Consider the following 53,356-nt stretch of genomic DNA (forward strand, 5'->3'; position numbering starts at 1 on the left):
ATGGATCCGGGCGGGGAGCGAGAGCTCAATGTCTACCACCTGGTGGAGGGCGACTTGATGCTCACCCACTACTGCGGTGCCGGCATCCAGCCCCGGCTCAAGCTCGATCTCGGCCGGGCCGCCCCTGGAGTCCTACCCTTCGTCCTCATCGATGGATCCGGCTTCGATCCGGACGTGGATCGCCACATCCACTCGGCCAGGTTAGTCGTGCGCCATGGGGGTCGCCTGGAAAGCTGGTGGACGGCGGAGAAAGAGGGACAGGTAGTGATGGAGTCCCGCTTCGTCCTCGAGCGGGCGTCGGCAGGTCGCTGATCGTCTACTCCCCACCCAAATGATGGCGTCGCACGCACGGCCTCGTCCCAAGATCCTACCCGCGGCGGCCGAGCACCATCACCGCCGGTGGGTCGAACTCCATCGTCCGCACCTCGATGTCGACGAGCCCGGCTGGGGTGAACTGGTCCTGAAGCAACTGCGCGGCCTGCTCGCCGGTGGTCGTTCCACCTGGCGGGCGCATGTAGACCATCGCGAGGCGCCCACCGGGGGCGAGTCGCTCGTGCAACGCGGCGATCGTGGCGGCCTGATCGCTCCAGAACTGCCAGACGTTGATGCCGTAGACGAGGTCGAATTCAGACAGGTCAGGATCGAGCGCCTGAGCGTCGCCGACCCGCAACTCGACGCGACCCGACCGGATCGCCTCTGCGTTGCGTCGACCGGCCTGAGCGAGCATCACGTCGGAGATGTCGACCCCGATGACGGTTCCCTTGCTCACCCGCCTGCTCATCTCGGCGAGTCCCAAGCCGGGGCCGTATCCGATCTCCAGGACGCGGGCATCGGGCTTCGGGGCCAGCTCGGCGATCGCCCATCGACCCCGCGCAGTGTTGCTCTTCTTCTTGGCCATGATCCAGCCCGCGAGGCGACCCAAGAGCCCGCGTGGGTGGCCGAAGTTCTCGATCAGCTTCTCCTTGATCATGAGACCTCTTTGGCGTCGGCCCGCCGACGACCGCAAAGCAGAGCGGCGATTCCCGACTCTGCGGCGCCGTCGCGCACGCCTCCTTCTTCTTGCCGTTGACACTCTACTGTACCTGACCGCGGCCAGCCCCCTGGCTCGGTCAGGACGGCGACCTTGGACTGGGCCTCGATCTCTCTTGACCTATCGCCTTCGAAGAGAGATCTTGGGGCCATGTTCGAAGAACTCGAAGCGATATACCACCGACCGAGACCGTTCGAGTTCTACACCGCCGACGAGCTGTGGACCGACGAGCACACCTCCGCGCAGATGCTGGCCCACCACCTCAACGAGGAGGTCGACCTTTCCTCCCGTAGCGGGGTGTTCATCGATCGCTCCGTGGAATGGATCGTCTCCAACTTGCGCGTGGGCAAGGGAACGAGGATCGCCGACTTCGGCTGCGGGCCCGGAATGTACACCACCCGCCTGGCCCGCCGGGGGGCGGACGTCACCGGCATCGACTTCTCGAAGCGCTCCATCGACCACGCCTGCAAGACGGCAGCGGCGGAGGGACTGTCCCTTCGCTACATCAACGAGAGCTACCTCGAGTTGGAGCTGGATGATCGCTACGACCTCATCACCATGATCATGTGCGACCTCTGCGCGCTCAGCCCCGAGCAACGGCGCACCATGCTGCGCAAGTTCCACGGGCTGCTCGCGCCGGGGGGCGCGGTGCTGCTCGACGTCTTCTCTCTGGCCGCCTTTGCCGGGCGCAAGGAGCTGGCCACCTGCGAGGTAGATCTCCTGGACGGCTTCTGGTCGCAAAACCGCTATTACGGATTCCTCAACACCTTCACGTACGACGAGGAGAAGGTTGCCCTCGACAAGTACACCATTGTCGAAGAGGCGCGCACCCGCACCATCTACAACTGGCTGCAGTACTTCAGCTTCGAGGCCCTCGAGCGCGAGCTGAACGGCTGCGGCCTCGACGTCGAGAAGCGCTACGCGGATGTAGCCGGTTCGACGTACAATTCCGAGCACACCGAGTTCGCGGTGGTGGCCCGCAAACGGTAGGACAGGGAGTGGAATGATGCCGATCAAACTGATCCAGCAACCCACGGTCGTCGAGGCGGCGGGCAACATCCCCAAGCGGATCGAGGAGTTCATCGGCGTGGTGAACTCGGAGACCACCGCGCTGAGCATCGCCAAGATGACCAGCCCCGCCGGATGGCAGGAGCCCGGACAGACCCCCGAGTTCGACGAGTACACAGTCGTCTTGAAGGGCGTGCTCAAGGTCAAAGCCAAAGATGCAGAGCACGAGGTCTGCGCGGGACAGGCGATCATCGTCCCGGCTAACGAGTGGGTGCAGTACAGCACCCCCGACCAGGGCACCGAGTACATCGCCGTCTGCTTCCCCGCGTTCACACCCGGTACCGTTCATCGGGATTAGAGAAGAGTTCGCTGGCTACTCGGCGGCAAGGAGCCGGAAGATGTGCCAACGGACAAGGAGGCTCGCAGCATGACCGATAGATAAGCGCTACTTGGCAGTCGCCTAGCCCGTCGTCTCTCATCGCGAAAGGCTGGGCGTCTGGTGCTAGGACGGTGGCACACTCATGGCACAGTGGACGCCAACAATAGACCGACCTGGGCAACGCTCCCCAACAACCAGCTCCCGAAGAAACCCTGTTGTCTATTGCTGTCAGCGCTGCTTCTCCCAACTGTTCTGGGGCAACGCCGACTTGGGCTTCGGAACCGGTGCTGGTTACTTCGCGCTGGCGGTGATCGGCGGACCGAGCCTACTTCTGTATGCGGTCTCCCGTGTCTTTCCGAAGAGGCGGCTCGTGATCTGTCAGCGTTGCAGCTGGAATCGATAGTATCCGGGACGATAAGACGCCGAGAGGCTACGTATTGCCGGCTCGCGGCCACTTAGTCACCACGGGTTCTGATATTCGGCGTTTGAGCCACGATCTCGGGCCACCCCTCTGGGTGTGGCGGCTCTCTCGACACGGCTTGTAGCCTGGAAACTGCCTCGACAAAGGCACACCTGGGAAAACCCAGGGCCGCAAAGCCACGGGTCCTCGTCTCTCCGCGATGGCTTTCCCCGTGCGAAGACCCCAAGACCGCCGGGCTGCCGAAGGGCAGGGATGGAAGCGTCGTACACGGAGTAAGAAGGAGGAGCTGTCGGTATGAAACGTCCACTTTCTCTCATCCTCTGCATCGTCCTGTTGGCCTCGGTGATGCTTGCCATGAGCTGCGCGCCCGGCGATCGTATGTACCTCTTCATGAATAAAGTCGTCGAGCACGGGCATGCCCGAATGTCAATCATTGACAGGACTGCCCCAGGTCTGTGGGTGGTATTACAGATCCTCAATCAAGACGGTAAGTCGGCCCTCAGCATCGACGGCGCCCCGCTCCCCGCCGAAGATCTTTCGAGCGCCTCGGTCCAGCCGCGCACTGAGATCCCGTCCGACAACTCCTCTCTCCTGATCGCCTCCAGCGCGAAGAACCCCTTCTTCGATCACGAACTGGATGGCGTCTGGCAAGGTAGGAGCACGATCAACTTCGAAGGCGGCTCGGGCCAACTGCCGTTTCTGATCGTCGCCAACGCGTCCGACGGCTGGTGTTACCTGTCCGTCGTTTTCCAGGACATCAATCGGTGCTTCGACACCGGCAAGGCCGATTGGACGGCCGTCTACACGGACGAGGTCCGAAGCGATCCGGGTTCGTCAGAGTTCCACTTCGAGAAGGTGGCCAGCAGCTTGTTCGCCCCTTTCGTGCCGGATATCGCCAAGCTCGATTTCTCCTACAGCAGCTACGTGGTGAAGGACCGATTCTTCGGCCGTGGTGAAGCGAGACCCGCTAGGCGTAAGAAGACCATCTTCACCACCAGCGACGAGTTCCTGAAGATGAAAAAGACCGGCGGCATCCGCGGTCTTTGGAGCTCTGGGTTCACCGACCGGGTCTACGCCGGGGAGTTCCTCGATCCGCCCGTGTTCCATCCCACCGTCATCAGCCTGATGGAGAGATCGAACGAGCTGGACATGAATCTCTATGTCCTCTTGGGCCACCAGGAGAACATCACCGCCGCCGTCAACGGCAAACGCCTGACGTTTGAGTTCTGGACTCCGAACGGGCTGGTCGACGGCGATTTCAGCCTCGATGGGAAGACCCTTGTCGGTCGCGTTTGGGACCCGCTCACCGTCACGGACAAGGAGCTAACCTTCGCGCCCGCGGGCACCGAGGGCAAGACCCCAAAGCTCAAGCGAGTCAAGCCCAAAACGGTCTCCTTGAGCACGCCCGGACGGAGCGCCAAGCTCACAGTGATCGGCAAAGACTTCGCGCCGGGAGCGATGGTCTTCTTCGACAACCAGGATATCCGGCTAAAGTCGGTCCAGTTCGTCAGCAAGAAGAAGCTCAAGGTGAAGGTTGCGGCGGTCAATAGGATCGCGGCCGGGACGGCGGTCGGTGTGATGGTTCTCAACCCGGACAACCGTTCGGCTAAACGAGCGCGGGCTTTTCGCACCCGGTAGCGTCTGCTCAGCTGACGTCGCGAACAGCCGGGTCTGGGTCGCAGCCACGGTAAATGTCCCAGGCGGCGCCTATACTGGTAGGAATGAACCCGCAACGGTCGCTGAGGGCCACCGACGGCGTCGAGCTGGCCTATTGGCTGTGGCGCCCGGCACCCGGGGACGATCGGCTGCTCGTTCTGCTTCACGGCGCCGCCAGCAATCACACGCGCTGGTCGGAGTTCGTCGAGCACACCCGGCTGACCGAGTCGTGGAGCGTCCTCGCGCCGGACCTGCGCGGCAACGGCGAGTCCATGGTTCGGGGCGGCCAGCGGTGCTCGGTCTGGTCTCGCGATCTGGTCGAGATGCTCGATGCCGAGGGCTTCTCCGCCGCCGTCGTCGTCGGTCACAGTCTGGGAGCCCAGATCGCCATTCACCTGGCCCACCGCTATCCGGAGCGGGTCCGCGGCCTCGTACTGATCGATCCGGTGTTCTCCCGGGGCCTCCAGGGCAAGCAACGGCGCCTCTGGCAGTTTCGCTGGCTGGTCCGGGCAGCCCGGGCTCTGATCCGCGCCCTCAACGCCGTCGGCATTCACCGAGCTGACATCCCGAATCGCGACATTCGCGAGCTCGACGAGGAGACCCGCGAGGCGCTCCGGGGCGCGGAGTCGTTCGAGGAGATCGCGAAGAAGTACACGTCGCTTCGTCCCATCCTGGGCTCGCTGCCCACCGCCAACTACCTGGGCCAGCTGATCGCCACCGTCGAGCCGCTGCCGCCGCTCTCCGAGATCGAGGTCCCGGTCGCGGTGCTCCTTTCGGGTGGCACGACTCTCGCCGACACCGAGGTCAACCGCGAAGAGGTCGCCCGCTTCCCGAAAAGCGAGGTGATCACGCTTCGGGCCAACCACTGGCCGCTGACCGAGGCGCCGGATGAGACCCGGGAAGCGATCGAGGACTGGATCGAACGGACCTATCCCGACCGCTCGTAGTTGGTCTCCATCGACGTCTTTTCCCCCTCCCTTGCGTCGGAGTACATCGCCGAGGTTTGAAGGAAACCGGGTCGCCGACGGTCCAGCCCGGCTCATGCACCCCGTGACCGGAGACGCGGTCGGCCCACCTCTGCGGGTGGCGCTTCTTGTGGCCGGCGGGTATACCTTCGAAAGCCGATAAGCATGTTTTGGCGAAAACTCTCCGTTCTGGTCGGCACACTTGTCCTCCTCGGATCGGCGAGCATCCGGGCCGAGAAGATCGACCTCACACCGCGCGCCTGGCCACGCGGTGAGCTCGCTTACTACACCGAGCTGCAGAACAACAATCGCCGCGAGCACCCTCCGGCCAAAGGCAAGCGAGGTCTCGTGGTGGGAACCACCGGAGCGCTGGCGTTGCGCTCCGGACTGGAGGCTCTCCGGCAAGGCGGAACCGCGGCCGACGCAGCGTTGACGACCGCCCTCGCTCAGATCACCCTCAACGCAGGTGCCACCGTGAGCTTCGCCGGCTTTATGTCACTCGTCTACTACGAAGCCTCGACCGGTGAAGTCCACTACCTGAACGGCTCCTGGGATGTTCCCCGCGGTCAGGTGTCCGGAGAGGACATCCCCCCATGCGAGGTTCCCAGTGGCCGCCAGGTGCTGGTGCCAGGCTTCATGAGCTCGCTCGAGGAGATCCATGACGAGTTCGGCGTTCTGCCCTTCAAGGCCCTGTTCGGCCCCGCGCTCTACTTCGCTCGGGAAGGGTTCGAGATCTTCCCCATGCTCGGCGGCTGGATCAGGGCCAGGGAGGAAACGCTGAGGCGCCTCGAAGGCGGACGCGACATCTTCGTGAGATCGGACGGATCCCTGTACGAAACCGGCGACTGGTTCCGGCAGCCAAAGCTCGCCAGGACGCTGAAGAAAGTGTCTCGCAAGGGCTCGCGTTACATGTACCGCGGACCCTGGGCGAGAAAGCTCGTCCGACTGGTGCAGGCCGAAGGAGGTCGCCTCGAGCTCGCCGACCTCGAGGCCTACCGGCCGCTGTGGATCGAACCCGACTCCGTCGCATTCGAGGATTATGTCGTCCACGCACCCGCCCACCCCGGACTCACGGGCGGCCTCTTGCAGGCGGTGCTAAGGGGTCTTTCGGCCGCTGACCTGAGAGCGGCGGGGCACTACACCGAGTCGGTCGACGCCCTCGCCATGATGTTCGATGCGGTCGAGCGGAGGCACGGACAATCTGGGCAAGGCGGGTCGAGTGGAGGTCACTCGGACGGCGTGCTGGCGATCGACTCGAGCGGCAATGTCGCAGCCCTGCTCCACACGATCAACACGGTGATCTGGGGTGCAACCGGGATCTTCGTGGATGGTGTCTCGGTGGCGGACGCCGGATGTTGGGCCAGCCGTCTGGTGACCACCGCGGGCCCCGGCGGCCGTCTGGAGACCGGGGAAGTCCCTCTGATCGTAACCCGCGACGGTTTGCCGGTCTTCGCGTCGAGCGGCGTGGGCTCCGGCCTCTTCGAAACGACTCTCTTCAGCCTGATCAACCTGATGGCGTACGACATGAGACCGTACAAGGCCGTCACCGCTCCGACCGCTCACTTTTCCTCGCGGTCGGTCACCGGGGTCATTCATCGCGTCTGGGAAGGAGACTTCCCGCAAGACATGCTGACTTCGATGCGTAATCTCGGCTACGTCATCGAGGAACTGCCTCCCGGCGGGCGGGGCAGCGGTTGGTGCGTCGCCGCGATGATCAATCAGAGGGGCAAGCGCATCGGGGCGACATCGCCGGCATGGAACGGCGTTGCCCTCGCCTACTAGCCGGATTCCGCCCGAACTGACGAAGAAGCCGCCATCTCGGAGTCAGCTAAACCGAGTCGGCGCAATGCGAAAGAGCCTGGAGTGACCTAGGCGAACGCGACCTCCCTTGTGTCGCTTGGGGAACGGCACTGGTTCCGGCTGCAGAACTGGCTCTCGTACATCGAAACGTTAGCGAAGAAGTTGCTCGCTCGGCAGCCGCCGCGACAAGCGGCGCCGAACTCGCAAGTTCGACATCGGCCGGACAACAGGTCGACGTCGAACGCCCGGTTGTAGGCGAAACTGGTCTCGTCGTTCCAGATGTCGGAGAGGCTTCGGTCCCGGACGTTGCCTTCGATGAAGAAGTCGTCGTACAGCGCTCCACACCCCTTGATGTTGCCGACCGAGTCGATCGCGACCGAGGTGAGCCCCGCCTGACAGCCTTCCCAGCAGCATATGGGCGCCCTTCTGCCACGAATGTAGGTCTCGTGATCGTCGAAGTAGCCGATACTGTCGGCGGCGATCACGACCATCTCCCGTTCCAGATTCTTCTCTCGGATGAACTCGGTGATCGCCGGGATCTTGTCCGCGCGGATGATCAGATCGTCGCAGCCCAACATGTTGCCCATCGGATTGACCAGTTGGAGCTGCCAGATCGCCACACCGTGCTCCACGAGATATGCGTACATCGGCTCGAGGTCAGCGAAATTGAAGTCCAGCAGGCTGGTCACGACGCCAACGGGAACGGCTTCAGCCCTCAAGAGACCGATGGAGCGGGTCACCTGAGCGAAGCCATCCGGCCGCCGCCGGATCCGGTTGTGGTTCTCCTCCATGCCGTCGATCGAGAGACCGACGTTGGCCAGGTTCGCGTACTTGATCTGCTCCAGATGCTTTGGCTGCAAGTGGTAGCCGTTGGTCATGATGTTGACCAGCACCCCGGCGTCGGTGAGACGGCGAGCGATCTGTTCCCAACCTCTGTAGAGAAACATCTCGCCGCCGATGAGCGTCAGCTCCTCGCAGCCCAGAGCCGCAAGCTCGTCGGCGACGGCCAGGCACTCGTTCAGCGTGAGCTCCTTGTGCCGGGCCGCTCCCGCGCTCGAACCGCAATGCATGCAGTTCATCGTGCAGCGCAGCGTCAGCTCCCAAATACAGGCCCGGAGGTCGTAGTCCGGCTCGGTCACGCTTGGATCGGCCATGCCGCCCAATCGTCTAACTGAACCCGATAGCACCGGCCTCGACGTCTCGAGCAGAGATGTTGATGGCCGTGACCTTCTGCCGCAAGCCAAGCTCGGCTGACACCATCTTTACTTGCTCGTCCGTCAGATAGAGCATCCAGTCGTCCTTGACAACGCCCAGAGCCGGCAGCTTGTACGAGGCGAGGCAGTCTCCCGGCCGCCAGGCGATTTCCACTGCCGCTAGATCGCGCCTGCGTATGTTGCCCAGAGTGGCCTTGGTGGCGAAGTCCGCGACCATTCTCTTCTGCCACGAGGTCAGATAGATCTTCAGCTTCTTCTTTTTTGCGCGTGCCATTCGATTTCTCCTTTTCCTCCCTTTCTTGACCCTTCCTTGTCATCTCCGCGTGCGCTGATGGCGCCGGTCGGCCGCCAGGGCCGCCGTCGCTCTGGCGGGGAACGGATCGTCCCCTTCTTGGCGTCGTTGAGCTCCATGGAACCCACCTTTCTCAACAAAGGTGGCGGCGCCGCGAGTGCGAGTCGCCGCCTGCGTCCGCTTGCTGGCTTTCCCCGGGAGAGGATCTCCTTGGATCGAGGGAAGTCGCTGCTGACGTTCGTAACGTAAGTAGAGAGATATCGCTACACATCGATGGGTAGTTTGGGTCCTCACCTCTCCGGGTGGGTTCGGGGTGACTTGCCCGCATGTGCGCTCAGGCTGATAATGGCCGGGAAGGCTTTCATCCCTCCCCTGACCGGACTGGAGGAGCGCCATGCCAAGTGCTGACATGCCGACCGCAGGCGGTAGCCTGAACACCGCTAGGGTTCCTTTCGCGGAGCCCGTCTCGGAATCCATCGCCGGCAAGAAGGAGCTCGCCGAGAAGCTCCCAAGGGACCTGCGCAAGGTCGAGCGCGGAGTCCGAGACCTCGCGGGAACGCTCCTCGATGCGGTGAGAATCTCGCCGCCGGCGCTGGTGAGCTCGGTGCTGGGTCCACCTTGGACCTGGATCCCGCCCCATGAGCACTACTCCGAGTTCAAGATCCTCGATCTGTGGCGGCTGCGGCGAACGATCCGATTTCTCGTCAACACCAACGTGCCGTCGTTGCCGATGACGCCGCCGTCGTTCGGCCCGCCGCTTCTCGACAACCTGTTCTGGCACCCGACCGTGGTGCTGCAGCGCCCCGACCACAACGGCAGCTACACGAGCTTTCGCGACGAGCACTGGTTCTTCATCAACGGCATCATGACCGACGACAATGTGGCCCAGATCAACGCCGCGTATCTGGCCTACCTCTTCCATCGACCGCTCACCCTGATCCAGAACAGCACCGACGCCATGCTCATCGATTTGCTGCAGTGCGCTCTGGGCAGAAGCTGGCACCATCCCACCGAGCCACTCAAGGTCGCCTTCCCCGCCGTCTACGATGCTCTCGTCGACCCCCACAAGCGGCGGGTCGTGGTCGTTTGCCACTCCCAAGGGACGATCATCATGGCCAATGTGCTGAGGTGGCTCTATCGGTTGGCCGACAGGTACGAGACGCGGCAGCGGCCCCGCCGGGCGGGAGCACCGAGTGCGGCATTCGCGCCACCCGAGCCGGTATTCCCGGACCTGTCAGCTCTGGATCTCGACGAGTTCGAGCCGCTCGACCCCGCCGATCTCGCCAAGCTCGAAGTCTATGCCTTCGCCACCTGTGCCGAGTCCATGCGCTTCTATCGCTCGGCCCGTCGCGGTCGACGTCAATCGCCCTGGATCGAGCACTACGGCAACCAGAACGACATCGTGGCGAGGCTGGGGATGCTCGCGCCGCACCCCGAGCGCCGGAAGATCTCCATCGACGGTCCGCGCTTCGAGCACCGGGGCGCCTGGGGCCATCTGCTCAACGCCCACTACCTGAGCCCGATCCGGAGCTCCCAGAAGCGGGGACGTCAGCGAGGCGGTAACGACACCCCGGACCCCTTCGTCCTGGTCAACCGGGACGACTACCCGGACGCGGTGCCGAGGCTGTTCGACTACATCAATGGCGGTGTGCCCGACTCCTGACGCATGGCGGAGCGAGTGACGATCCGAATCCAACGGTGGTCGCGGCCCGTCCCGGCCGTGGCTCTACTCGTCTGCAGCCTGGCGGGTCCCGTCGCAGGCCAGGAGCCGATCGTCCCGCTACAGTTGAGCTTCTCCGACCCCGGAGCCCGCAGCATGGGCTTCGGTGGCGCCTTCGTCGCCCTCGCCGACGACGCGACCGCCGCGTTCTCCAATCCGGCCGGGTTGGTGCAGCTGGTGGAGCCGGAGTTCTCGATCGAAGCGCGCCGCTGGAGCTACTCGACGCCGTTCACCGAGCGCGGCCGAGTGGAGGGCCTCCCCAGCGGTTTCGGGGCCGACACCACAGCCGGTCTCAGGACGGCGACATCGGAAGACGTCGTCACGGGACTCGCCTTCCTGTCGTTGGCGTACCCGAAGGGGCGGTGGTCGCTTGCCTTCTTCCGGCACCAAATGGCGAGCTTCGAGTTCTCCAGTGAGACCCGGGGACTCTTCGGGGGCGGCACCGACTGCTGCCAAGACCGGTTCTTCGACCAGCGCGTGACGACCGATCTGAACTTCGTAAGCTACGGGCTCTCCGCCGGCTATCGCCTCGGCGAGAACATCGATCTCGGATTCGGGGTGATCTACCATGAAACGTCCCTGAACTCGCTGGCGACCGTCTACCTGCCGGACGAGGACCCCTTCGTGAACCTGCTGGCACCGACCTCCTTCTTGCCGGAGAGGTCGCTCGTCAGCCAGAGCATCTTCGGGGACGACACCGATTGGGGCCTGATCGGGGGCTTTCTTTGGCGGCCGTCGAACGGCTGGACGATCGGGGGTATCTACCGGCAGGGGCCCGAAGCCAGGATCGCGATCGAGAGCAGAGCGGGTGAGGCGCTCGATCTCGGCGTGCCGCCCGGAGCAGTCCTCCGGCGTGTCTCCGGGATCTCGGTCGAGCTTCCGTGGGTGATCGGTCTGGGCTTCGCCTACCGGGCCCCGGACGGCGGACTGACCGTGAGCTTCCAGTGGGATCACATCGAGTACTCGACCATCTTGAAGAGCCTCGAAGCCATAGCGGCGAGCGTGGATGAGCCGAACGAGCAAGCCTTGGACGACGCGGACGAGCTCCATCTGGGCGGCGAGTACGTCTTTCTCCGCTCGACACCGGTCATCGCCGTACGGGTCGGGGCGTGGCTCGACCCCGATCACCAGCTCCGGGACACGAGCGATGATCTCTTCCTGAACGCGCTGCAACCGCGCGGCAAGGACCAGACGCACTTGGCGCTAGGTCTGGGCGTGGCTTTTCAGGGCTTCCAGATCGACATCGGGGTCGACTTCGCCGATGAAGTGGACACCGCCTCGGTGTCCGCCGTCTACAGCTTCTGATCCGCTCGGGTTCACGCGTCCTCGAGCACCCCGCTGTGTCCTACCCCAGCGCGGCGCGCTGGCGCGCCAGCCGCTCGTCACGGTCGCTCGCGAAGCGCCGAATTCCGTCGAGGATCGAGTCGGAGTCGAGCCGTGCCTCGGCGATGACGTCGGGCTCGGTGCCGCCGGTGCGCCAGCGGTCGTCCCAATCGGCATAGAGCGAATACTCCTCGGTGAGCGGTCCCATGTTGGGAAGCGGCGGCATGCGCTTGGTCATGGTGGAGACGAACATCGCGTCGTAGCGGCAGGAGTCCGGCAGGATGCGCTCCCGGTACTGTGCCGGCTGGTCGTTGAAGAGCTCGGTCGAGATCACCGAGGCCACGCGCACGTTGAGACCCTCGGCGTCGAGCGTGTCGAGCTGGGAGACCAGGTTCATGGTCGACGAAGAGCCCTGGACGAACACGGTGCCCTGCTTCGGTTGGTCGGGACGCCAGTCGCGAATCAGATAGATGCCCTTGGCCGCGGCTTTGAGGTCGGTGTCGGCGAAGCGAGTGCGGTCGGCGACCAGGAAGTCGGGCCGCGCTACGTGGACGGCGATGACCCCTGCGAGGCGCTCGCGCGCCGCTTTCGCTACCGCGGCGAAGTAGCCCGCGGCCACATCGTTGTAGTCCCAGAAGTAGAGGTTGATCACCTGCCCGCGGGGCATCAGCCTCCAGGTCTGGGGAGCGAAGATGCCGAAGTGGGTTCTCGCGTCGGCGGCGGTCTCCGGACCCGAGTGGCCGCAAAGAATCGTCACCACGCCGATCTTGAACGGGCTGTCCTGTTTCTGCTGACTGAAGACGCGGGTCGGCGTGTACATCAGCGGGGTAAAGGAGCCGTAGGTGCCGGAGAGTCCCCAGACGCCGGCGAAGGTGTCCGGATCGGCGGAAGCGTTGTTGGCCACGGCACCGCAGACGGTGGCGGCGTTGACAGCTTCCTGGATGCCGGCCTTGAGTCGCGTGCCCGCGGGGTTGTCGGCCGGGTCGTAGTGGCCGAAGTAGTGGCACTTCTCGACGTTGATCGAGCCGGAGAGATCGGCGGCCAGGGTCAGGAAGCGATTGTCGGTGACGTAGTTGAGATAGGCGCCCATCTCACTGATGGCTCGGCGGGCCCCGGCCTTTTCGCCATAGGGCTGGAAGAGCTGGATGGTACGGCTCACCTCTTCGCCGCTCACCGGGTTCTTCATCACGACATCGACGGCATCGGTGGGCAGGTTGGCGGGTAGCAGGCGCTCGTCGAGAAACGGGTCGCTGCCGGTCTCGATGCGCAGTGGCATCTCGCGCTCGAGGGTGCCGGCGATGTCGACGAGGCGCCCGGCGACCCAGCGCCCGAGACCGTTCTTGTCCAGGGCCGAGAGCCAGACGTCTATGTTGGTCTTGAACTGGCGCAGCCGCTCCACCTCGGTGCCGGGGGCGCCGTCGCGGATCGCCTCGAACTCCACCCCGAACCGCTCTTCGAAGCTCGAGGCCAGGGCGATGAAGTAGTCCGAGTTCGTCTTCAGGGCATAGGGGTGGCTGGCGTAGCTTTGGAGCTGTTCGCCATAGCCGGGAAGCTCGCCGTTCTTCGCGGTCGGCCACCAGCCCTTGATCGTCGGACCGACGAGGAGCATCGGACGCCGGTCGTCGGCCGGCCAGTCCTCCATCGTCTTGAGGGCCCCGAAGATGTCGTCGAAGTCGGCGCCGTCGCCGATCGTAAAGACATTCCAGCCGTAGGAGGCCCACTGGTTGGCAATGTCGTAGCCGGTGTACTTGTCCTTGATCACGCCGCCGATGAGCGAGTCGTCGATGCCGGCGTTGTTCATCGACATGAGAATCCTGAGGCGCTTGCCAACCTGCTGCGCAAGCGCGGCGGTCTTGAGCTCTTGCGAGTGGCCGGAGGTGAGCGCGAACTCGCCCTCGAAGGCGATCACCTTGAGCTTCGGATCGGCGCCCAGATAGTTCCAGAACAGGGCTTTGCCGGCGGTGGTGGAGAGACCCACGCCCGACGGGCCGCCGTTGACGTCGTTGGTGACGTCGGTGGACTCGGCGTGCCCCATGAGTGGGCGGATGCCGCGCACCTTCGCCTGCGCGAAAAGCGGGTCGTCGACGAGCCCGTTGTCCGGTAGCAGCCGCTCGACCGCGTCGGGGCCGCGGCGAAAGCCGAGCGCGTCGATGCCGTACATGCCGACTTGCGGATCGCAGCGGAAGCGCTCGTCGCCGGTGGTCTCGTACTGACGCCGCATGGCCTCGTAGAGCACCATCCAAAGCGAGTAGCAGGTCGGAATGCTGTGGCCCCCGGTGAGCATGAAGCGGTCCGCGAACGGATGCTTCGGCTCGCGCAGGTCGTAGCGCATGCCGCCCATCGCCGGCCCACCGAGGTGGACCGCGACGTTGTAGGGCGTGTATGCGAGCGGCCCGCCGAAGTGTCCGGTCTGCGAATAGTTGCCGAGCAGAACCAGCCCCATGGCGGTCATGAACGCGACGTCCTCGAATCGCTCGCGCTCGTAGTCCGGGAGAGCAACCTCGAGCGACGTGCTCCGGCGCTCCGCCTCGACGGTCTGAAGGGTGACGACGTGGGTGTCGGAATCAGGAGTCATCTGGATCGTCCTCGCGAGTAATTCGAAGTACCGGTGGAGTGCCGGTGGGGTGCCGGAGCCTCAGCGTCCCCGGGTAGAGCTCAGTGAAAGCGCAAACTTACCTTCTCGGACCCGTCACAGGCAAAATCGTCGGCGCGCCACCTTCAACGACCACAGCTACCGCGCTATCGGGTCGAGTTTCCACTCCCTGAGTCTCCCAACCGAGGAGAACCTCCCCGGTCTTGATTCACAGTTCCAGAGATGGGTGCTCACGGTGTTGTTACCAAGGCGCCGCGCCCTGCGCTGGTCAGAGCCATAAGTCATATTAGATGGAGCGACATACGCGCGTTCGCAGCTCGCCGTTTGATTAATGCACATATTGGGATGTGGGCACGGCACCAACCTTGCCGCTTGACTTCCCCCGAGCTCCCAGCGAGCCGCTCTTGAGCAGAGGAGAGACCGAATGCGCAAGAAAATCCTTCTAGCCGACGACTCAGCCACCACGTTGATGCTGCAGAAACTACTACTCGGTGGGGGACCGTTTGACGTCGTCACAGCCCGTAACGGCAGCGAAGCCCTCCAGAAAGCTCTTACTGAGCAGCCAGCGATCATCCTGCTGGACATTGAAATGCCAGTGATGGATGGACTCGAGGCCTGTGCTCGCCTGCGAAGGCACGAGGAGACCGCCTGCATCCCAATCATCATGGTCTCGGCCCGAGGCCGAACGCGCGACATCATGCGTGCGTTCCTGGCCGGCTGTGACGACTACGTCACAAAACCGATGGACGGCCTGATGCTCAAGGCGAAGGTCGAGAGCCTTCTGAGCGAGGCCGCCACCGCCTGACTTTCCAAAACCGCTCTGGGCACCTCGAAGTGTCTCGGGTCGGAAGCCCCACGCTCATCAAGAGGGGCGTGCTCTAATGCCGTTCGGGTCCAGATCGGAAAGCTCGCGCAAGGCGGTCGAAAAGGCCGGCTTCGTCGCCCGTCACCGCGTAGTCCGATTCTCTTTCTAGCCGCCCTGGCCGAGTGGCCTAGACCCTGCCCTTGATCTTCTGCTGAATCGAGTCCCCCGGCTCGACGACCAGCCCCTCTGCCTCGCAGTTCCATGACGGCGTATCGGAGGCAAAGGCCACCTTTGTGGCCCTGGTCTTGTTCCGGCAGACCACTCGCGGCTTTCGCGATTTGTCCAGACCACTGACCGACCCTCCGACCGCGGCGGTCCCGTCAGCGATCCCAATCGACCACAGCAGAACACGCTCGGAGGAGCTCGCGGTCACCCCGAGGTCGTCGCACAGCCAGGAGCTCTGCTTGGTTCGCGTCTTCCCTTTCTGGCGGGTCGCGAGGTTCTTGCAGAACACCTTCCGATTGGCGACCCCGGTCACGGACGCCCCGAGGCCTTCAGCCCCGAACTCGAACGAGCCGCTGTCGCAGAGCTCGTCGCGCGGGAATCGTCGTTGGTCGGTGAGCGCCTGGGAGCAGTCAACGCCGACGTCGATCGCGACGCTGCCCTCGAGAAGAGCATGGGTCGGAGTCGGTCCGCCGTTGTCGGCCAGGCTCGTGTCGAAGTCCACGCCCGGCGAGATGGCGGCCGCGTCCGGGCAGGTTCCGTCGTCGTCGAAGTTGTTGCCCGCGCCGCTCAGACCCGGGCCCGCGCAGTTGCCGCCGTTGTTCCCGGCCACCAGGCTGCTGCCCAGGGTGCTGTAGTCGGCGTAGTCGCCCATAGCGTAGATGCCGGCACCAAGTGACGCCTTGTTCTGTGAGATCGTGCTGTAGTTGATGGCGGTCTCGAAACGGTAGTAGGTGCTGAGATGGAAAAGGCCGCCGCCGGTCGCGGCCGAGTTTCCCGAAATCGTGCTGTTTCTGAGACTGAAGTACCCCTCGTATCCCGAGACAAAAGCTCCGCCGCCGAACTCGCCGGCGGTATTCCCCGAGATGGTGCTGTAGCGCAGACCGATACCGCCGTATTCGCTGGAGGCGAAGATACCCCCACCGCGTTTCGCGGAATTGCCGGTCACGCGACTCCGGGTCAGGCGGAGATCCGAGTCGACGCTAAAGATCCCGCCGCCTTCGAACCTCGTGCTGGTGTTGTCGGAGATGGTCGTGTCGGTGATGTCGAGAGCCGAATAGTCGGTAGCCCGGATGCCGGCGCCGCTCGACGCCGAGTTCGAGGAGATCGTGCTGTTGGAGATCGTGGTGGTGTAGGCCGCATGAAGTAATATGCCGCCGCCGCGAGAGACCGCGACGTTGTTCGAGATCGTGCTGCCCGAGATCGTCAGACGAGAGTAGTCATAGGCGGTTATGCCGGCACCCCGTCGAGCGGTGTTTCGCGACACGGTGCTGTTGACCAGTGTGACCTCGGCACCCTGAGTGTATCCGCCGCCGTTGGCGTAGATCCCGCCACCGCGGTTTCCCGACTCGTTTCCGGACACGGTGCTGTTCTTGAGTGTGAGGGTACCCAGAGTCCGAATGCCGCCACCGTTGGTGGAGGTCTTGCCGTTGGCCACGGTCACCCGGTCTAGGGTCAGATTGCCGCTCGGCAGCACGTCGAGAATCCGAAACGGAGGACCGGACGCGTTGCGTTCGATCGCAAAGCCCCGGCCCTGGATCTCGATCTTGGTGCTGATCTGCGGGAGCCCGTTGTCCGCGTTGTCGGCCGCGATCAGGTCGACGTCGGCGGTCAGTCTGATGGTGTCCGCCCCGGAGCCCGCTGAGCAAGCCCCGACGGCGGCATTCCTGTTGGCGGCGGTGATGGCGTCCGGCAGTGTGCAGGCGCCGCGAACCGTTATCGTGGCCGCCGGAACCACCGCTTGGGGAAGAGCGAGCAGACCACTGAGTGCGATTCTCACCACACGCTGGAATACGGGAGTGCTCGCCACGTCTGCCACCTCGACCTGATCCGTCGCTCTTGTCGGGCCAATACTACAAGGCGCGGATTCCCGCGCCCTCGATTGCCGCTGCCCGCGGTCGATTCGCTAGCCGTGCTTGGCCAAGAACTCCGAGATCGCCGCGTTGACCTCATCCGGTTTCTCGATGATCAGCGCATGCCCAGCCTCGGGCACGATCCGCAGCTCCGAATCGGAAATCCGCTCCACGATGAGCCGACTGTAGGGCGGAGGCTTCAGAAGGTCCTCCTCGCCGACCATGACCAGGGTCGGGCACCGGATGCGATGGAGCTCGGCCGTAACGTCCAGCCAGCGGAACGTTTTGATGAGCCCGGCAAGACCGGTGAAGAAATCCGGTGGACAAGCGCGCAGGCGCGCCTCGCCCTGCTCGATGACCTCGGGATGGTCGGCAACGAATTGCGGCGAGAAGTTCGACGGCACCGAGATGCGGTAGAGATCATCCGGGGCCTCGAGCGCCGCCCTACCCCACTCGGCCACCACTCGATCGAGCTCCTCGCCGACCTCGCTGACGCTTGAGATCAGCGACAGGCTCATGACCCGGTCCGGATGGCTGAAGGCGAAGATCATCCCGACCTCACCGCCGTACGACGTGCCGACGAGATGGCAGCGCTCGATCTCGAGATGATCGAGCAGCGCCAGCAGGTCCCCGGCGTGGTCCTCGAGAGTCCACGGCCGGTCCGGTTTCCCGCTCAGGAGCTGACCGCGGAAATCGTGGAGAACGCAGCGAAACGTCTTGCGCATGACCGCGGTCTGGAGCACCCAAGACCGGGTCGTCATCATCACACCGTTCAGGAAGACGACCGGATCGCCTGCACACTCGTCGCCGAGGACCTCGTAGCCGATCCGGATGCCGTTGAGTCGCTCTTCGTTCACCGACCGCCCTCGAAGCTCATCGCTTGATTATCGCGCCCCCGACCCAAACACCCACCCTCCAAACGGGTGTTCACGAGCCCGCTGCCCACCGGCTACAATCCGCCTCCGACGACAATTTCGCCAGAAAGGCAGCGAGCACTCATGACCAAGAGCAAGGGCACCATAGGCATTCTGACCGGCGGCGGCGACGTGCCGGGCCTGAACCCGGCGATCAGAGCGGTCACCATCCGAGCACTGCGCGAGGGCTACGAGGTCGTCGGCATCCGGCGAGGCTGGGCGGGGCTCATCGAGGTCAAACGGGATCCCGAAGCCGACAATTCCGAGAGCTGCCAGATCCTCACCGAGGAGGTGGTCAACAAGGCCGGCCGAACCGGCGGCACGTTTCTTCACACCTCGAGAACTCAGCCCAGCAAGGTCAAGCGCGAGGAGCTGCCCGACCACCTGGCCGAGACCTACACCGGAGAGCTCAACGACCTCACCAGTGAGGTGCTGGCGAACCTCGAGTTTCTGGGCATTGACTTCCTGATCCCGATCGGCGGAGACGACACGCTCTCCTATGCCGTGCGGCTCTATCAGGAGGGAGTCAAGGTCATCGGCATACCGAAGACGATGGACAACGACGTACCCGGCACGGACTACTGCATCGGCTTCAGTACTTGCATCACTCGCACGATCGAGATGACCAACCGGCTCAGAACTTCGGCGGGATCTCACGAGCGCTTCCTGGTGCTCGAGGTCTTCGGCCGCTACGCCGGCTATACCGCCATGCTGCCGGCCATGGCCGGCGCGGCGAACCGATGCGTTATCCCGGAGCACAAGTTCAGCATCGAGCGATTAGCTGAGCTCCTGAGCCAGGATCGGCTCGAGAATCCGAGCCGCTATTCGGTGGTGATCGTCTCCGAGGGCGCGATGTTCGAAGGCGGTGAGATGGTCTTCAAAGACAGCGTCAAGGACGCCTACGGCCACGCCAAACTGGGTGGGATCGGCGATCTGGTCTCGGCCCGGCTCAAGGAGCTCTCACCCGAGTTCAACGACGGCAAGCGGGTCGACATCATCAACCAGAAGCTCGGCTATCTCGTTCGCTGCGGGGACCCGGATGCGATCGACTCGATCGTTCCCATGGCCTATGGCAACCTGGCCTTCGACCTCATCCTGAGCGGCGTTCACGGCAGGCTCGTCGTGCTCAAGAACGGCCGCTACGACAACGTGCCGATCGATGTGGTGACGGCCTCTTCCAAGGTCGTCGACGTCGACCGCTACTACAACCGGGAACGGCTGCGACCGCACTACAAAAGCTTCGAGATGAATCCGCTGTTCATCATGACCAGCGAGTGATGGCTGGCGTTGGGGGCCCTGGCGACCCCATGCAATCGAGCGGCTCGGCTCCAGACTGGAGCAGCTAGGCCCTCGCCTACCCCCGAGGGTGGTGTGCCGAGCAAGCCCGCTCTCACAGAATGGTGCCATCTCCACTGGGCGCCACAGGGTCCCCGAAAGGCCCCGATAGTGGTCGAGGCCCACCCAAGTCACAAGGAGGAGCCATGCTCAACCTCGAGCTCGAAAGCAGACGCGCGGCATACCGGGAGGTCACCGCCGGATCGCTAGCCACCCAACCCTTCACGCCCGAGGAATCAGCTCATTTCGAGACGCTGGACCTGGTCTACCGCTCGTTGTGCGCGTTGATGTTCAACTATGTCCCGACCTCGGGGCACCCGGGCGGCTCGATCTCGTCGGGACGCTTCGTGGCCGGCATCCTGTTCGACTCGGCCGACTACGACCTCGCCCGCCCCGAGCGCGGCGACTCGGATCTGGTCTCCTATGCCGCCGGACACAAAGCAATGGGTCTCTACGCGATGTGGGCGATCCGCGACGAGATCGCGAGGATCGCGGCGCCCGACCTGCTCCCGGACGACGTTCGTTACCGGCTGCGGCTGGAGGATCTGCTCGGCTTCCGGCGGAACCCCGTCACGCGCACGCCGCTGCTGAAGAGGTTCGGCTCCAAGCCCCTGGACGGCCACCCGACGCCGGCGACGCCGTTCGTGAGACTGTCCACCGGCGCCTCGGGCGTGGGCGTGGCGAGCTCCCTGGGACTCGCCTTTGCGGTCCGGGACTACTTCGGGGACGACGCGCCCCGGGTCCACATCGTCGAGGGCGAAGGCGGACTGACGCCGGGCCGAGTCGCGGAGTCGCTGGCCGCCGCCGGTACCGCCTCGCTCGGTAACGTCACCCTGCACCTCGACTGGAACCAAGCCTCGATCGACAGCAACCAGGTCTGCCGCGACAACGGCTCACCCGGAGACTACGTGCAGTGGAATCCGATGGAGCTGTTCTATCTGAACGACTGGAACGTTCTCTATGTCGAAGACGGCACGGACCTGCAGCAGGTGATCGGCGCCCAGCGACAGGCCGCGACCTTCGACAACGGTCAGCCCACGGCGATCATCTACCGCACCGTCAAGGGGTGGCAGTACGGCATCGAAGGGCGCGCCTCGCACGGCGCCGGTCATGCCCTGTGCTCGGATGGCTTCTGCCATGCGCTTTCCGCTCTCACCGGCGACCAGGACGCGCTCCTGCCAACCTGCGAGTCCAGCAACCAGCGCTGCCAGATCGGCGACGACGGTCCGACCATCATGGAGGAGTGTTTCTGGGAGTCGCTCGGCGTGGTCAGAAGCACCCTCGAACAGCACCGCCCGGCGGTCGACCTGCTGGCTGCGCGTCTGCGAGCCGCCAAAGAGCGCCTGGATGAGAGCACTCGAACGCCGCGAGACGGCGCGCCCAGCGTCGAGTCGGTCTACGAGATCGCCACCAGCCAGCCCGAGGTGCCCGACGAGCTGCAACTGAGTCCCGGAACCTCGACCACGCTGCGCGGCGAGCTGGGCCGGGCGCTCCACCACTACAACAAGGCTTCGGGCGGAGCCTTCTTCGCCGCGGCGGCGGATCTCCTGGGATCGACCAGCGTCAACACCGTGGCGGTGGGCTTTCCCGAAGGCTACTGGAACGCCCAGTCGAACCCGCAGGCCCGCACGCTCTCGATCGGCGGCATCTGCGAGGACGCCATGTCCGGCATTCTCGCGGGCATGTCCACCCTCGGCCATCACATTGGGGTCGGGTCTTCGTACGGAGCGTTCATGGCTCCCCTCGGACACATCGCGGCTCGTCTGCACGCCATCGGCTGCCAGGCCCAGAAGGAGCGGACCGGAGATCCGTACAAGCCCGTGATCCTGATCTGCGCCCATGCGGGCTTGAAGACCGGCGAAGATGGTCCGACGCATGCCGACCCGCAGCCGCTTCAGCTCCTGCAAGAGAACTTCCCTCGCGGCACCGCGATCACCTTGACACCTTGGGATCCCCTCGAGATCTGGCCGCTTTTGAGCGCCGCGCTGGCCAGGAAGCCCGCGCTCATCGCTCCGTTCGTGACCCGGCCCAACGAGACCGTTCTGGACCGCGCGGCCCTGGGACTGGCCGCGCCCGAGGAGTCGGTCACCGGCGTCTACCTGTTGCGCAAGCCCAAGGGTCGTGGACACGGAACCATCGTTCTCCAGGAAAGCGCGGTCACCTACGCCTTCATCGAAGGCGCGCTGCCCCTATTGGAGCAAGACGGATTCGATCCCTGGGTCTACCACGTCTCGAGCGCCGAGCTCTTCGACCTCCTGCCCCGAGAACGGCAGCGGCGGATCTTCCCCGAAGAGCGCGCGAGAGAAGCGATGGGTGTCACCGGATTCACCATGGCTACGTTGTATCGCTGGATCCAATCCGATGCCGGACGCTCGGTCTCGCTTCATCCGTTCCGCAACGGACACTTCCTCGGCAGCGGCCAGGGCGCAATGGTCCTGGCCGAAGCGGGTCTCGACGGCGAGAGTCAGTACAAGGCCGTCAAGAGCTACCTCGAGGCCATGCCGAACTGACGCTAGATTCTCGTGGCGGCCGCGGCGTGACGGAGCCCTTGAATCGCCGGTAGCCGGCGTAGGATCCGAAAGGTTGTCTCGGTTCTCTCTGGGAGGATTCTTATGCACAAGTCGAGTCTGATTCTTCTGGCGATTCTTCTGCTTGGAGCAGCGCCTGGCGCCGCCGAAACGCACCCTTTTTCGGTCCACGATCTGGTGTCGATGGATCGACTCTCGGACCCGCAAGTCTCTCCCGCGGGCGACGAGATCGTCTTCGTCCGACGAGTTACCGATCTCGAAGCGGACCGGGGCCGCACGGACCTGTGGGAGATCGCGGTGGACGGCGGCGACGTTCACCAGCTTACCCTTCACGAAGAGAGCGACTCGAATCCGCGCTGGTCTTCGAACGGATCGGCGATCTACTTTCTCTCGACCCGTTCCGGATCATCTCAAGTCTGGAGGCTCCCGGCGGCAGGTGGCAAAGCAAAGCAGGTCACCAGCCTTCCTCTCGACGTGGCGAATCTCGAGGTTTCGCCCGACGGCAGCCGGATCGCCTTTACGCTCGAGGTGTTCCTGGACTGCGACAGCATCCAATGCACGGCCGACCGCCTCGAGAAGGCCGAACAGAGCCCGGAAACCGGCAGGATCTACGATCGCCTCTTCGTGCGCCACTGGGACACGCTCAAGGACGGGCGACGCTCCCATCTCTTCGTGTTGCAGCAGGGTGCAGCAGCACCAGTGGATCTGACGACCGGGTGGGACGCCGACATTCCGTCGAAGCCGTTCGGAGGCAGCGAGGAGTTCGTTTTCTCGCCGGACGGGAAAGAACTGGTCTTCACGGCACGCGACGCGGGAGGACACGAGCCATGGTCCACCGACTTCGATTTGTACCGAGTCCCAGCTGACGGTTCCGGCCGGCCCGTGTGTCTGACGGAGGAGAACGAGGCGTGGGATACCCAGCCGGTTTTTTCGGCCGACGGCTCGCTGCTCGCACATCTCGCCATGGAGCGGCCGGGCTTCGAGGCCGACCGATTCAGGGTCATGGTTCGAGAGTGGCCGGACGGCGAAGCTCGTGTTCTCACCGAGGAATGGGATCGCTCGGTGGGGGGCATGTTTTTCTCCGCCTCGGGCGAAACGATATTCGCCACCGCAGGAGATACCGGAGAAATACGGTTGTTCGCGATCGACGTTGCCAGCGGCAAGGTATCGAAGGTTACAGACGGCGCGCATATCAGATCACCGCAGCAGGCCGGCAACCGGATTGTCTTCGGCATGGATACGATGCGCTCACCGGTCGACCTCTATTCGGTTTCGACGGACGGTTCAAATCGGCGGCGGCTGACCGATCTCAACGCCGAGCGAGTGGCGGCGGCTCGTGTAGGGGACTTCGAACAGTTCTCGTTCGAGGGATGGAATGGAGAGACGGTGTACGGGTATGTCGTGCAGCCGGCTGACTTCGACCCGCGGCGCAAGTACCCGCTGGCCTTGATTATCCACGGTGGTCCGCAGGGCTCCTCCGACAACGACTTCCACTATCGCTGGAATCCTCAGCCGTACGCCGGTGCCGGCTACGCGGTGATGATGATCGACTTCCACGGCTCGACCGGTTACGGCCAGGCGTTTACCGATTCGATCACCAACGACTGGGGCGGCAAGCCGCTGGAGGACCTGCAGAAGGGCCTGGCCGCGGCCCTCGCCAAGTACCCGTGGATCGACGGCGAGCGGGCGTGCGCTCTCGGAGCGTCCTACGGTGGGTACATGATCAATTGGATCGCCGGCAACTGGCCCAGTGCCTTTAGATGTCTGGTCAATCACGACGGAATCTTCGACCAGAGGATGATGTATTACGCCACGGAAGAGCTCTGGTTCCCGGAGTGGGAGCATGGAGGCCCCTACTGGAGGAACCCGGACGCCCACGAGCGCCACAACCCGGCGAACCACGTTGACAGTTGGAAGGCACCGATGCTCGTTGTGCACGGGGCGCGGGACTATCGCATTCCGGAGTCACAGGGCTTGGCGACGTTCACCGCTCTGCAGCGCCAGGGGATCCCGAGTCGCTTTCTCTATTTTCCGGACGAGAACCACTGGGTGCTGAAGCCTAGCAACAGCGTCCTGTGGCACGACACCGTGATCGGCTGGCTGGATCGCTGGCTCGGGGAGTAGGGCCAGCTCACTTGCTGGACTTCGCCCGAGCGCCGGACTAGCATGATTGTCAATCTTCAGCCCCGAGAGAGTGGGAGAACCGATGAGCGACCTTCGCGCCTTCTTCGAGAACGTCCTCTACCGCGCCGTATCGCCTCGACGCTTCACCCAGCAGTCCCCGGTCATGCCGGATGTCTGGATCGCCCACGGCATGAATCCGGGGCACCAGGTGGAGCTGCTGATGGTCCCCGATTGGCACTACACGACCGCGGATCTTGCCCGTGCGCTCAAAGAGCGCCTCGCCGAAGACCGCGAGAGCGGCTTCGAGCCGAGCCGGTTTCGCCACCCCAAGGCGCAAACCGCGCCCGCCGCCGTCGCCTACAACCAGAACGTGGTCGTGGCTCGACTGTTCTTCGACGAGCTCATCCGGGTGGTGATCCCGCTCAGCCGCTGGTGGGCCCGGTCGGTTGCCGGAATGCGCGGACCCGAGGATCCCGATCGCCTGGTCGAGCGCCTGTCGACCCCCGAAGGCAAGCGCGCGCTGGCGCGCAATCTCACGGCGGCCATGAAGGGCGGCGACCCCAGACAGGTGACGCCGGACACCGTCTGGCTGGCCCGGGTCGTGGGTCTGATCGCGTATCTCGCGACTCCGGCCGGCCGCAAGCGCGTCGGCAGAAGCCGGGGAGACCGACGAGTCGGTCTTCACGAGGATCTCTTCGAGGAGCACTCCAAGCTCGCCCAAACGGTGATCGCTCTGCTCGAAGGCATGGCGGCGGTGGATTGGGAAGACGAGTTCCCGCTCTACTCGGTGAACCGAAACAGGACCACGCAGGCAACGCTCCACGACTCGGTCGGGACCATCAAAGCGGACGCCGCGCGCCGCGTCTTCAAGGTCACCGGCAAAGGAATCCGCTGGGCCGTGGTCGACTCCGGAATCGACGCGCGTCACCCGGCCTTTCGGAAGTTCGACGGCAACGGCGTGCCGAAGCGCCAGGCCTTCGCCAGGCACGAACGCAAGTCTCGACGACGCGCCGTCCGCGGCGGCGACTTCCGCAACCAGACGCGCATCCGAGCCACCTACGATTTCATACAGATCCGGGAACTGCTCGGCCTCGAGCCGCAGGAGATTCGGAACACCAGATCGAAGAGCTTCCGAGAGCTCAGCAAACGCTACCCGGCTCTCAATCTGGCCAAGAACCGGAAGCAGCTGATCTCGCTGATCGGTGACCCCAGCTCTCAGCTCATCGACTGGCAGAAACTGGAACTCTTCTTGAGAGTTCCGCACGAGCCCGAGCCTTCCTACCGGCCCCCGGTCAACCGGCACGGCACTCACGTTGCCGGGATCATTGCCGCCGACTGGAAAGGCGCACCCGACAACCTGGCCTCGATCGACGACGAGCCGGCGGACGATGAAGACGCGCTCGAGGACCTCTACCGTGCCGACGGCGACCTTCAGGGCATCGGGCCGCAGATCGAGCTCTACGACCTTCGAGTCCTGGACGAGAACGGCGAGGGCAACGAGTTCGCGATCATGTCGGCGCTCCAGTTCGTGCGCGACCTCAACAACCGCAAGGACTTCGTCGCCATCCACGGCGTCAATCTGAGTTTCTCGATCGAGCACGACGTCGCCAACTACGCCTGCGGGCGCACTCCGGTCTGCGACGAGGCCAATCGGTTGGTCGCCAGCGGTCTGACGGTGGTCGCCGCGGCCGGCAACAGCGGCCGCGCCCGGTACATGACTCCTTCCGGCCTGCCCGACGAGGGTTTCCGCACCGTGAGCATCACCGACCCCGGCAACGCCGAGGCGGTGATCACGGTGGGAGCTACCCATCGGCGCGATCCGCACACCTACGGCGTCAGCTACTTCTCCAGCCGCGGGCCCACCGGCGACGGTCGTCTCAAGCCAGATCTCGTCGCACCGGGAGAGAAGATCCGGTCGACCATCCCAGACGGGGGCGACGATCGGCTCGACGGCACCAGCATGGCCGCGCCTCACGTCAGCGGCACGGCGGCCCTGATCATGGCGCGTCACTTCGAGCTCATCGGACAACCCCAGAGAATCAAAGAGATTCTCTGCTCGACGGCAACCGACCTGGGCCGCGAGCGCTATTTCCAGGGCAGTGGCATGCTCGACATCCTGCGCGCCCTGGAATCGATCTAGGAGCCGATCATGCCGTCCGTCTTCACGCTCGAGGCCGTCTTCGCCAAGAAGGGCGACGCCCTGATTCTTCACTACGGGCCGTGGGACGAGCCCAAGCGAATTCTCATCGACGGCGGTCCGCGCGGGGTCTACAAAAAGTTCCTCAAGCCCAGGCTGGAGCAGATCCGGGAGGAGTTCGAGCTCCAGGACGACGAGAGCCTGCCGTTCCGGATGGCGATGGTGAGCCACGTCGACGACGACCACATCGCGGGGATCCTGGATCTGGTCAATGAAACCGTCAAGGCCAAGGAGAAACGGCAGCCGCTGCCCTACAAGATCGAGACCCTGTGGCACAACTCGTTCGACGACATCCTCAAGAACCCCGAGCGCGAGATCGTGTCGCGCATGGCAGCCACCGTGGCATCGAACGATCCTCTCGGCCTGGCCGTCCCGAAGATGTCGCGCGAATCGAAAGCCGTGGTGCAGAGCACCAGGCAGGGCCGCGATCTGAGGAAGGCCGCCAAGAAGCTCAGGGTCGCAGTCAACAAGCCGTTCAGGGGTCTACTGATGTCCCCAGCCAAGAGGGCCGTGTCCCTGGGCCACGGCTTGACGTTCAAGGTCGTCGGCCCCAACAAAGGCCGCGTGGTCGCATACCAGAAGCAATGGGACAAGGATCTGAAGGCGATCCTCGAGAAGGAGCGCGACAGCGCCCGCGCCCAGGCCTTCGAAGACGAGTCGCCCTTCAACCTGGCGAGCCTCTGCGTGCTGGCCAAGATGAAGGGCAAGTCGATTCTTCTGACCGGGGACGCGCGCGGCGACTTCCTGCTCGAGGATCTCGAAAAGGCCAAGATCCTGAAGAAGACCAAGCCTCTCCACGTCGACATTCTCAAGATGCCGCACCACGGCAGCGTGCGCAACATCGAGGACGTCTTCTTCCAACGGATCACCGCCGATCACTATGTCTTCTCCGGCGACGGCGAGCACGGCAATCCGGATCGAGAGACCCTCGATCTGCTACAGGCGGCCCGGGGCCGAAAGAAGTACACGGTTCACTTCACCTTCACCCAGGACGCCCACAGGAAAGACAAGAACAAGAAGCGCAGAGCGGCGCTCGAGAAGGTGAACGACTGGGCCAAGCAGGCGCCCGCCAATTGCACCGTCGTGTTCCGAGACGGCGCCTCGGACTCACTCTCGATTCTTATCGATCTTCTGGAACCGCTCTACGAGGCGGACTAGTACTGCTGGTAAGTCTCGATCTCGAAGTCGAGCATGTCATCGCCGTCGAAGATGAAGCGACCGCTGAATTCGGTGCCGTTGAGGAGCAGCGGCAGCCAATGGCGATCGTCGGCCCACATCTCTTCGTAGGGAATCGCGTCGAGCGGAGTCCAGAGAGGAATGGCCTCGTCGGTCGCATGCGGTACGCCCGTGTACCTGGTGGCGTGAAAGACGAAGCCGTGAATCGAGTAGCCGTCCACGAACTGGAATCTGAGCTGCCCGCGTTCGACCGGGTCGAGCGGGGTGATCCCGAGCTCTTCCTCTACCTCTCGGACCGCGGCTTGCCGCGGGCTTTCGCCGTCGTCGAGGCGTCCGCCCGGGCCGTTGATCTTCCCGGCTCCGAGTCCGCGCAGCTTGCGAATCAAGAGGATCCGATCCCTTTCGATGACAAAGAGCAAGGTTGCCAGATCGGTGGGGCTCCAGGATTCCCAGTCGACATGATCGAGCTTGCTGGGTCGTGCCGGCTGCGCCATGAGCCCGAATCTATCGCGAAGCCGGATTCGAGCGGCTCGACCCGCACCCGCACCGCCGAGGGCTGAGCGTCAGTCTTCCTCGACCAGCAGACCCAGCAGATCGGAGGTCGAGATGATGCCAATCGGAACGCCGTCCTCGGTGACCAGGACCCGGTGCAGGTGGCCGTCCAACATGAGCTTGGCCACCTCGGCAACCGTGGCATCCACCTCGACCGAGTAGACCGTCGGCGTCATGATGTCCTCGACTCTTCTGTCGGGCTCTTCGATGTGGAAGTTACGGACGTCTTCCTCGCCGTAGGTCTCTTCGAGGTCCTTCAGATAGAAGCTCGGGTTTCTGCGATCGGTCGCCACGCCGGCGTCACTGCTGGCCGCGGCGGCGACGTCGGTCATCGACACCACACCGAGCAACTCGCCCTTTTCACCGGCAACCGGCGCGCCGCTGATCTGGTTGTCGAGCAGGAAAGCCGCCAGCCCACGCACGCTCATGTCCTTGTTGACGGTCAAGACCTCGGGATTCATGAGATCTCGGGCGTTGATCTTTCGCAAGGTGGTCGTCGTCATGGTCGTCCTCCCAACGTATGCGTGCTAAAAAGACGTTATCCAAATCATCTCAGAACCTCACCACCCCCGGGGGTGGGAGCTCGCCAGCGCTACTCCGCATCCTGCTCGGTGCCTGCCATAATCATCTCCTATGAACTGGTTCGTCGATCACGGCCCAACAAAAATAGCACGTACCCGCACCGGAATACTCGTCGCCTGCCTGGCTCTGGCAGCCTGCGCAGCATCCGCCCCACCGGAGCCTCCTCGCGCAGCCGCAACCATCGGCGCGGTGCTGGCAGAGGACACCGAGCTCGGAGGCGTGCGGAATCACGCGCCGGAGTCGATGCCGCTGGCGGAGGCGGTCCGGGCCTACGTGGAAGGCCTCGACGAGATCGACTTCGGCGAGTGCCCTCCCGACTTCGCCACCGCTTTCAAACGGCATCGCGACGCCTGGCGGGATTCGATCGAGTACTTCGAACAGTACGACGAGATGCGCGGCGAGTTGCACGGCCTCTTTGACGCGATCCGCGAGCTCGGCGATGACGCTCGAATCCGAATGGAGAGCATCGAAAAGAGCATCTGGGGCACCTGGTCCGAGGTCGAAGCGGCGGTCGCCCGCCACGGCGGCGGGTCGGACTAGACAGAAGCCCGACCCTCAATACGCGTCTTTGTGGACGCCCTCGACCGCCCGCCCTGACGGATCGGCCCGGCCGCCGAATGCGGCATCCCAGCGAACCGCCGTCGGTGTACTGCAAGCGATGCTCATTCCGTGGGGCACGCAGGCCGCCGCGGACTCGCCCGGGAAGTGCGTCTCGAAGATGGAACGGTACATGAACGCCTCCTTGGTGGCCGGCGGGTTGACCTGGAATCGCCTTTCGGCCTCGGCAAAGGCGTCGTCGCCGATCTCTCTCTCCGCCAGGTCGCGCAGCGAGTCGATCCAGGAATAGCCCACCCCGTCGGAGAACTGCTCTTTCTGGCGCCAGAGGATTTCGTCCGGCAGATAGCCTTCGAACGCCTGCCTGAGAACGTGTTTCTCCATCCGGCCGTCGCGCACCATCTTGTCGGCGGCGTCGAATCCCATCGCGACATCCAAGAACTCGCGGTCCAGAAAAGGCACTCGACCCTCGATGCCCCAGGCGGCCAAGCTCTTGTTGGCACGCAGGCAGTCGAAGAGATGAAGCTGGTCGAGCTTGCGCACGGTCTCGGCGTGGAACTCGCGCGCGTCGGGAGCCTTGTGAAAATAGAGATAGCCGCCGAAGATCTCATCCGCCCCTTCTCCGCTCAGAACCATCTTGATGCCCATCGCCTTGATCCTCCGCGCCAGGAGGTACATCGGCGTCGAGGCTCGAACCGTGGTCACGTCGTAGGTTTCGATGTGATGAATCACATCGTTCAACGCGTCGTGACCTTCCTGTTCGGTGAACGAGAACTCGTGGTGGATGGTCCCGATGGCGGCGGCCGCAGTGCTTGCCGCCGCCAGATCCGGCGAGCCTTCGAGCCCGATCGCGAATGAGTGCAGCTGGGGCCACCAGGCTTCGCTTCGGTCCTCCTCTTCCACCCTGCGCCGGTAGAACTTGTGGCAGATGGCGGTGAGAATGGAGGAATCCAGCCCCCCCGACAGAAGAACGCCGTAGGGAACGTCGCACATGAGCTGGCGATGCACCGCGTCCTCGAGCGCGGATCGCAAGCTGCCCAGATCGGCGCGCCTGCCCTCGACGACGCAGTAGCCCCGCCAGAGGGGCTGGTAGTAGGGCACCGGCACGCCCGCGGAGCTGTCCAGGTAGTGTCCCGGCGGGAACTCTTCAATCGTCGGGCAGGTCCCTATCAGGGCCTTGAGCTCCGATGCCACGTAGAATCGTCCCTGCTCATCGCGACCCGTGTACAGCGGCATGACCCCGATGGGATCGCGCGCGATGAAGTAGCGATCGCGAGACCGGTCGTAAAGAGCAAACGCGAAGATGCCGCTGAGATCATTCAGGAAGTCGGCCCCACGCTGCTCGTAGAGAGCCAGAATCACCTCGCAATCGGACCCGGTCTGAAACTCGTACGGACGCTCGAGCGCCGCCTCCAGCTCGCGATGGTTGTAGATCTCGCCGTTGACCGCCAGGACGACACCGCGGTCGGGGCTGAAGAGCGGTTGCGCCCCGTGCTCGATGTCCACGATCGCCAGTCGCTCGTGAGCGAGGACCGCCCGCTCACCCGAGAAGATGCCGCTCCAATCGGGGCCCCGATGGCGCTGGAGCTTCGAGAGCCTCAGTGCCAGGCTCCTCAGCTTCGTCGGATCGCCCTGAATCTCAAAAATACCCAGAATCGAGCACATCGCAAACGCCGAGCTCCAACCTAACAAATTCGCAAGGTTGTGGCCCGGTGCCTTCGGGCAGAAGCTCTCGCGCTATAGTAGTCGACCCTCTGAATGATGCCCAGAGCCGAGGTGTGTAGTGACGTCAGCCTCCAGATCGAGCCTCTCCAGCCAGCTGTTCTGGCTCTGCCTGCTCGCCGGAGCCCTGCCGCTCGCTTTGCAGCTTCTGCTCTGGTTGCGCGATCAGGCCGCGACGGACAGCTCGAAGATCATAGACACGATGACGATCGCTGGGGCCGCGGCTCTGGCACTTCTGCTCGTCGCCTGGGCTCTGCCCGACCGGCTCTCGACGGCCTTCGGTGAAGCCGTGTCGAGGCTGCGCTCGACGATGGCGCGAGTCGCCAAGAGCGATTTCGGTGCCCGGGTCGAGGTCGCCGGGCCCGGTCTCGAGATGACTGGCTTCGCCGAAGAGCTCAACGTCCTGATCGAGAACCAGCAGAGGAGCATTCTCAACCTACAGCTCGAAGTCAAACAGGCGGTCGCCCTGCGCGAGAGCTCGCGCCAGCTCATCGAAGAGTGCATCTACGCCCGGGAACCGCTTGCCAAACAGCATCCCGGGCTTGCCGCCGCCTATGCGGCCGCGGCCATTCGCCAGGCCGGCCGCGAGGCCGCGGCCGAGAACGAGACCGTCGACGGCCTCGTGGAGGGCGTCGATACGGTCGGCCACAGGCGAGACAACCGGCAGAATCTGCGCTGGACCTTGAAAGACGTAAGAGTCGACGTGCCGGTGCCGTCCAAGCTGGTCAACATGAGCGTTACCGGCATGGCGGTCGAGTCCAACCGCGGCTTGCCGGTTGGCGGCTCCTGGGTGTTTCGCGTCGGCACCGACACCTGGACCTACGACATCCCCGGCAAAGTCTGCTGGTGCCGGCTGGAGCGCACGATCAGAGTCGACGACGATGTTCGCCCCGTCTACCGCACCGGAGACGAGTTCGACGACAAGCTGTCCGGCAAGGCCTTCGAATTCTTGAGCCCCGCCGCACTCGACGCCGGTGCCGCCTAATCGGCCGCCCTCCACCCCCCTGCTTCTGGTCACCGGCGCGGCCGGCAAGACGGGTCTGGCGGTCCTGAAACACCTTCGCGAGCTCGACGCCGCCGGGCCCAGAGTGCGGGCCCTGGCCCGGAGCTCCCGGCAGACACCCGCTTTGCGTGCGGCCGGGGCGGCCAAAACCGCAGTCGGCGACCTCTGCGACCCCACTTCGCTGGCCCGGGCCCTCGAGGGTGCCGATTCCGTCTACCACATCTGCCCAAACGTCCATCCCGACGAAGCGGAGATCGGCAGCCGGATCATCGCTCTGGCCAAGGCAGCCGGTGTCCGCCGTTTCGTTCTTCACTCCGTGCTGCAGCCGGCGATCCAGGCCATGCCGCACCACTGGGCCAAGATGTCGGTCGAGGCGAAGCTGGCCGAATCGGGTCTCGACTTCACGGTTCTGCGGCCCGCGCCATACATGCAGAACATCTTGGGTCAATGGCCGAGCATCGCCGAGCGCGGCGTCTACTCGGTGCCCTATGACCTGGCGACCAGGGTTTCGATGGCCGACCTCGACGACGTCGCCCGGGCCGCGACGCTGGTACTGACCGAGGGCGGACATTCCGGTCATAGCTATGAGCTCTGCGCTCCCGGCCTGCTCGATCAAACCGAGATCGCGGCAGTCCTCGGCCGCGCCCTCGGCCGGGAGGTCCGCGCCGAATCCGTCGATCGCCGGGCCTGGGCGGCGCACTCAAGAACAACCGGGCTGACCGAACACCAGATCGAAACGCTACTGGCGATGTTTCGCTACTACGAGCGCTTCGGCATGACGGGCGCCTCCGAAGACCTGGAGGCTCTTCTGCGCCGTCCGCCTACGACGTTCGCGCGGTTCGTCGGCCGAACCGTCGCGAGCGGCAGCTGACAGGGCGGGCTCGAATCCGGGCTCAGGAAGTGGGAGCCTGGCTCAGGCCGCGGGTTTCGCGCTCGGACTCGTCCATGGGCTCACCCAACTCGGGTGAGAAGGGCATCGTCCTGCCTTTGAGGCCGTGCACGAGCCAAAGGACCGTCGAAACGAAACCCACGCTCAGTGCGGCCACGACCCCCAGATCCACCAGCCCCCGCCAGGGTTGGGAGAGGCTGCGCACGATCAAGATCAAACTCACAATGCCGGCAGTCATCCCCCAACTGGCGACCAGTCGCCGGCGCGTGGTGCGGTAGAGACTCATGCAGAAGAATGGCGCAAGCAGCACATCCCGCCAGCGCGGGTCGTCGAGCAGATACAGAGCTCGTGCCACGACGCGCGGGCTGAAAGACGTGTGAAAGCCGCGATAGCCCTCGACCACGAGCATCAACGCGGTCCAGCCGAGCAGAACGATCCAATGCAACCTCGAGAGCTGGCCGGAGAACGCCTGCACCGCGATCGGGGTCAGGCGGAAGAGGGCATCCACCAGCAACAGGAGGACGCCGCCGACTCCCCAGACGAACCCGATCTTGCCTAGCGTCCTCATCGTCCACATATCGCGGCCTGAGAGTCTCGTAAGTCGGCGGCCGGAGTCAACCACCCGGCCTGGTTCGGGGCGGCTACTCCAAGTCCAGCGCCTCGACCTCTTCCGACCGGCTACCGAGTGCGGTCATCATGGAGCCCGCAACGATCAAGAGCGCTCCCGCCATGCCGAGGGCATCGAGCCGTGCGCCGATCTCGGCCTCTGGCCATGCCGCCAGGATCGCGTAGACCGCGAGGATCGTGACCAGCGGCGTCAGCGAGATCACGGCGCTGACCCTGGACGCTTCCCAATGCTCGAGCGCCTCGGCGAAGCACCCGTACGCCGCCAGTGTGTTGACGATGCCGAATGCCAGCAAGGCGAGCTCGAAACGACCCAGCTCGGCCACCTGACCGGGAGTCGCGAGCGGCAGCAAGAGAACCGCCGCACCTATGTAGATCAGGAGCAGAATATTCGCGGAAGAGAGACTCACTAGAAGCTGTTTCTGGGCCAGGGCGTAGGCCGCCCAGACGACCGCCGCGACCGCCACGATCGCGACTCCCGTGGCCTCGGTGCCCGAGAGCCGAACCAGCGCCGCCAGGCGATCGTTGAAAAACAACAGGATTCCGGCGATGAGCACGACCAGACCCAGCCACTGCCGAGCGCTGAAAGCCTCCCGAAAGATCGCCAGACCGCCGAGCAAGAACAGAATCGGTGCCAGCTGGATCACCAGCTGTGCCGTCGCCGGCGGCACGTAGTCCAGCGCCAGAACAAACAGGACATAGTTGCCCACCAGGCCCACTAGCGCCACGCCCAGCAGGAGCCAGCCTCTAGCGCCGAGACGGTTCAGCACCGGGAGTTGACCTCGCCAGGCCTGGAAAGCTGCCAGCAGGAGCGCGGAGGCGGTGAGTCGATACCAGGTGATGGTGACGGCATCCATCCCTCCGACCAGAAGCAGCTTGAGCGCGATCGACAGGAAACCCCAAAGCAGCACGGTTGCCAGGGCCAGCAGAAGACCCAAGCGCGGATTGCCGCGGGCGCGATGGAGAGTCCGTTCCACGGGCGGCTAGTAGAGCGCACTTGGGCTCGGCGCACCACCCGTTAGCTGCGGGGTCGGGAACGGCTTAAATCCCTTCTACCGGACGCTCGAGCACAAGCAGGCCCAGACGGATTTCCTTGCGTATTCGCAATCTTCACGGTAATCTGGATCAGGTTGGTACAGAAAGGGAGGGATGTGGCTGAGCAGACACACCGAACTGCGCGGCACTGAAAGGGGTGAGCTTCGAGCGCTGGGTGGTCTCCTCCTGGCGGCCCTGCTGCTGCTGACCGGAGCCCTGGTGGCCGAGGGCGCCGGCAGGATCGAGGGACGAGTCGTGGGTCCCGACAGCAAGGGGGTCGAGGGCGTTCTGGTCCGACTCGAGGGACCCGGCGGCTCGACAGTGGTGACTGACCGCCGTGGAGGCTTCGCGCTCGAAGCGGTGCCGGCAGGGACGCACAGGATCGTCTTCTCGCTGGGCGATGACCGAGCCGTGCTGCCGGTAGAGGTGCGGGCAAGCGCGACCGTCCAAGTCCGGCAGGAGGTCGATTGGTCACTCAGCGTGGCCGACCAGCTGACCGTGTACGCGGCCTCGCGGAGACGCGAGAAGATCGTCGATGCGCCGGCGGCGATCAGCACCGTGTCGGAGAGCGAGATTCTGCGCGAAGCGCCCACCGGCCAGATGCCGGCCTTGTTCGGATCGCTACCGGGAGCCGAACTGACCCAGAGCGGACTCTACGACTACAAGTTCAACGCCCGTGGAGCCAACATCTCGGTCAACCGCCGAGTCGCGGTCCTGATCGACGGTCGGGACCCCTCCTTTCCGCTCCTCGGCTCCCAGGAGTGGGCCGCCAACGCCTTCCCTCTCGATGATCTTTCCGGGGCCGAGCTGGTTCGCGGACCGAGCAGCGCACTCTACGGCGCCAACGCCTTCAACGGCATCCTCAACCTGACGACCAAGGCGCCCCGCTACAGCCAGGGAGGGCTGGTTCGCTTGACCGGCGGCGAGCTCTCGACCACCCGGGCCGACTTCCGTCTGGCGGGTGAAGTCGCCGAAGGCACCTTCTACAAGCTCCTCGGGAGCTACACCGACAGCGAAGACTTCTATCGTTCCCGCGACCAAGAAGTCGAGTACTCGGTCCCCTGCGTGGGCACACAGGTCCGCGACTGCCTGTTTCCGGAAGCCGTGGCCTTGCCGCTCGACCGTGACGAGATCGCCTACGCCGGGGCTCGGATCGACCACTACTTCGCCAACGGCAAGACGTTGGTCGCCGAGGTCGGAACCGCAGAGGTCGAAGGCTACGTGCTGTCGGCTCCCGGCAGCCGCTTCCAGATCACCGATCTGAGTCGCCCATGGAGCCGCTTCAATTTCAACTCGCCCCGATGGACGGCCTTGCTCTCCTACACCGGGCGCGAGGCGGAGGCCATGACCCTCTCGGCCGGCACCCTGGCTTTTACCGACTCCTTTCGCGCCAGCTTCGAGCTCCAGGGCAACTGGAACCTTGGTGGCGGCCGCGGCCGCCTCGTCGCCGGTCTATGGGCGGCCCGGGAAGACATCGACAGCGCCGATCCCAACGGCATTCAGACACTGCTGCCGGAGGCCAAAACCGACGATCTGCGAGCGCTCTTCGCGCAGGTCGACTGGGACGTCGGTCCCGAGCTCAAACTCGTGCTGGCGGCTCGAGTCGACGACAGCCAGTTCTACAGTCCGGAGATCTCGCCGAAACTCGCCGTGGTCTGGGAAGCCAAGCCGGGCCGGACGCTGCGCTTCGGCTACAACTCCGGTTTCTTGCGCCCGAACTACCCCGAGTACTTCATCCGGATTCCGTTGGCGCCACCGCTCGACCTGAGTCCCTTCGAGCAGTTCTGCGCGCCGGTGGGCGTCGGCTGCGGCTTCGACCAGCCGGTGCCTCTCGTCGCGGTCGGCAACAAGGATCTGACGGTCGAGACCATCCAGAGCCTGGAGATCGGCTACAAGGCGATCCTCGGCGGCAAGGGCCTTCTGACCGTCGACGGTTACTGGACGAAGATCGAGGACTTCGTTCAGCAGCTCGTGCCCCAGCTCGGAACCCGGCTCGGGCGGGCCAATCCCAACTTCGGACCGTACGCGCCGCCGGCTGATCTGCCCGAGCCCTTCGCCTCGCTCCTGGTCGGCGGCCTGGACGCGGCGCTGTCCCCGCTCGGACTGTTTCCGTTCCTGAGCAACGACAACGATCGTCCCTTGTTCGCGTTCAACACGGTGATCAACTTCGGCGAGGTGGAGACTCAGGGTGCCGAGATCGCCGTCGACTACCCTCTCGCGGACCGCTGGAGCCTGAGCGCCAACTACTCATGGCTGAGCTTCGACGTCAAGGACGAGCTGGCCGAAGCTCCGCTCGAGCCCAACGGACCCGAGAACAAGGTCAACCTGGTCCTGACCTACGCCGGGCCGCAAACGGGAGCGGCTGTCAGCATGCGCTGGGTCGACTCCTTCCCGTGGGCTGAAGGGTTCCTCATCGGAGACGTGCCCTCGTACACGGTAGTCAACCTGTCGGGCGGCTTCGATCTCGACGATTCCTGGACCGTGGGCCTGAACGTGAACAACCTCCTCGACGAGAGGCACTACGAGCTCTTCGGAGGCGATATCTTGGAACGCAGAGCGCTCGGCTACGTAAGCTTCTCCTGGTAGAGCGGGCCTTCGAGCGGCACGTTCCCGATTCGACTCGGTCCCAAACGAGCCACACTTTACCTAGCTTGGAGCGGAATGTAGTCTGCCCCGGTTCCGCTGCTGGGTGAGACCGCGGCGCCTGAAGCCCTCGATCCTCGGCGAGTCACAATGACGCAATCAGACTCCATCTGGCGAGACCTCCGCGACTCCATCCGGGGCGTGGAGTTCGACTACACCCAGGAAGCTCTCGGCCGCGCCATCCTGTTGCTGTCGGTACCGATGATGCTCGAGATGTCAATGGAGTCGGTCTTCGCCGTCACCGATGTTTTCTTCGTCATGAAGCTCGGTTCGACGGCCGCAGCGACCGTCGGAATGACCGAAGCCATGCTGACGATTCTCTACGCCGTGGCCGTCGGCTTGAGCATGGGAACGACGGCTATGGTGGCACGCCGCATCGGCGAAAAGCGACCGGAAGCCGCCGGTACCGCGGCTGTCCAAGCCATCGCGCTCGGTATCGGTCTAGCCATCGTCGTCGGCCTGGTCGGCGGTTTCGGCGCGAACAACCTGCTCTCGCTGATGGGCGGTGGTCCCGATCTGGTGACCGGCGGCGCCGTCTACACGCGGATCATCTTCGGCGGCAACATCACCATCTTTCTGCTCTTTCTCATCAACGCCGTCTTTCGCGGTGCCGGAGACGCTTCGATGGCGATGCGCTCCCTCTGGCTGGCCAATCTCATCAACATCGTCCTCGACCCCTGCCTCATCTTCGGGCTCGGACCGTTTCCGGAGCTCGGGCTCGCGGGAGCGGCCGTGGCCACCACCGTCGGCCGCGGCACCGGGGTCTTGTTTCAGCTCTGGAATCTCTTCGGCGGCAGGTCCCGGGTCGTCATCCGTCGCGAGCAGCTCGTCATCGTCCCACAGGTGGCTCTGCGCTTGATGCGGGTTTCTCTTTTCGGAATCCTCCAGTTCTTGATCTCGACCGCGAGCTGGGTAGCGCTGGTGAGAATCGTGTCGACCTTCGGCGAAGCCGCACTGGCCGGATACACGCTGGCGATTCGAATCCTGATCTTCGCGTTTCTCCCCGCCTGGGGCATGTCGAATGCCGCGGCGACTCTCGTGGGACAGAGTCTGGGCGCCAAGCAGCCCGAGCGCGCGGAGAAGGCGGTCTGGCAGTCGAGTTTCTACAACATGGCGTTTCTCGGCACCGTCGGCCTGATCTTCATTCTGTGGGCGGAGTTCTTCGTCGGCCTGTTTACCCAGGAGGCCGAAGTCACCGCCAACGCCGTTGCCTGCCTGCGGATCGTCAGCTACGGCTATCTCGTATATGCCCTGGGAATGGTCCTGGTCCAGGCTTTCAACGGCGCCGGCGATACGGTCACGCCGACGATCATCAACCTGTTCTGTTTCTGGTTGTTCGAGATCCCGCTCGCATACACGCTCGCGAGAACCCTGGGCTACGGCCCCAAAGGAGTTTACGCGTCGATCGTCTGCGCCGAAGCGATGATGGCGATCGTTGCCACGCTGCTCTTTCGGCGGGGGACCTGGAAAGAGCGCGAGATCTGAGGGTCCTTCCCGAGCTCGCCTCGTCGGTCAGCCGAGCTTGTTCGGATGCGCCGGGCTCGAGTTGAATCACCCATCAGGTCTTTCGGGATGAGAGACTCAGATCAGACAGGAGTGGAATGGATGCACAGGTTCGGGCCAGGGAAGTCGTCCAATGGGCGCCAGCAAGGACCGCGTAAGGGTCGAGTGAGTTGGCGAAGGATCGGCAGCTCTCTGGGTGTACTGGCCTTTGCCTTCTTCTTGAGCGAACCTGCTGCCGCGCAGTCACCCCAGGCGCTTGCCCGCCCCAACATTCTGCTGATCATGTTGGACGACCTGGGCACCGAGCTGAGCATCTACGGACATCCGCTCGTTTCCTCGCCGAGCTTCGAGCGGTTGGCGGCTCGGGCTCTCCGCTTCGACGGCGCCTATGTCCAAGCTACGATTTGTAACCCGAGTCGGACCTCCCTGCTGACCGGGCTGCGTCCCGATTCCACCGGGATCCTGACGAACAAGGTTTTCTTTCGCGAGTTCGTCCCCGAGGCGATCACGCTGCCGCGACTCTTCCGCCAGAACGGCTACGTCACCGCGAGCGTCGGCAAGATCTTCCACGGTGTGGACAAGGGCTGGCAGGATCCCGAGGCCTGGGACCGGGTCGTGGTACCTGAAGGACCCACCCTCCTCGGAAGAGGAGGCAAGAACCATGCGATCCAGAAGAAAGGGAAGACAATGGCCACTTGGCGCGCCGCGCCCGGTGGGGACGAGGATCAGAAGGACGGTCAGCACGCCCGCGATGCGATCCTGTTGCTCGAGAGCATCGCGAACAGGTCCTCGCCCTTTTTTCTTGCCGTTGGCTTGAGCAAACCCCATGAGCCTTATGTTGCGCCCAAGCGCTACTTTGACCTGTACCGCCTTCGTGAGATCGAGCCACCGGTGGTACCGGAAGTCAGATCTCCGCTCCTGCCCCTGGCCCTTCCGAGTCCGAAGCAAGTGGTGTTCGACCGTCTGAAGCTGAAAAAGAAGCAAAAGGCGATCCGGGCCTACTACGCCGCAACGTCGTTCGCGGACGCGCAGCTGGGTCGAATCCTTGATGCGCTGGATCGCCTGTCTCTTTGGAGGAACACGGTCGTGGTCGTCGTGTCGGATCACGGTTTTCACCTGGGAGAACATGGGTGGTGGGGGAAACGCACCGTGTTTGAGGAATCCGCCCGCGTTCCGCTCCTCGTCTATAAACCTGGGATGCGAGCATCTGGCGAAAGCGCCAGGGGGCTGGTCGAGGTGGTCGACATTTACCCGACACTGGCTGAGCTTGGCGGGCTCGAAGCCGAGGGTCCTCTCGACGGAACCAGTTTCGTCCGGCTCCTGAACCGGCCGGGAAGGGCGGGGAAGGCGGGTGCGTACACCCAGGTGCAGCAGGGCAAGAACTCCGGCCGGTCGGTGCGTACCCGCCGATGGCGCTACACCGAGTGGAATGGCGGAGACAGAGGAGTCGAGCTCTACGATCATTCGGTCGATCCTGGAGAATACCTGAACCTGGCCGAGTTACCCGAGTTCGACGGCGTCGTCAGGGAGCTGAAGATCCTGCTGGAAGACGGCTTCGGCAGCGCTTCATGGTTCGATTCGTAACCAGGCTTGACGCCCCGAGCCGAATGTGTAGACTCGGTGATAGGAGGTAGCTATTTGATACCGCCGGACAAAGAGGGGCCCTCGGGAGAGAACGTCTCAGCGACACTTCCGGGGGCGAACACGAGGCTCTGAGGGCTTCTGTTTCAAACCTCTCTGAGGCCCTGATCGGCCGGAGACCCAAGCCACAAAGGCATCCGGGGAGCTCCCAGGGTAAATAACCCGAGCCAATTCAGCATCGAGCTGCTGGCTCGGGTTATTTTCGTCTGAGAGCCCTAACAGGGATGCTACCTTGACTTGCTAGACTCACGACGGTTTCGACCTTCGCATCCGTCGACTTTCGTAGAGCTCTAGGAGTTGGTCCTCAAGCACCACCGTCTTTTCGCTGTAGCCACGGCTGTGCTGCTGGCCTTTCTGCTCTATCAAGGTCGCCTCTTCTTTCCCTACCCCTTCGAGGCCTCCGCCCGTGCACTGGTCTCGCTCGCCGAGTGGGCGCTCGTTTCGGCGGCGTTTCTCGGCTGGGGAGGTCTGCTCCATCGCGCGCTCGTGGGTACTGGCCAGTCTGCGCCGCTCGCCCACGCCTGGGCCTTGGGAGCCGCGACGACCGCCACTCTGATGGGCTATCTGGCGCCGTTCTGGTATCCGAACGTGTTCTTTGCGGCGCCCTGGCTGGTGATCGGTATCGTGCTCCTGGTCCTGCGGCGTTCGCGATTCGAGCTCGGCGCCAGCGTCGCCAGCCCGATTCTCTGGCTGCTCGTGCCTTTTGCCGTGTGCGCGGTCCTCCTCGCATTCGCTCCCCCTCTCTCCCTGGACGCTCTCGTCTACCACCTGGGGATACCAAAACAGTTTGCGCTCCAGGGCCAGGCCTATGAGATGCCATGGAACATCCTGTCCTACTTTCCTCTGCACGCCGAGCTCCTCTTCGGCCTCACCCTGGAGTTGGACAAGACCGGAATCCTGGCCCAGCTGCTCCACCTCGGCGCGGCCTTCTGGACTCTGACGGTCGTCGTTCGGACGGGAACCAGGGAGTTCGGGCGGCTTGCCGGCGGCCTGGCGGCAGTCATCCTGTTTTCGATTCCCGTGTACTGCCTGATCTCCGGCTGGGCCTGGAACGACTGGTTCGTTCTTCTCTACGCCGCACTCGCGCTCGATCAAGTCCTGCTACTACGAACGGCCCACAGCTCGCGCCGCTACCTACTCGCGGCCGTCTTCCTGGGATCGGCAGCAGCGGTCAAGTACACCGCTTTGCCGATGCTCGCCCTACTGGTGGTGGGATTCTCGAAGCAAAACCGGCGTCTTATGCCGGCGGCCGCCTTGGCAGCCGCACTGCTCCTCGGGCCCTGGTACGGCAAGAACCTGGTGCAGAAGGCCAATCCCGTGTTCCCCTTTTTCTCGACCCTCCAGGGGACCGGATCCCTGACCGACTATCGCGGCGACGTCGAAGCGGCTGACCGGTGGCTCGGTTACCTGGGCCGCAGAGACATGGTGGATGAAAGCGTAGGCCTGCTTTGGATCGCCGGTGTGCCTCTTGGTCTTTGGATTCTGGTCAGCGCGAGGCGACGGCTCTGGCCTCTCGGCGCGGTCGCGGCCCTCTACCTGATCACGGCCGTGATCTTCCATCCCACCGTGCGCGCCTTCGGCCCTCTCTTCTTGGTCGGATCTTGGCTGAACGCCCAGGGCATCGTCGTCCTGGCACGAACGAAGTGGTCCAGACGCATCGTGTTCGCAGTCACAGGTTTTTTGCTCTGGACGAATCTTTTCCAGGTACTGTGGGTCATGCGCCACTACGAGCCGCTCGGAGTCGCGTTGGGGTTCGATTCTCGCGAGAGCTACCTCGAGACCGGGCAATCCTATTACCCGGCCTACCGCTGGCTTGCGGACAACAGCGAGCCCGAAGACGTAGTGCTGATCGTTGGCGAAAGCCGCGTCTTCTACCTCGAGCGGCCGGTGATCGCCGGGTGCTATTTGGATCAACCGCCACTGAGCGGTTTCCTCCGCGAGACCAGTCCGGAGGCGGCCGTGCGCGGGCTCCGAAAGGCCGGCGTCTCTCACATTCTGGTGAACTGGTCCCAGTACCGCGTTGCCCCCACCCGACCGCCCACGACCGACGAGCTGCTCTTCTTCTCGGACCCGGGCACCGACGCCGTTCTCAAGAACCTGCTGGCGGAGCGAGCCCGATTGGTCTTTCAAAACGGCCCCACCGAAATCTACCGACTCCAGGCGGCGCCATAGCTCGCGTAATACAAAACGTAAGTCAGCGTAACTCCTCGGTTGTTACCAATTCCTGACCTGTGACATAGTTCGCTGAGCCCGGCAACGACTTGCGGCAGGATCGCAGGTAGGGATGACTTTCAACCAATCGTCAGCGGAGATCGGCAGCATGAAAAAACTAATCCTCGTCACTATTTGCGCGGTTCTCGTGGGCACCAGCTTCGCACCCTCGGCGTCCGCCGGCACGCTCCTGGTCAGCGATTCGGTATTCAAGGCCTCTAAGAAGGAGGAGAAGCACCCCGTCGAGGTGTTCGCCGGCGTGCTCGTCCCCACTCGGCTTACCAAAGCCGATATCTGTATCTACTACTCCAACACCACCAAGAAGGGTGACCAGGGCCTGATCCGAGCGAAGGCCGCCATTCTCGACCGCAGTGGCGACCCCGAAAAGACCGAGTTCCTGACCCTCAACGGAAGAGTCCGGAACAACGAGGCCATCATCTGCAAGAAAGCTCCGACCTTGCGGCCCGGTGACGGCGTGACGTTCGAGATCGAGCTGCAGCAGATGCCGAGATTGCGCAACTCGAAGCAGCGCACGGAGATGGCGCAGATCGCGGGTGTAATCAGTCAAGGAGTGACCCCGGAGGATCTGATCCCCGAGCCCCCGCCACCTCCGCCTCCGCCTCCGCCTCCTCCTCCCTGCCCGGCGCCCGCCCCCGCGCCCGCACCGGCGCCCAATCCGAATCCCAATCCGAACCCGAACCCCAACCCGAGCCCGGCACCGGCGCCGGCGCCGGCACCCTCCCCCAGCGCGAGTCTGTCGGCCGCCGACCAGGTCGCGGCTTCGGCCCTGCTCAACGTCGCCACCAAGACGCAACTATGGAGGTTCAAGGGAAACAACCCGGCGAAATGGACCGTCATCGGCCCCAGAACCCTGCTGGGCAACGGCCCGGGCGGAGTCAATCCCGCCACCGTCGGCTACGGCAACACCATCGCCGCGGGAGTCAGGGACTACGAGCGCAAGAGGGGGGCGCTGCCTAAGGGCGGCGCGCTGAACGCGCGGGACCTCAAGGCCCTCGAGTGGTACTCGGCTATTAACTCGGCCGGGGGACCGACCTCGATCCGCCGCAGCGCCGCGGGCGGCTACTATGCCGAGTTCTATCGCCCGTCCACGGGTGTCCGCCATACCGGACCCGTTGGTTCCATCGCGGCGGCTGTCGACTACTTCAAGTCCCAGGGGCTCTAGGTCCCCGATCAAGTTCCCGATCTTCAACCGGCTGCTGGCGGGTATTCCGCCGGCAGCCGGTTTTCTTTTTGAGGCAGGAGTCGGTTACCCTTGAGTTCTAGGGCCGAGGAGACTCTGGATACTCCCCCTTGGCGGTAATCGCGGCGACGGTTGGCGCTCGAGGTCGGGTGACACCCGGAGCCGCTGTTGTCTGCCAACGGTGCCGCGCGAGCCGCCGGCGCAGCCGAGCGGACAGGGCGGACCGCTCGAACGAAAGATCGACGCGGGCCTGGGGATCGGCGCTGAGGTCGAAGAGCTCGGTCTTCGACAATTCCAGACCCCTCAGCTTGAACGAAAGGCAGCGCCGGTCGGCGCCGGCGCCGGCGTCACTCGGTGACTCGCAATCGGCGGCCGCGATTGTCAGCCGTTTTCGCTCGCCCTGCCGCGCAAGTGGCAGGCTCCTCGAGACCCAGCGGGGACCGACCTCGAGCTCGGCCACCTCGTGACCGTCAAGCAAGGCCCGCAGGGTCCGCGGCCGGAGGAAGCTCACAATCGAAAACTCGATCTGGTCCGCGGGCGTATCGAAGGTCACCCTGCGCGTCACCCAGGTTCCGTCGTGCTCACCCCGGAGCTTGCTTCGGACGCTTTCATAGAGATGCCCCTCGCACTCGAGAAAGAGTGCCTGCTGGGCCCAGCGCCCTCGGGCTTCGGCTACCGCCCACCGTCGCGGCTCGGCGGCGTCGGCCAGACCCGGGAGCGTCCGCCCGGAAAGCGGCGGCATGGGCAGCCCGGCGAGGGCGTAGAAAGAGGGAGCGAGGTCGACGGTCTGCACGAGGGTCGCGATCCGGGACGCCTTCAGACCGGGCCCGAGCAGTAGAAGAGGCACGCCCAGGGTCTCGGGATACACCTGGGCATGGCCCACGCGACCGTGCTCGCCGAACTCGAAACCGTGGTCGGCGGTAATGGCGACAACCGGTCCGCCGCGGGAATCGAGAGCTTCGATCTCGGTGACGAACCGCGCGACTTCGCGATCGAGCCGAGCCAGGGCCTCGAAATAGGAGGCCTCCACCTTGCCCAGCACCTCGGCGGTGAGCTCTCCATGCCCGGCGATCAGCCGACCGAGCGAGAAGGGGCCCTCGAAGAGAGCCTCTTCGAGCGCGTCCGAGTGCACAAAGACAAAGAAGGGATCGGTTCCGACACCTCGAACGAACCGCGCCGCCCGATCAAAGGGAGACTCACCGTCGCTCGTGCTCGTCTCGAACCGGTCGAAGCCGCGGTCGAATCCAAAGTCGGCACTCAAATAGCCGCCGCCGGTGAATCCGCCCGTCCGGTATCCGTGCCCGGCGAAGCGCTCGGCGAGAACCGGGGCGTCGGCCGCCAAGGTCCCCTCCGGCGGGACCACGCGGTGCTCCGCCGGGTACAGACCGCTCAGCATCGAAACGTGCGCAGTCAATGTATTGGGAGAGGTGGTGAGAGCCCGCTCATAGACCAGAGCCCGCTCCACAAGCGCGTCGAGAGAAGGGCTGGGAGAGGGCTGCCGCCCTTGAAACCCCAGCGCGTCCGCTCGCAGCCCGCTCAGACTGATCAGCACGAAACCCCCAGGTCGAGGCTCGGTCCCCCGATCCCCGGAGCAGCCCAGGTACGCCACCGCCGAGATCAGCAACAGAACGACCCAAAACCCCCTGAAGCGTTCCTGCTTGGTCCCCTGAAGCAGCGACGCGTCACAGGCAGCCCGCCCTCGAATCGAACGCGCCGTCGGCAGGCTCTCGAACGCCACTAGCGGGGCCGTTCTTTCCGGACTCGCTGCAAGGCGATCTCGGCGCCGACATAGAACTGCGGCTCGATCACCGTGCCGTCCGCTCGGCGGGGATTGCGCCCGCTTCGCGTGCGAGCCACGAGGCGATAGGCGTAGATTCTCTTGTCCAGCTGATAGCGCACCTTGGTGGCTCCGCCCGGCTCGAAAGTCACGAGCTCGGGTCCGCTCGAGTCGGCGTCGAACACCGCCACCCGGCGCTGGCTGCCCAAGCTCAGCACGACCTCGTTCTCGCTCGCGGGCGACGACACCTCGAAGGCCAGAGTCTCGATCGGCTCGGCCGACGAGATCCACAGCTCGGCCGTCGAGGCTCCACGCAGCCGGAACGATCCGGTCCCTCGATTCACAATCTGAAACTGGTCCTTCCGACCCCGGATGCTGATCCCCCGGGTGTTGAAGTTCAGGTAACCGGGCACCGACTCGGCGATCGAGAGCTCTTGCGGCAGGAGCTGAAAGGCCGCGCCACGCACGTGCGCCTGGAGTGTCGGATGCGGAACCGGAACCCCGTAGGGTGAAAGCAGCACCGGCGTCAGGAACAAGCCTCCGAGCAGATAGCCCACCGCCATCAGCCAAGCCGGGCGAATCACCGGCACTAGAAACAAGAACGCCGGATAGAGATTGACGAAGTAGCGATTGCCGACAAAACCGCCGCCACCGTGCCAATTGAAGTAGATCCAGACCAGAAAGAACAGGCCGACGCCCGCGAGACAACCGACGATGAGCCAGCGAGCCGCATTCCGGCGGTCGTGAAGCAGGAACAAGACCAGACAGATGAGAGAAAACGGCAAGTAGACGAAAAGTCCCGTGTGCCGACCGACCAAGAAGTAGCCGATATTCTCGACCAGCATTCTGGGAAAGAGATCCGGAATCCGCGCCAGCCAGTACCACGAGCTGTGACGCTGGGGCGTCGCCACCGGCTGCTGGAAGGGCTTCAGGATCTCGTCCAGCCGCTCCGGATCATCGATCTGCAGGCCGGCCCGGGAAGTGCCGAGGTAGGGGGTCGGCGTGTCGGTCAGCACCCACGCGATGCCGGCTTGAGCCGCCAGGGCGACGACAATCGCAACGAGCCAGCCCGCAACGGTCTTCGCCCCCCGGCGCCTCAGGAACAGATAGAGGGCCGGTATTCCCATGGCCGCCAGCATGGGCTTGTTGTACGCCGCCAGCGAAAGTGCCGCGCCCGACCACAGCGGGCGCAGCGAGCCCGCGAAGATCCGCGCGAGGACGGCCGAGCCCGACCGGTCTTCCTCGGTCGCAGCCAGATACAAACACGCCATCACCGAGAACATGTTGAGGACCTCGGTGTGGAGCCAGAACACATAGACGAAGGCCAGGGAAACGAGAAAAAAGGAAGCCGAAAAGAACGCCGCCAGCCCCTCGGGATTCGTCCGGCGTAGATAGAAGTACCCCATCCACATCATGCCGATGAAGAGAGCCATGTTCAGAGCCACCATGCCGCGGTTCTCGAATGCGGCGGCAAACGGAGCGGCGATCACCGAGTAGATGATGGGCTTGCCGAAGTAGACCGTCTGCCAGCCGTCCAACGACATCAGAATCAAGTTGTCGACCGGCAGGTGCGGATAGGCGTCGAAGAGGCGGCGAAGGTCCGCGGTTTCGCACCGGAGGTCGCCATCGCGCGCCAGGCTCAACGCCGCCAGGAGATAGGCCGGCTCGTCCGCTTTCAACGTGACCGGCAAGCCCCTGGTCGGCACAGCCAGCGGGTAGAGCAACAGCAGGAGGCTCAAGCAGCCGAGAACCAGGCCGGCAGTGCGTCTCATAGGTCGACCAATGGAATGGGCAGAGGAAATGGAACCGCTTTAGGTCGAGGGTGCTGCTCTCTCATCGAATGCGGCGCTTGTCAGTATAGCCCGCTGGTCGGCTCGTCAGAGGTCTTCGCGCTCGCCGCTCTCCCGCTCGACCTCGACGCCTGCCTGCTGCAGCCGGCTTTCCTCGTCGACCCGATCCGCTTCCAAAGCGACCGATCCGTCACCGCGCAACTCGGCCTTCTCGGCCTCGTCGGCCTTGTCCGTGGCGACCTCCTCGAGCACTGTTTCAGGCTCCCGCACGTCCGCGAGCGCACGGTGAACAGCGAGCTTCTCCAAAATGGAGTTCGGTAGGAAGCGCTTGTCACTCGCCAGAGCTCGCGTATTCATGAAGCTGGGCGACACGATCTCCACGTCGACTTCGTGAAGAGCCGTCAGCATCGCGCCTCTCAATCGGCTTCTCGCCGAAAGCAGCAGCTTGACGTTCTTGAGCAACCCTCCCACCCGGTAGACCACCGAGAAGTCGCCCAGCTCGCGGACGTGAACGAAGACCTCTTGCAGCTCCTCCGGGGGCTCGCCCACCGAAACGCTCTTCGCGGCCTTTTTCAGAATCTCTTTGATTCGCTCGTGCCCGACGTCGTAGCCGAGCGAAACATCCGCGGTGATAATCGAGCCCGAGGCCCGGACCACGGTCACCGGCTTGGTGACCAGGTAGAGGTTCGGCAGCGTCGTCAGATCTCGATCTTCGGTCGCGATCTCGGTGTGGAACAAGCCGCGCTCGGTCACTCGCCCGAACTGACCCTCGACGCGAACCCAGTCTCCCAGCTCGAAATTGCCCACGACCCGCAGCAGAACACCCGCGATGGCGTTGCCCAACAGGGTCGTCGACGCCAGCGCCACGATCAGGACGCCGCCCAGACCGATTACCTGGGCTCTCAGAGTGTCGTCGATCGGCAGGAACACCGTGACAATCAGCAGGCCGACGACCGAGACCAAGAGCGTCGCGGCGAGCCGAACCTGCCCGCGATGACGAGAACGAACCCATCGACCCAGCAGCAGATGAAGGCCCGCGACAACCAAGAGGGTCACTACGGCCGCTATCCCCGCCGGGATCAACAATCGAAGTGACGCGATCAGATTCTCGATCACCATTCAATGTCTCCGCGCTAGCGGTGCTCTAGTGCGCCGCTCCGAACATCTTCTCGCCAGCCTCGACTCTGAAGGGCAGCCTGTTCTCGGGCGGCGGCAGCGGGCAGGTCGCATAGGGGGTGAATACGCAGGGCGGGCAGTAGGCCTTGTTGAAATCCACGACCACCGTGCCGTCATCGCCGACCGGCTCCGCGTACACGAAGCGGCCCCCGCCGTAAGTTTGCGAGCCGTTGGTCTGATCGCCGAAGACCAGAAAGAACCCATCCTCCGGATCGCCCGAGGGCTGCAGGCTATGCCTCTCACCGCCAACTTCGAGCACGACCTCCCCGAAGATCTCTTCCCCGCTCACGGTCCCGAGGATGTTGGGCGTCCGCAGGACCCTGGGCTCGTCGAAGAGCTCGTAGCGGCCGACGAGCCTCCAGTCCTCGTCGATCGGAAAGTACTCCATACCTTCGAACTCGGTAAGCAGTCGACTCTCGCGGTCCTTGAGCCGGACGCCGATCATCTCCCCGCGCTCGATCGCGTAGAAGGCAACGCTGCCACTCTCGACGATCGTCGGGCCACCCTCCGAGGTATCGAGAGACAGAGCGGTCGCACCCGACACCGGCGAGCCCCCGATGGTCAGCGCGACTCCCGCCCCGGGGAGCAGCTCCACTTCACGACCATCGCGGACCAGGACTCCGGTGTACTCGTCGATCAGGCCATCCGGAAAAACCGCGGCATTGCCTTCGCCGGAGCCGAAAGCGTTGTCGCCCTCCTCTAGCCAGTAGAGCCCCGCCAAAGTCAGCCAACCATCCGGCTTTCGAAGACTCTGATCACGCTCTTCCCGCCAGGACTCGATCAGCGAACGATGGTCGCTCACCGGCTCCACCGCCGTCGTCTCGGCGCCGCCCGAACACCCGCCACCAACCACTGCCAGCAGGGCTCCGAGACGAACAAACCAGACTTCGACTGCTCGCACCAAAGGCCTCTCCTCTCAGTTGACTAGCGGACGCGGCAGCTTCGCAGAGACTTCGACCCGGCGCAAGTCAACGAAAGGCCGTGGTGGCGAGGATCGAGTCCGTCGGCCGGTTGCAGATGGCATCCATCGACTGGCGCTGCTGGGGACTTCGCCCCTTACGCGCGAAATACTCGGCAATGATGCGTTTCGAAGGGTTCGGCCGGTCGATCGCTTCATATCTCCTCATTCGAGCTTGGACGATCGGTGAGAAGAAGCGATCGCAGTATTCGGCGACCAGAATGGGTCGTACTTTCTTCCAGCGCGGAGCCGGGTAGTGGTTGTTGTTGTACGACTCGTCGAACGACGGTGTGACGTACTCACGCAGGTCGATCATGCGGCGCCGGTGCCACTGGCGATCGGACCGCTCCAACAACGGGCTCTCGCCCCGGCAAAAACGCCGCGCGAGCTCCATGCCCTGATAGTTGGCTTCAAGGTCGCCGTAGGAAAAGACGCCGTCGGCCCATCCTCCGACGAACAACCGCTCCTGGTGCAGCCCCCGGCGCACTACGGCCCGAATCGCCTCTTCTTCGGACCGCCCTCGAGCACGCAGCCGTGAGTACTGTTTGTAGTAGCGGCGGCCGAAGCCGAACAGGTGTCCGAACTTGTCGAGTCCGAAACGGACCTCGCCGATCCGAATCGTCGGCGACAGCGGCAGCACATACGGGAAGGCCGGTTTCCGATACACGCTCCGCCGCAAGTGCTCTCGATACCCGACACCCTTCGGGTACAGATCGACGGCGGGATTGCTCTTCAGGAACTTCTGCAGCCGCGAGGCCAGCAAGCCCTGAAACAAATGGCGATAGAAGCGGGGCGGGATCTGCCGGCAGCTGAGTCGATCCGCGGCGGGGCGAGCGAGAAACGCCTCCAGCTCAGCGTTCAGATACGCGTTGACCGGCTCCGCCGAATCGACCAACTCGGCTTCGAGCGCGAGGTACTGATCGGTTTCGAACGCAAGCGCGGGCCCCGATGCTACCTGCCAGAAGACAGCCAGCGCGCCGACCCCAAAGCGGAGCCTCCCGGAAACAGTCCTGCCTCGTTGACTTCGCCCGGTCATGGCCACTTGGGGTTGAGTCGATTGCCGACCTTCCAACCTACCTCCATCGAAACCGTTTGAGGTTGACCCTGCCGCCCTCGGTAAACACTACGCCCTCCGACTCCAGCAGGATTCGCTGCAGGTGCTCGCCATCGCCGAGCCCCCGCCGGCTGATCTCGCCGCGCGCGTTGATCACCCGATGCCAGGGTACATCGCTCTCCTCGTCGAGAGAGCTCAAGGCATGGCCGACCAGGCGAGCCCGGCCCGGCTTGCCCGCAAGCATGGCGACCTGGCCGTAGGTCGCCACCCGCCCCTCGGGAATGCTCTCGACCACCTCATAGAAAGGGCGGTAACGAGAATTCCCAGGCATCAGACTGCTCGCAACCGCTCAGGCCTCGGCCTTCGTCGCCAAGCGCTGCCGCCACCAAGCTACGGTCCGCTCCAGACCCTCCGAGCGGCCGATCTTCGGCTGCCACTCGAGCTCGTCGCGCAGTCTGCCCGCATCCGCGACGACCAGCGGCGCTTCGTTCGCCCCGCGCCCCGCCGTGCCCCACTCGATCCGCTCCACGCCGCCGCCGCCGACACGCTCGGCCAGATCCAGCACCAGATCCCGCACGCGAACCCCCTCGCCCGACGCGACGTTGACCGGTCCGGTGAGATCCGACCTCAAGAGCTCGACCAGGGCATCGGCGGCGTCGGCGACAAACATGTAGTCGCGAATCTGGGTCCCTTCGGAGCAGCGCACCGGTCCGCCCTCGATCAACGAGCGCGCGACCGCGGCGACCAGGCGCCCCTCGGGCTCATGAGGACCAAAGAGAAAGAAGAGCCTCGCCCAGGCTCCGCTGACCTCCCGGGCTTCACCCCCGGCGTGAAGCTCGCACAAGCCTCGAAAGAGCTCGCCGAGGGCACGCTTGGCGGCTCCGTAGGCGCCGCCACCCGCAAGCGGAGTGCTCCCCTCCCGACAGATTCCGCTCGACCAGTCGTACTCGGCGCTCGACCCGGTAAAGACGGTCCGCTTGCCGCCGCTCCCGAAGAACGCTTCCAGCAACCGGGCGCTCGCGGGCACCCAGCGAAAGTTCTCGGGCGAGGTGTAGATACCGCGGTTCGGCGCCCAGGCCAGATGCACGAGGTGCGACGCGCCGAGGCTGGGGATCAGCCTCTCGACACTCGCCTCGTCCAGTAGGTCGCATTCGTGCCAGCGCAACGCCTCGTGTCGCGGTGCTGGCTCAGGCGCCCCGCCTGAGGTCACGGCCTCTACGGACCAGCCGGTCTCGAGGAGCCTGGCAACCACCGCGCGGCCCAGAAACCCACCGGCACCGGTTACCAGAACTCGTCCTGGTCCCGAATCGCCTGCTAAACTCCGTGCTGCGTCGCGCCTGGGCGCGCCGTTTCTCGAATCAGAAGACATCCAATCCCCGGAAAGGTCCTACGGCCTCTCTGAAGCCTAGCAGAGCGCTCATCCATCATGCCCAACCCCGTGTTCGCGGCCCTCAAGGCCGTCTATCGCAAGCTCCACTATCTGATGCGACGAACCGTCTCGGCAATCGGCTGGGAGGTCTACCCCTCTCGAGACTTCTATTCGCCGATACCTGTGTTGAAGGAGCTCGAAGCGACTCGCGAGCAATGGGACGTGCCCAGCGAGATGGTCGGCGTCGAGTACGACGTCGAGTCGATCAAGACGCTGCTGAGCGAGCTGGTATCGCGGTACGGCGCCGAGTACCAGGCGCTGCCCCGCTACCAGGACAACAAGAGACTCGGCCTGGGGCCGGGCTTCACCGAAGTCGACGCCATGACGCTCTACTTCATGATTCGCCATCTGAAACCGAGGCGCTACACCGAGATCGGTTCGGGATTCTCCACCTACTACGCCTGGCTCGCGGTCAACAAGAATCGTGAAGAGGGGATCGAGACCAGTTTCCGGGTCGTCGACCCGTTCCCGCGCGAGGCGCTGAAGAAGCTCGAGAACATCGATTTGACCATCAGCCCGGTCCAGGACGTCGACCTGGCCTATTTCGACGAGCTCGAGGCCGGCGATGTCTTTTTCATCGACACGAGTCACGTCCTCAAGGTCGGAGGCGAGGTCGCGTATCTGTATCTCGAAGTCGTGCCGTGCCTCAAGCCGGGCGTGACCATTCACGCCCACGACATCCACTTTCCCTACAACGTGCCTCACCCGGCCGAGCAATACGTCTTCCGGACCAAGTGGCCGCAGGTGTGGACCGAGTCGATGATTCTCCAGGCGTTTCTGGCCTTCAACCGGGACTTCGAGATCGTCTTCTCGGCGCCGATCCTGCGCCACTTCGACCCCGAGTTCCTGAAGGCCACGGTGCCGGACTATCGACCGACCGAAGTAGCGGATTACGACACCCACTTCGGGTCGCTCTGGTTCAGGCGCACCGGCTAAGCGCTTCGACGGCGGTCGGCAGACGAGTTCTCCAGGGGCCGGCTCGAACTACTCAGATCTCACCCGCCTCTCGCCACGCCGGGTGCTCGCACCGCCTCGAACGGCTTTGCGCACGGCAAGGACCCGACCGGTTTTCTTCGCCGAGCGACTCCGGAAGCTCGAAGCCCGGAGGATTGCACTGTTCTGAGACGGCACTCGAGAGCCGCGATCGAGCGCGGAGGCAAGCCGCTTCGGCAGGCAGCCGCCCAGGGGGCTCGCCGCAAGCACTTTGGAAGTCGTCTCGGAGGCCTCGAAGGGCTTGCGCGCAGCAGCGCGCAGGCGAGGGCCGGATTCCGGCAGTCTGAGAAGCCCGAGCCGGCCCCTGGGTGGTTGCCTGCCGAACGGCGCCGAAGCGCCGATCGGTCAACACCCTTAGTCGGGAGGGGACACCAAGGAATGGTGTCCCCGATTCCCGGGCCGGCCCCTAGCGAATCGCTCGGCGAGCCGCCGTCAACGCCCGGGCGCTAGATTGTTACGCCCA

At 64.3% G+C, this 53,356-nt stretch carries 40 protein-coding genes, 1 pseudogene and 1 riboswitch; of the genes and pseudogenes, 23 read left to right on the plus strand and 18 right to left on the minus strand.

The genetic code is table 11. The annotated features are described in order from the left end of the window. The coding region (locus GY769_10175; protein ID MCP4202288.1) for a hypothetical protein at positions 1–312 on the plus strand (312 nt) is incomplete at its 5' end. 55 nt (positions 313–367) lie between these two features. On the opposite strand, the gene GY769_10180 is transcribed toward GY769_10175, so the two are convergent. Next, entirely contained in the window at positions 368–970 is a 603-nt protein-coding gene (locus GY769_10180; GenBank protein ID MCP4202289.1) for a class I SAM-dependent methyltransferase, read from the minus strand. Between the two features lie 210 nt (positions 971–1,180). On the opposite strand from GY769_10180, the gene GY769_10185 reads away from it, so the two are divergent. The 5 genes from GY769_10185 to GY769_10205 all read left to right on the plus strand — a co-directional run bounded on the left by GY769_10185 (position 1,181) and on the right by GY769_10205 (position 7,241). After that, the gene (locus tag GY769_10185; protein MCP4202290.1) at positions 1,181–2,020 is read left to right on the plus strand and encodes a methyltransferase domain-containing protein; all 840 of its coding nucleotides are present in this window, start codon (positions 1,181–1,183) and stop codon (positions 2,018–2,020) included. A gap of 16 nt (positions 2,021–2,036) precedes the next feature. Then, positions 2,037–2,396, plus strand: coding sequence for a cupin (locus GY769_10190; protein ID MCP4202291.1), 360 nt, complete (start codon positions 2,037–2,039; stop codon positions 2,394–2,396). A 577-nt stretch (positions 2,397–2,973) separates the two neighbouring features. Next, positions 2,974–3,082: riboswitch (cyclic di-GMP riboswitch) on the plus strand. Positions 3,083–3,132: 50 nt separating this feature from the next. Further along, positions 3,133–4,476 (plus strand): hypothetical protein, encoded by a 1,344-nt coding sequence (locus GY769_10195; GenBank protein ID MCP4202292.1) that lies wholly within the window; start codon positions 3,133–3,135, stop codon positions 4,474–4,476. Positions 4,477–4,559: 83 nt separating this feature from the next. Beyond that, the gene (locus GY769_10200) at positions 4,560–5,441 is read left to right on the plus strand and encodes an alpha/beta hydrolase (GenBank protein MCP4202293.1); all 882 of its coding nucleotides are present in this window, start codon (positions 4,560–4,562) and stop codon (positions 5,439–5,441) included. A gap of 183 nt (positions 5,442–5,624) precedes the next feature. Then, positions 5,625–7,241 (plus strand): hypothetical protein, encoded by a 1,617-nt coding sequence (locus tag GY769_10205; protein MCP4202294.1) that lies wholly within the window; start codon positions 5,625–5,627, stop codon positions 7,239–7,241. Positions 7,242–7,327: 86 nt separating this feature from the next. On the opposite strand, the gene GY769_10210 is transcribed toward GY769_10205, so the two are convergent. Beyond that, a complete protein-coding gene (locus GY769_10210) occupies positions 7,328–8,398 on the minus strand; it encodes a radical SAM protein (GenBank protein ID MCP4202295.1) in 1,071 nt (356 codons plus the stop codon). Positions 8,399–8,426: 28 nt separating this feature from the next. After that, positions 8,427–8,747 (minus strand): hypothetical protein, encoded by a 321-nt coding sequence (locus tag GY769_10215; GenBank protein ID MCP4202296.1) that lies wholly within the window; start codon positions 8,745–8,747, stop codon positions 8,427–8,429. Positions 8,748–9,159: 412 nt separating this feature from the next. On the opposite strand from GY769_10215, the gene GY769_10220 reads away from it, so the two are divergent. Beyond that, complete coding sequence (locus GY769_10220) at positions 9,160–10,428, plus strand: hypothetical protein (protein MCP4202297.1); 1,269 nt, start codon at positions 9,160–9,162, stop codon at positions 10,426–10,428. Between the two features lie 15 nt (positions 10,429–10,443). Then, positions 10,444–11,790 (plus strand): hypothetical protein, encoded by a 1,347-nt coding sequence (locus tag GY769_10225; GenBank protein ID MCP4202298.1) that lies wholly within the window; start codon positions 10,444–10,446, stop codon positions 11,788–11,790. 40 nt (positions 11,791–11,830) lie between these two features. Here the strand turns inward: GY769_10225 and GY769_10230 are convergent, their stop codons facing one another. After that, positions 11,831–14,383: a hypothetical protein gene (locus GY769_10230; protein ID MCP4202299.1), complete on the minus strand. Its 2,553-nt coding sequence runs from the start codon at positions 14,381–14,383 to the stop codon at positions 11,831–11,833. Between the two features lie 442 nt (positions 14,384–14,825). Here GY769_10230 and GY769_10235 point away from each other — a divergent pair, with 442 nt between their 5' ends. Then, on the plus strand, positions 14,826–15,206 hold the full coding sequence (locus GY769_10235; GenBank protein ID MCP4202300.1) for a response regulator: 381 nt from the start codon (positions 14,826–14,828) through the stop codon (positions 15,204–15,206). Between the two features lie 187 nt (positions 15,207–15,393). Here the strand turns inward: GY769_10235 and GY769_10240 are convergent, their stop codons facing one another. Together GY769_10240 and GY769_10245 are read right to left on the minus strand one after the other, a co-directional pair. Continuing rightward, the gene (locus GY769_10240) at positions 15,394–17,247 is read right to left on the minus strand and encodes a hypothetical protein (GenBank protein MCP4202301.1); all 1,854 of its coding nucleotides are present in this window, start codon (positions 17,245–17,247) and stop codon (positions 15,394–15,396) included. A gap of 87 nt (positions 17,248–17,334) precedes the next feature. Beyond that, on the minus strand, positions 17,335–18,138 hold the full coding sequence (locus GY769_10245; protein ID MCP4202302.1) for an alpha/beta fold hydrolase: 804 nt from the start codon (positions 18,136–18,138) through the stop codon (positions 17,335–17,337). 141 nt (positions 18,139–18,279) lie between these two features. Here GY769_10245 and GY769_10250 point away from each other — a divergent pair, with 141 nt between their 5' ends. The 5 genes from GY769_10250 to GY769_10270 all read left to right on the plus strand — a co-directional run bounded on the left by GY769_10250 (position 18,280) and on the right by GY769_10270 (position 27,537). Beyond that, complete coding sequence (locus GY769_10250; protein ID MCP4202303.1) at positions 18,280–19,473, plus strand: ATP-dependent 6-phosphofructokinase; 1,194 nt, start codon at positions 18,280–18,282, stop codon at positions 19,471–19,473. A 203-nt stretch (positions 19,474–19,676) separates the two neighbouring features. After that, positions 19,677–22,040 (plus strand): hypothetical protein, encoded by a 2,364-nt coding sequence (locus GY769_10255; GenBank protein MCP4202304.1) that lies wholly within the window; start codon positions 19,677–19,679, stop codon positions 22,038–22,040. A gap of 102 nt (positions 22,041–22,142) precedes the next feature. After that, the gene (locus tag GY769_10260; protein MCP4202305.1) at positions 22,143–24,182 is read left to right on the plus strand and encodes a S9 family peptidase; all 2,040 of its coding nucleotides are present in this window, start codon (positions 22,143–22,145) and stop codon (positions 24,180–24,182) included. An 82-nt stretch (positions 24,183–24,264) separates the two neighbouring features. Beyond that, positions 24,265–26,322: a S8 family peptidase gene (locus GY769_10265; protein MCP4202306.1), complete on the plus strand. Its 2,058-nt coding sequence runs from the start codon at positions 24,265–24,267 to the stop codon at positions 26,320–26,322. A 9-nt stretch (positions 26,323–26,331) separates the two neighbouring features. Then, the gene (locus GY769_10270) at positions 26,332–27,537 is read left to right on the plus strand and encodes a hypothetical protein (GenBank protein MCP4202307.1); all 1,206 of its coding nucleotides are present in this window, start codon (positions 26,332–26,334) and stop codon (positions 27,535–27,537) included. On the opposite strand, the gene GY769_10275 is transcribed toward GY769_10270, so the two are convergent. Together GY769_10275 and GY769_10280 are read right to left on the minus strand one after the other, a co-directional pair. Next, positions 27,534–28,049, minus strand: coding sequence for an 8-oxo-dGTP diphosphatase (locus tag GY769_10275; protein MCP4202308.1), 516 nt, complete (start codon positions 28,047–28,049; stop codon positions 27,534–27,536). The two genes, GY769_10270 and GY769_10275, sit on opposite strands and share 4 nt — an antisense overlap. Before the next feature lie 69 nt (positions 28,050–28,118). Next, complete coding sequence (locus tag GY769_10280) at positions 28,119–28,610, minus strand: CBS domain-containing protein (protein ID MCP4202309.1); 492 nt, start codon at positions 28,608–28,610, stop codon at positions 28,119–28,121. Positions 28,611–28,878: 268 nt separating this feature from the next. Between GY769_10280 and GY769_10285 the strand changes: the two genes are divergently transcribed. Next, positions 28,879–29,229 (plus strand): hypothetical protein, encoded by a 351-nt coding sequence (locus GY769_10285; GenBank protein ID MCP4202310.1) that lies wholly within the window; start codon positions 28,879–28,881, stop codon positions 29,227–29,229. A gap of 15 nt (positions 29,230–29,244) precedes the next feature. Here the strand turns inward: GY769_10285 and asnB are convergent, their stop codons facing one another. Continuing rightward, positions 29,245–30,909, minus strand: a complete 1,665-nt coding sequence (gene asnB / locus GY769_10290; protein MCP4202311.1) for an asparagine synthase B — start codon at positions 30,907–30,909, stop codon at positions 29,245–29,247. Between the two features lie 118 nt (positions 30,910–31,027). Here asnB and GY769_10295 point away from each other — a divergent pair, with 118 nt between their 5' ends. Continuing rightward, positions 31,028–31,951, plus strand: coding sequence for a hypothetical protein (locus GY769_10295; GenBank protein MCP4202312.1), 924 nt, complete (start codon positions 31,028–31,030; stop codon positions 31,949–31,951). Beyond that, the gene (locus tag GY769_10300; protein ID MCP4202313.1) at positions 31,941–32,840 is read left to right on the plus strand and encodes an NmrA family NAD(P)-binding protein; all 900 of its coding nucleotides are present in this window, start codon (positions 31,941–31,943) and stop codon (positions 32,838–32,840) included. The genes GY769_10295 and GY769_10300 overlap by 11 nt, the downstream gene beginning before the upstream one ends. A gap of 22 nt (positions 32,841–32,862) precedes the next feature. On the opposite strand, the gene GY769_10305 is transcribed toward GY769_10300, so the two are convergent. Both GY769_10305 and GY769_10310 read right to left on the minus strand, forming a co-directional pair. Beyond that, positions 32,863–33,426, minus strand: coding sequence for a hypothetical protein (locus tag GY769_10305; protein ID MCP4202314.1), 564 nt, complete (start codon positions 33,424–33,426; stop codon positions 32,863–32,865). Between the two features lie 73 nt (positions 33,427–33,499). Beyond that, positions 33,500–34,459, minus strand: coding sequence for a DMT family transporter (locus GY769_10310; protein ID MCP4202315.1), 960 nt, complete (start codon positions 34,457–34,459; stop codon positions 33,500–33,502). Between the two features lie 172 nt (positions 34,460–34,631). Here GY769_10310 and GY769_10315 point away from each other — a divergent pair, with 172 nt between their 5' ends. From GY769_10315 to GY769_10335, 5 genes and pseudogenes are all read left to right on the plus strand, one after another. After that, on the plus strand, positions 34,632–37,103 hold the full coding sequence (locus GY769_10315) for a TonB-dependent receptor (GenBank protein MCP4202316.1): 2,472 nt from the start codon (positions 34,632–34,634) through the stop codon (positions 37,101–37,103). A 147-nt stretch (positions 37,104–37,250) separates the two neighbouring features. Further along, complete coding sequence (locus GY769_10320; protein MCP4202317.1) at positions 37,251–38,645, plus strand: MATE family efflux transporter; 1,395 nt, start codon at positions 37,251–37,253, stop codon at positions 38,643–38,645. 183 nt (positions 38,646–38,828) lie between these two features. Continuing rightward, on the plus strand, positions 38,829–40,247 hold the full coding sequence (locus tag GY769_10325) for a sulfatase (protein MCP4202318.1): 1,419 nt from the start codon (positions 38,829–38,831) through the stop codon (positions 40,245–40,247). Between the two features lie 354 nt (positions 40,248–40,601). Then, positions 40,602–42,476, plus strand: coding sequence for a DUF2029 domain-containing protein (locus GY769_10330; protein MCP4202319.1), 1,875 nt, complete (start codon positions 40,602–40,604; stop codon positions 42,474–42,476). A 631-nt stretch (positions 42,477–43,107) separates the two neighbouring features. Further along, a pseudogene (locus tag GY769_10335) lies at positions 43,108–43,260 on the plus strand (pilus assembly protein). 535 nt (positions 43,261–43,795) lie between these two features. Here the strand turns inward: GY769_10335 and GY769_10340 are convergent. From GY769_10340 to GY769_10370, 7 genes are all read right to left on the minus strand, one after another. Beyond that, the gene (locus GY769_10340; GenBank protein ID MCP4202320.1) at positions 43,796–45,454 is read right to left on the minus strand and encodes a sulfatase-like hydrolase/transferase; all 1,659 of its coding nucleotides are present in this window, start codon (positions 45,452–45,454) and stop codon (positions 43,796–43,798) included. Next, the gene (locus tag GY769_10345) at positions 45,454–47,265 is read right to left on the minus strand and encodes a hypothetical protein (protein ID MCP4202321.1); all 1,812 of its coding nucleotides are present in this window, start codon (positions 47,263–47,265) and stop codon (positions 45,454–45,456) included. Before GY769_10345 ends, GY769_10340 begins: the two co-directional genes overlap by 1 nt. Before the next feature lie 105 nt (positions 47,266–47,370). Beyond that, positions 47,371–48,402 (minus strand): mechanosensitive ion channel family protein, encoded by a 1,032-nt coding sequence (locus GY769_10350; GenBank protein ID MCP4202322.1) that lies wholly within the window; start codon positions 48,400–48,402, stop codon positions 47,371–47,373. Positions 48,403–48,427: 25 nt separating this feature from the next. Further along, positions 48,428–49,360 (minus strand): DUF1684 domain-containing protein, encoded by a 933-nt coding sequence (locus GY769_10355; GenBank protein ID MCP4202323.1) that lies wholly within the window; start codon positions 49,358–49,360, stop codon positions 48,428–48,430. Positions 49,361–49,427: 67 nt separating this feature from the next. Then, positions 49,428–50,453: a hypothetical protein gene (locus GY769_10360; GenBank protein MCP4202324.1), complete on the minus strand. Its 1,026-nt coding sequence runs from the start codon at positions 50,451–50,453 to the stop codon at positions 49,428–49,430. A 37-nt stretch (positions 50,454–50,490) separates the two neighbouring features. Then, entirely contained in the window at positions 50,491–50,802 is a 312-nt protein-coding gene (locus GY769_10365) for a methyltransferase (protein ID MCP4202325.1), read from the minus strand. A gap of 18 nt (positions 50,803–50,820) precedes the next feature. Further along, positions 50,821–51,840, minus strand: a complete 1,020-nt coding sequence (locus GY769_10370; GenBank protein MCP4202326.1) for an NAD(P)-dependent oxidoreductase — start codon at positions 51,838–51,840, stop codon at positions 50,821–50,823. Between the two features lie 57 nt (positions 51,841–51,897). On the opposite strand from GY769_10370, the gene GY769_10375 reads away from it, so the two are divergent. Continuing rightward, positions 51,898–52,836: a class I SAM-dependent methyltransferase gene (locus tag GY769_10375; protein ID MCP4202327.1), complete on the plus strand. Its 939-nt coding sequence runs from the start codon at positions 51,898–51,900 to the stop codon at positions 52,834–52,836. The last annotated feature ends 520 nt before the right edge of the window (positions 52,837–53,356 follow it).

The sequence above is a fragment of the bacterium genome, assembly GCA_024224155.1.
Classification (GTDB): domain Bacteria; phylum Acidobacteriota; class Thermoanaerobaculia; order Multivoradales; family JAHEKO01; genus CALZIK01.

Bases quoted from the DNA above. Each gene is read 5' to 3' on its own strand.
- GY769_10230 (MCP4202299.1), bottom strand. From the start codon at position 14,383: ATGACTCCTGATTCCGACACCCACGTCGTCACCCTTCAGACCGTCGAG.
- GY769_10320 (MCP4202317.1), top strand. From the start codon at position 37,251: ATGACGCAATCAGACTCCATCTGGCGAGACCTCCGCGACTCCATCCGG.
- GY769_10215 (MCP4202296.1), bottom strand. From the start codon at position 8,747: ATGGCACGCGCAAAAAAGAAGAAGCTGAAGATCTATCTGACCTCGTGG.
- GY769_10255 (MCP4202304.1), top strand. From the start codon at position 19,677: ATGCTCAACCTCGAGCTCGAAAGCAGACGCGCGGCATACCGGGAGGTC.
- GY769_10250 (MCP4202303.1), top strand. From the start codon at position 18,280: ATGACCAAGAGCAAGGGCACCATAGGCATTCTGACCGGCGGCGGCGAC.
- GY769_10180 (MCP4202289.1), bottom strand. From the start codon at position 970: ATGATCAAGGAGAAGCTGATCGAGAACTTCGGCCACCCACGCGGGCTC.
- GY769_10305 (MCP4202314.1), bottom strand. From the start codon at position 33,426: ATGAGGACGCTAGGCAAGATCGGGTTCGTCTGGGGAGTCGGCGGCGTC.
- GY769_10220 (MCP4202297.1), top strand. From the start codon at position 9,160: ATGCCAAGTGCTGACATGCCGACCGCAGGCGGTAGCCTGAACACCGCT.
- GY769_10200 (MCP4202293.1), top strand. From the start codon at position 4,560: ATGAACCCGCAACGGTCGCTGAGGGCCACCGACGGCGTCGAGCTGGCC.
- GY769_10205 (MCP4202294.1), top strand. From the start codon at position 5,625: ATGTTTTGGCGAAAACTCTCCGTTCTGGTCGGCACACTTGTCCTCCTC.
- GY769_10260 (MCP4202305.1), top strand. From the start codon at position 22,143: ATGCACAAGTCGAGTCTGATTCTTCTGGCGATTCTTCTGCTTGGAGCA.
- GY769_10190 (MCP4202291.1), top strand. From the start codon at position 2,037: ATGCCGATCAAACTGATCCAGCAACCCACGGTCGTCGAGGCGGCGGGC.
- GY769_10185 (MCP4202290.1), top strand. From the start codon at position 1,181: ATGTTCGAAGAACTCGAAGCGATATACCACCGACCGAGACCGTTCGAG.
- GY769_10350 (MCP4202322.1), bottom strand. From the start codon at position 48,402: ATGGTGATCGAGAATCTGATCGCGTCACTTCGATTGTTGATCCCGGCG.
- GY769_10275 (MCP4202308.1), bottom strand. From the start codon at position 28,049: ATGGCGCAGCCGGCACGACCCAGCAAGCTCGATCATGTCGACTGGGAA.
- GY769_10375 (MCP4202327.1), top strand. From the start codon at position 51,898: ATGCCCAACCCCGTGTTCGCGGCCCTCAAGGCCGTCTATCGCAAGCTC.
- GY769_10265 (MCP4202306.1), top strand. From the start codon at position 24,265: ATGAGCGACCTTCGCGCCTTCTTCGAGAACGTCCTCTACCGCGCCGTA.
- GY769_10370 (MCP4202326.1), bottom strand. From the start codon at position 51,840: ATGTCTTCTGATTCGAGAAACGGCGCGCCCAGGCGCGACGCAGCACGG.
- GY769_10315 (MCP4202316.1), top strand. From the start codon at position 34,632: ATGTGGCTGAGCAGACACACCGAACTGCGCGGCACTGAAAGGGGTGAG.
- GY769_10345 (MCP4202321.1), bottom strand. From the start codon at position 47,265: ATGAGACGCACTGCCGGCCTGGTTCTCGGCTGCTTGAGCCTCCTGCTG.
- GY769_10360 (MCP4202324.1), bottom strand. From the start codon at position 50,453: ATGACCGGGCGAAGTCAACGAGGCAGGACTGTTTCCGGGAGGCTCCGC.
- GY769_10270 (MCP4202307.1), top strand. From the start codon at position 26,332: ATGCCGTCCGTCTTCACGCTCGAGGCCGTCTTCGCCAAGAAGGGCGAC.
- asnB (MCP4202311.1), bottom strand. From the start codon at position 30,909: ATGTGCTCGATTCTGGGTATTTTTGAGATTCAGGGCGATCCGACGAAG.
- GY769_10235 (MCP4202300.1), top strand. From the start codon at position 14,826: ATGCGCAAGAAAATCCTTCTAGCCGACGACTCAGCCACCACGTTGATG.
- GY769_10280 (MCP4202309.1), bottom strand. From the start codon at position 28,610: ATGACGACGACCACCTTGCGAAAGATCAACGCCCGAGATCTCATGAAT.
- GY769_10195 (MCP4202292.1), top strand. From the start codon at position 3,133: ATGAAACGTCCACTTTCTCTCATCCTCTGCATCGTCCTGTTGGCCTCG.
- GY769_10365 (MCP4202325.1), bottom strand. From the start codon at position 50,802: ATGCCTGGGAATTCTCGTTACCGCCCTTTCTATGAGGTGGTCGAGAGC.